The 56,941-nt window shown below is 62.4% G+C and carries 53 protein-coding genes and 1 other RNA gene (1 of these 54 cut by a window edge); 27 read left to right on the top strand and 27 right to left on the bottom strand.

From position 1 onward, the window contains the following. Positions 1–629, bottom strand: the 5' portion of a protein-coding gene (gene surE, locus P3T16_RS26205) for a 5'/3'-nucleotidase SurE (RefSeq protein ID WP_429256453.1). The gene continues 130 nt to the left of window position 1, outside the view; 629 of the gene's 759 nt are visible here — the first part of the coding sequence; it begins with the start codon at positions 627–629; its stop codon lies off the left edge, out of view. A 160-nt stretch (positions 630–789) separates the two neighbouring features. Here surE and P3T16_RS26200 point away from each other — a divergent pair, with 160 nt between their 5' ends. After that, positions 790–1,764, top strand: coding sequence for an NADPH:quinone oxidoreductase family protein (locus P3T16_RS26200; RefSeq protein ID WP_429344485.1), 975 nt, complete (start codon positions 790–792; stop codon positions 1,762–1,764). Positions 1,765–1,879: 115 nt separating this feature from the next. Here the strand turns inward: P3T16_RS26200 and P3T16_RS26195 are convergent, their stop codons facing one another. The 8 genes from P3T16_RS26195 to ffs form a co-directional block, all read right to left on the bottom strand. Then, positions 1,880–2,704 (bottom strand): ABC transporter permease, encoded by an 825-nt coding sequence (locus P3T16_RS26195; protein ID WP_429344484.1) that lies wholly within the window; start codon positions 2,702–2,704, stop codon positions 1,880–1,882. Between the two features lie 48 nt (positions 2,705–2,752). Further along, complete coding sequence (locus P3T16_RS26190; RefSeq protein WP_429344483.1) at positions 2,753–3,565, bottom strand: ABC transporter ATP-binding protein; 813 nt, start codon at positions 3,563–3,565, stop codon at positions 2,753–2,755. Positions 3,566–3,656: 91 nt separating this feature from the next. Then, a complete protein-coding gene (locus tag P3T16_RS26185) occupies positions 3,657–4,694 on the bottom strand; it encodes an ABC transporter substrate-binding protein (protein ID WP_429344482.1) in 1,038 nt (345 codons plus the stop codon). A 138-nt stretch (positions 4,695–4,832) separates the two neighbouring features. Next, positions 4,833–6,038 carry a CaiB/BaiF CoA transferase family protein gene (locus tag P3T16_RS26180; protein ID WP_429256458.1) on the bottom strand — a complete coding sequence of 402 codons (1,206 nt, stop codon included), beginning with the start codon at positions 6,036–6,038 and terminating at the stop codon, positions 4,833–4,835. A gap of 74 nt (positions 6,039–6,112) precedes the next feature. Further along, positions 6,113–6,709 carry a recombination mediator RecR gene (gene recR / locus P3T16_RS26175; protein ID WP_429256459.1) on the bottom strand — a complete coding sequence of 199 codons (597 nt, stop codon included), beginning with the start codon at positions 6,707–6,709 and terminating at the stop codon, positions 6,113–6,115. A gap of 91 nt (positions 6,710–6,800) precedes the next feature. Further along, the gene (locus P3T16_RS26170; protein WP_007182071.1) at positions 6,801–7,127 is read right to left on the bottom strand and encodes a YbaB/EbfC family nucleoid-associated protein; all 327 of its coding nucleotides are present in this window, start codon (positions 7,125–7,127) and stop codon (positions 6,801–6,803) included. Positions 7,128–7,228: 101 nt separating this feature from the next. Further along, positions 7,229–9,892, bottom strand: coding sequence for a DNA polymerase III subunit gamma/tau (locus P3T16_RS26165; protein ID WP_429344481.1), 2,664 nt, complete (start codon positions 9,890–9,892; stop codon positions 7,229–7,231). A 199-nt stretch (positions 9,893–10,091) separates the two neighbouring features. Next, an RNA gene (gene ffs, locus P3T16_RS26160) (signal recognition particle sRNA small type) lies at positions 10,092–10,190 on the bottom strand. A gap of 401 nt (positions 10,191–10,591) precedes the next feature. Between ffs and trxA the strand changes: the two genes are divergently transcribed. The 10 genes from trxA to P3T16_RS26110 all read left to right on the top strand — a co-directional run bounded on the left by trxA (position 10,592) and on the right by P3T16_RS26110 (position 20,733). Continuing rightward, on the top strand, positions 10,592–10,918 hold the full coding sequence (trxA, locus tag P3T16_RS26155) for a thioredoxin TrxA (RefSeq protein WP_006048864.1): 327 nt from the start codon (positions 10,592–10,594) through the stop codon (positions 10,916–10,918). Between the two features lie 213 nt (positions 10,919–11,131). Next, positions 11,132–12,394 (top strand): transcription termination factor Rho, encoded by a 1,263-nt coding sequence (gene rho, locus P3T16_RS26150; protein WP_228878634.1) that lies wholly within the window; start codon positions 11,132–11,134, stop codon positions 12,392–12,394. Positions 12,395–12,547: 153 nt separating this feature from the next. Continuing rightward, positions 12,548–13,096 carry a MerR family transcriptional regulator gene (locus tag P3T16_RS26145; RefSeq protein ID WP_429344480.1) on the top strand — a complete coding sequence of 183 codons (549 nt, stop codon included), beginning with the start codon at positions 12,548–12,550 and terminating at the stop codon, positions 13,094–13,096. After that, complete coding sequence (locus P3T16_RS26140) at positions 13,093–14,649, top strand: MFS transporter (RefSeq protein ID WP_429344479.1); 1,557 nt, start codon at positions 13,093–13,095, stop codon at positions 14,647–14,649. Before P3T16_RS26145 ends, P3T16_RS26140 begins: the two co-directional genes overlap by 4 nt. 3 nt (positions 14,650–14,652) lie before the next feature. Further along, positions 14,653–15,504 (top strand): M90 family metallopeptidase, encoded by an 852-nt coding sequence (locus P3T16_RS26135; protein WP_429344478.1) that lies wholly within the window; start codon positions 14,653–14,655, stop codon positions 15,502–15,504. 138 nt (positions 15,505–15,642) lie between these two features. Further along, positions 15,643–15,906, top strand: a complete 264-nt coding sequence (locus tag P3T16_RS26130; RefSeq protein ID WP_429256464.1) for a type B 50S ribosomal protein L31 — start codon at positions 15,643–15,645, stop codon at positions 15,904–15,906. A 295-nt stretch (positions 15,907–16,201) separates the two neighbouring features. Further along, entirely contained in the window at positions 16,202–17,956 is a 1,755-nt protein-coding gene (locus tag P3T16_RS26125) for an ArnT family glycosyltransferase (RefSeq protein WP_429344477.1), read from the top strand. 2 nt (positions 17,957–17,958) lie between these two features. After that, positions 17,959–19,341 (top strand): MATE family efflux transporter, encoded by a 1,383-nt coding sequence (locus P3T16_RS26120; RefSeq protein ID WP_429344476.1) that lies wholly within the window; start codon positions 17,959–17,961, stop codon positions 19,339–19,341. Between the two features lie 276 nt (positions 19,342–19,617). Further along, positions 19,618–20,166, top strand: coding sequence for a ComEA family DNA-binding protein (locus P3T16_RS26115; protein ID WP_429256467.1), 549 nt, complete (start codon positions 19,618–19,620; stop codon positions 20,164–20,166). 129 nt (positions 20,167–20,295) lie between these two features. Then, complete coding sequence (locus P3T16_RS26110; RefSeq protein WP_429344475.1) at positions 20,296–20,733, top strand: YidB family protein; 438 nt, start codon at positions 20,296–20,298, stop codon at positions 20,731–20,733. A 119-nt stretch (positions 20,734–20,852) separates the two neighbouring features. Here P3T16_RS26110 and clpB read toward each other — a convergent pair whose 3' ends face one another. Together clpB and P3T16_RS26100 are read right to left on the bottom strand one after the other, a co-directional pair. After that, a complete protein-coding gene (clpB, locus tag P3T16_RS26105; protein ID WP_429344474.1) occupies positions 20,853–23,450 on the bottom strand; it encodes an ATP-dependent chaperone ClpB in 2,598 nt (865 codons plus the stop codon). Between the two features lie 120 nt (positions 23,451–23,570). Beyond that, entirely contained in the window at positions 23,571–24,074 is a 504-nt protein-coding gene (locus tag P3T16_RS26100) for an RrF2 family transcriptional regulator (protein WP_429344473.1), read from the bottom strand. Between the two features lie 277 nt (positions 24,075–24,351). Here P3T16_RS26100 and P3T16_RS26095 point away from each other — a divergent pair, with 277 nt between their 5' ends. Next, positions 24,352–24,894 (top strand): group III truncated hemoglobin, encoded by a 543-nt coding sequence (locus P3T16_RS26095; protein ID WP_429256471.1) that lies wholly within the window; start codon positions 24,352–24,354, stop codon positions 24,892–24,894. 181 nt (positions 24,895–25,075) lie between these two features. Here the strand turns inward: P3T16_RS26095 and P3T16_RS26090 are convergent, their stop codons facing one another. From P3T16_RS26090 to P3T16_RS26065, 6 genes are all read right to left on the bottom strand, one after another. Then, a complete protein-coding gene (locus tag P3T16_RS26090) occupies positions 25,076–25,546 on the bottom strand; it encodes a molybdenum cofactor biosynthesis protein MoaE (protein ID WP_429344472.1) in 471 nt (156 codons plus the stop codon). Positions 25,547–25,556: 10 nt separating this feature from the next. Next, the gene (moaD, locus tag P3T16_RS26085) at positions 25,557–25,814 is read right to left on the bottom strand and encodes a molybdopterin converting factor subunit 1 (protein WP_429256473.1); all 258 of its coding nucleotides are present in this window, start codon (positions 25,812–25,814) and stop codon (positions 25,557–25,559) included. 30 nt (positions 25,815–25,844) lie between these two features. After that, the gene (locus P3T16_RS26080) at positions 25,845–27,113 is read right to left on the bottom strand and encodes a molybdopterin molybdotransferase MoeA (protein WP_429344471.1); all 1,269 of its coding nucleotides are present in this window, start codon (positions 27,111–27,113) and stop codon (positions 25,845–25,847) included. 232 nt (positions 27,114–27,345) lie between these two features. Continuing rightward, a complete protein-coding gene (gene thrC, locus P3T16_RS26075; protein WP_429344470.1) occupies positions 27,346–28,797 on the bottom strand; it encodes a threonine synthase in 1,452 nt (483 codons plus the stop codon). A gap of 8 nt (positions 28,798–28,805) precedes the next feature. Further along, a complete protein-coding gene (locus tag P3T16_RS26070) occupies positions 28,806–30,137 on the bottom strand; it encodes a homoserine dehydrogenase (protein ID WP_429256476.1) in 1,332 nt (443 codons plus the stop codon). Between the two features lie 71 nt (positions 30,138–30,208). Beyond that, positions 30,209–31,456, bottom strand: a complete 1,248-nt coding sequence (locus P3T16_RS26065; protein ID WP_429344469.1) for a pyridoxal phosphate-dependent aminotransferase — start codon at positions 31,454–31,456, stop codon at positions 30,209–30,211. A 496-nt stretch (positions 31,457–31,952) separates the two neighbouring features. Here P3T16_RS26065 and P3T16_RS26060 point away from each other — a divergent pair, with 496 nt between their 5' ends. From P3T16_RS26060 to P3T16_RS26005, 12 genes are all read left to right on the top strand, one after another. Continuing rightward, positions 31,953–32,327 carry an Mth938-like domain-containing protein gene (locus P3T16_RS26060; RefSeq protein WP_429256478.1) on the top strand — a complete coding sequence of 125 codons (375 nt, stop codon included), beginning with the start codon at positions 31,953–31,955 and terminating at the stop codon, positions 32,325–32,327. A gap of 198 nt (positions 32,328–32,525) precedes the next feature. Continuing rightward, positions 32,526–34,208 (top strand): glycosyltransferase family 39 protein, encoded by a 1,683-nt coding sequence (locus tag P3T16_RS26055; RefSeq protein ID WP_429344468.1) that lies wholly within the window; start codon positions 32,526–32,528, stop codon positions 34,206–34,208. Positions 34,209–34,242: 34 nt separating this feature from the next. Then, positions 34,243–34,614 carry an SMR family transporter gene (locus P3T16_RS26050; RefSeq protein WP_429256480.1) on the top strand — a complete coding sequence of 124 codons (372 nt, stop codon included), beginning with the start codon at positions 34,243–34,245 and terminating at the stop codon, positions 34,612–34,614. Between the two features lie 68 nt (positions 34,615–34,682). After that, positions 34,683–35,834 (top strand): DegT/DnrJ/EryC1/StrS family aminotransferase, encoded by a 1,152-nt coding sequence (locus P3T16_RS26045; RefSeq protein WP_429344467.1) that lies wholly within the window; start codon positions 34,683–34,685, stop codon positions 35,832–35,834. 6 nt (positions 35,835–35,840) lie between these two features. Next, positions 35,841–36,893, top strand: a complete 1,053-nt coding sequence (locus P3T16_RS26040) for a glycosyltransferase (RefSeq protein WP_429256482.1) — start codon at positions 35,841–35,843, stop codon at positions 36,891–36,893. Continuing rightward, positions 36,890–37,828, top strand: coding sequence for a formyltransferase (locus P3T16_RS26035; protein WP_429344466.1), 939 nt, complete (start codon positions 36,890–36,892; stop codon positions 37,826–37,828). Before P3T16_RS26040 ends, P3T16_RS26035 begins: the two co-directional genes overlap by 4 nt. Beyond that, on the top strand, positions 37,825–38,871 hold the full coding sequence (locus tag P3T16_RS26030) for a bifunctional UDP-4-keto-pentose/UDP-xylose synthase (protein ID WP_429256484.1): 1,047 nt from the start codon (positions 37,825–37,827) through the stop codon (positions 38,869–38,871). Before P3T16_RS26035 ends, P3T16_RS26030 begins: the two co-directional genes overlap by 4 nt. A 10-nt stretch (positions 38,872–38,881) precedes the next feature. Further along, on the top strand, positions 38,882–39,778 hold the full coding sequence (locus P3T16_RS26025; protein ID WP_429344465.1) for a polysaccharide deacetylase family protein: 897 nt from the start codon (positions 38,882–38,884) through the stop codon (positions 39,776–39,778). Between the two features lie 140 nt (positions 39,779–39,918). Further along, positions 39,919–40,380: a peroxiredoxin gene (locus P3T16_RS26020; RefSeq protein WP_429256486.1), complete on the top strand. Its 462-nt coding sequence runs from the start codon at positions 39,919–39,921 to the stop codon at positions 40,378–40,380. A 346-nt stretch (positions 40,381–40,726) separates the two neighbouring features. Beyond that, on the top strand, positions 40,727–42,574 hold the full coding sequence (locus P3T16_RS26015; protein WP_429344464.1) for a PhoH family protein: 1,848 nt from the start codon (positions 40,727–40,729) through the stop codon (positions 42,572–42,574). A 201-nt stretch (positions 42,575–42,775) separates the two neighbouring features. Further along, a complete protein-coding gene (locus P3T16_RS26010; protein WP_429344463.1) occupies positions 42,776–43,987 on the top strand; it encodes an NlpC/P60 family protein in 1,212 nt (403 codons plus the stop codon). 99 nt (positions 43,988–44,086) lie between these two features. Next, positions 44,087–44,893: an SDR family NAD(P)-dependent oxidoreductase gene (locus P3T16_RS26005; protein ID WP_429344462.1), complete on the top strand. Its 807-nt coding sequence runs from the start codon at positions 44,087–44,089 to the stop codon at positions 44,891–44,893. A gap of 31 nt (positions 44,894–44,924) precedes the next feature. Here P3T16_RS26005 and P3T16_RS26000 read toward each other — a convergent pair whose 3' ends face one another. The 10 genes from P3T16_RS26000 to P3T16_RS25955 all read right to left on the bottom strand — a co-directional run bounded on the left by P3T16_RS26000 (position 44,925) and on the right by P3T16_RS25955 (position 52,679). Continuing rightward, positions 44,925–45,935, bottom strand: coding sequence for an inorganic phosphate transporter (locus P3T16_RS26000; protein WP_429344461.1), 1,011 nt, complete (start codon positions 45,933–45,935; stop codon positions 44,925–44,927). 1 nt (position 45,936) lies between these two features. Then, the gene (locus tag P3T16_RS25995) at positions 45,937–46,563 is read right to left on the bottom strand and encodes a DUF47 domain-containing protein (protein ID WP_429344460.1); all 627 of its coding nucleotides are present in this window, start codon (positions 46,561–46,563) and stop codon (positions 45,937–45,939) included. 117 nt (positions 46,564–46,680) lie between these two features. Next, positions 46,681–48,066, bottom strand: coding sequence for a replicative DNA helicase (locus P3T16_RS25990; protein ID WP_429256492.1), 1,386 nt, complete (start codon positions 48,064–48,066; stop codon positions 46,681–46,683). Between the two features lie 161 nt (positions 48,067–48,227). Further along, complete coding sequence (rplI, locus tag P3T16_RS25985; RefSeq protein ID WP_429256493.1) at positions 48,228–48,680, bottom strand: 50S ribosomal protein L9; 453 nt, start codon at positions 48,678–48,680, stop codon at positions 48,228–48,230. 27 nt (positions 48,681–48,707) lie between these two features. Then, complete coding sequence (gene rpsR, locus P3T16_RS25980; protein ID WP_074264854.1) at positions 48,708–48,983, bottom strand: 30S ribosomal protein S18; 276 nt, start codon at positions 48,981–48,983, stop codon at positions 48,708–48,710. A 2-nt stretch (positions 48,984–48,985) separates the two neighbouring features. Then, positions 48,986–49,285 (bottom strand): primosomal replication protein N, encoded by a 300-nt coding sequence (gene priB / locus P3T16_RS25975; protein WP_228974515.1) that lies wholly within the window; start codon positions 49,283–49,285, stop codon positions 48,986–48,988. Positions 49,286–49,328: 43 nt separating this feature from the next. After that, positions 49,329–49,703, bottom strand: a complete 375-nt coding sequence (gene rpsF / locus P3T16_RS25970) for a 30S ribosomal protein S6 (protein ID WP_137958266.1) — start codon at positions 49,701–49,703, stop codon at positions 49,329–49,331. Positions 49,704–50,004: 301 nt separating this feature from the next. Further along, the gene (locus P3T16_RS25965; RefSeq protein ID WP_429344459.1) at positions 50,005–50,868 is read right to left on the bottom strand and encodes an anti-sigma factor family protein; all 864 of its coding nucleotides are present in this window, start codon (positions 50,866–50,868) and stop codon (positions 50,005–50,007) included. Beyond that, on the bottom strand, positions 50,858–51,604 hold the full coding sequence (locus P3T16_RS25960) for an RNA polymerase sigma factor (RefSeq protein ID WP_429344458.1): 747 nt from the start codon (positions 51,602–51,604) through the stop codon (positions 50,858–50,860). Before P3T16_RS25960 ends, P3T16_RS25965 begins: the two co-directional genes overlap by 11 nt. A gap of 163 nt (positions 51,605–51,767) precedes the next feature. Next, complete coding sequence (locus tag P3T16_RS25955; RefSeq protein WP_429256496.1) at positions 51,768–52,679, bottom strand: LysR family transcriptional regulator; 912 nt, start codon at positions 52,677–52,679, stop codon at positions 51,768–51,770. A 262-nt stretch (positions 52,680–52,941) separates the two neighbouring features. Between P3T16_RS25955 and gcl the strand changes: the two genes are divergently transcribed. From gcl to P3T16_RS25940, 3 genes are read left to right on the top strand one after another with little or no spacing between them, the layout of a single operon-like run. Then, positions 52,942–54,717, top strand: a complete 1,776-nt coding sequence (gene gcl / locus P3T16_RS25950; protein ID WP_429344457.1) for a glyoxylate carboligase — start codon at positions 52,942–52,944, stop codon at positions 54,715–54,717. A 45-nt stretch (positions 54,718–54,762) separates the two neighbouring features. Then, positions 54,763–55,572 (top strand): hydroxypyruvate isomerase, encoded by an 810-nt coding sequence (hyi, locus tag P3T16_RS25945; protein ID WP_429256498.1) that lies wholly within the window; start codon positions 54,763–54,765, stop codon positions 55,570–55,572. A 57-nt stretch (positions 55,573–55,629) separates the two neighbouring features. Continuing rightward, complete coding sequence (locus P3T16_RS25940) at positions 55,630–56,538, top strand: 2-hydroxy-3-oxopropionate reductase (protein WP_429344456.1); 909 nt, start codon at positions 55,630–55,632, stop codon at positions 56,536–56,538. The last annotated feature ends 403 nt before the right edge of the window (positions 56,539–56,941 follow it).

Raw genomic sequence — 56,941 nt, 5'->3', positions numbered from 1 at the left:
CTCGCGTCGCGCGCGCTGCCGGACGGGCCGATCCAGTAGATCGGTTCACCGCGCGGGTTTTTCTGGCGGATCACCGGCTGCGACGGATGGCGCTTGCCCAGCCGCGTCACCTGCCATTCGCGCAACTGGTCGTAAGGCAGATTCGGAATATTGACGTTCAGCAACGGATGGCCCGGCAGCGGATGATCGAGATAATGCGCAACGATTTCCGCAGCGACGCGCGCGGCGTCTTCGAGATGCACCCAGTCTTTGTCGACAAGCGAAAACGCGATGGCCGGCACGCCGAACATGATGCCTTCGGTCGCGGCGGCGACGGTGCCCGAATAGAGCGTATCTTCGCCCATGTTCTGGCCGTTGTTGATGCCCGACACGACGAGATCCGGCGTGTGATCCAGCATGCCGGTCATCGCGATGTGCACGGAGTCGGTCGGCGTGCCGTTGACGTAGTAGAAACCATTCGCCGAGCGCAGCACCGAAAGCGGCCGCGACAGCGTCAGCGAGTTCGACGCGCCGCTGCAGTTCTGCTCCGGCGCCATCACGGTAACGTCGGCGAGCGGCTTCAGCGCGTCGTAAAGCACGGCGAGGCCGGGCGCCAGATAACCATCGTCATTACTGAGTAGGATTCGCATGCGGCGATTGTAACCGAGGAACTATGCGATGAAACACGGCACGCAGACGTCCTTCCGGCCGATGCGCAATACACGGCGCGGCCGCACGGGAATCGCACGGTCGTTCGGGTTGATTTACACTCGGATGATTATGCGTAGCCACAATCGATAAGGAGACACGATGCGCGCAATTCGCTGTAATCAATATGGCCCGCCGGAAAGCCTGACCGTCGAAACGCTTCCCGATCTCGAGCCGCAAGCCGATCAGGTCGTGATCGACGTCAAGGCGGCCAGCGTCAATTTTCCGGATGTGCTGATCATCGAGAACAAATATCAGATGAAGCCGCCGCTGCCGTTCACGCCGGGTTCGGAAGTCGCAGGCATCGTGCGCGCGGTCGGTGCCGACGTGCGGAATTTCAGACCCGGACAGCGCATCGTCGCGTTCACGGGTTCCGGCGCGTTCGCCGAGCAGGCGGTGGCGCCCGCCTCCGCCTGCGTGCCGCTTCCCGACGATGCCGATTTTGCTGTGGCGGCTGCGTTCACGCTGGCGTACGGCACGTCGCACCACGCGGTCGTCGATCGCGCGCAGCTGAAGGCCGGCGAAACCCTGCTCGTGCTGGGCGCGGCAGGCGGCGTGGGCCTCGCCGCGGTCGAGATCGGCAAGGCGCTCGGCGCGCGCGTGATCGCGGCTGCCTCGACGGACGAGAAGCTCGCGATCTGCGTTGAACATGGCGCCGACGCGACGATCAACTACACCCGCGACGATCTGCGCGAGCGCATCAAGGCGCTCACCGATGGCAAGGGCCCGGATGTGATCTACGACCCTGTCGGCGGCATTTATTCCGAACCGGCGTTTCGCAGCATCGGCTGGCGCGGACGGTACCTGGTCGTCGGCTTCGCGAACGGCGAGATTCCGAAGCTGCCGCTCAACCTGACGCTGCTGAAAGGCGCGAGCATCGTCGGCGTGTTCTGGGGCGACTACGCGCGTCGCGAGCCGCAGAACAATGCCGCAGGCTTCGAGCAGATGCTCGGCTGGATGAAGGCAGGCAAGCTGCGTCCGCATATTTCGGCGCGCTACGCGCTCGAAGACGCGCCGCGCGCGCTGCGTGACATGGCTGAACGCCGCGTGATCGGGAAGATCGTCATCACGCCCTGAAGCGCCCTGAAGCGTTACGTTCGAAAACGCCCGGAAACGAAAACGGCACGCGATCCGTCGATCCGTCGATCGCGCGCCGTTTTTCTTTTTGTTGTCCTGCTTTCTCTCAGGCTTTTTACAGCTTCTCGGTTTCACCACTCTTCGGTTGCCACTTCATCAGACGACGCTCCGCCACGCCGACGATCCCATCCAGGATCAGCGCGAACGCCGTCAGCACAAGAATGCCGGCGAACACGGTGTTGATGTCGAACGTGCCTTCGGCCTGCAAGATCAGATAGCCCACGCCGCGCGCCGAGCCGAGATATTCGCCGACCACCGAGCCGACGAACGCCAGTCCCACCGCCGTATGCAGGCTCGAAAACACCCAGCTCATCGCGCTCGGCAGATAGACATTGCGCAACAGCCGCTTGCGATTCGCCCCGAGCATGCGCGCGCTGGCGAGCACGACCGGACTCACTTCCTTCACGCCCTGATAGACGTTGAAGAACACGATGAAGAACACCAGCGTCACGCCAAGCGCGACCTTCGACCAGATACCAAGCCCGAACCACACACCGAAAATCGGCGCAAGAATCACGCGCGGCATCGAGTTCGCGGCCTTGATGTACGGATCGAACAACGCGCTCGCCATCGGCGACAGCGCGAGCCACAGTCCTATACCCAGGCCGAAGATCGTGCCGAACGCGAACGCGAGCACGGTCTCGATCAGCGTGATCCACAGATGCAGATAGATCTCCCCGCTCGAGAACCACTCCCAGATCCGCACAAGCACCTTCTGCGGTTCGCCGAAGAAGAACGCCGCCTTGTTCGGATCGTCGAAATAGAACGCGGGCAACAGCGTCGGACTCGTCAGCGCGTACCAGAGCAGAAAGCTCAGCACGAGTAGCAGCCACTGCCAGATCACCAGGTTGGCGCGATTCGGACGCACACGCTTCCACATGTCTTTTCTTTGCCCTGATCGTAGTTGTCAGTCGGTGGGAAGCCGCGCTCAGGCGGCCGTCAGTTGCTGCTGATAGCCCTTCAGTACTTCATCGCGCAGCACGCTCCAGATCTGCGCATGCAGTTCGACGAAACGTGGATGCGTGCGGATTTCAGCGACATCGCGCGGACGTGGCAGATCAATCGTGAATTCGCCGATCGGCCGCGTGCCCGGCCCCGCCGAAAGCACGACGACGCGATCCGACATCGCAATCGCTTCGTCGAGATCGTGCGTGATGAAGAGCACGGCTTTGCGCTTCGCGGCCCACAGGTCGAGCAGTTCGTTTTCCATCAACTGGCGCGTCTGGATATCGAGCGCGGAGAACGGCTCGTCCATCAGGATGATGTCGGGATCGAGAATCAGCGTCTGCGCCATCGCGACGCGCTTTCTCATCCCGCCCGACAGCTGATGCGGATAGCGGTCGCCAAAGCCGCCGAGACCGACGCGCTTCAGCCATTCATCGGCGCGGCTGCGCGCTTCGTTGAGTGGAACGTTGTGGAACGTCAGGCCCGCCATGACGTTGTCGATTGCGGAGCGCCACGGCATCAGCGCATCGGCCTGGAACATGTAGCCGGCGCGACGGTTGATGCCCTTGAGCGGTTCACCGAACACCGTCACCTCACCCGACGAGGGTTCGAGCAGGCCGGCGCCCACGTTCAGCAACGTCGACTTGCCACAACCCGTCGGCCCGACGACCGACACGAATTCGCCCGGCGCGATACGCAGCGTCGTGTCCTTGACGGCGGTGTAACGCTGCGAACGGTCGTCGCGCGCAGCGAACGTGCAGGTGATGTTTTCGAGCGCCAGTGCGGCAACGGTCATCGTTCGACTCGCTTCTTCGAATACGTTGAGAATCGTGCGGGCGGCGAGCTTCCGTTGAAGACGCCCGCCTCGTCACGCACGCGCGACAGTGCTACGCCTTGACAGTCGTGAGCGCCTTCTTGACGAAGTCGTTGGTCCACGTCTTCGACAGATCGATCGGCTTGCCCTTGATCGTGTCGTCAAACGTCTGCAGTGTTTTCAGCGACGTCGCGGGGCCGTCGGCCGGCATCAGACCATCCGGCGACATGGCCTCTTTCACGTGCTGCCACGCATCGAGATACAGCGCGCGGTCACCGAGCAGATACACTTCGGGCACGGTGTTGATCAGCTCGCTGCCTGTCGCCGTCTGCAGCCACTTCAGCGCGCGGACCATCGCGTTGGTCAGCGCCTGCGTCGTGCCCGGATTCTTCGTGATGAAGCTTTGCGACGCGTACAGGCAGCCCGCCGGCATGTTGCCGCCGAACACCGTCCGCGTGTCGTTGAGCGTGCGCGTATCGGACACCACGCGGATATCGCCCGAGCGTTCGAGCTTCGTCATCACCGGATCGAGATTGGCGATTGCATCGATCTGACCAGACTGCAACGCCGAGATCGCGCCTGCGCCCGCGCCCACACCGATGAACGACACGTCCTTCGCCGTCAGGCCGGCTTTCGCGAGCACGAAGCTCGCCATGATCGACGTCGATGAGCCCGGCGCGGTCACGCCGATTTTCTTGCCTTTGAGATCGGCGATGGTCTTGTAGTCAGGCATCGCTTTCTTCGACACGGCGAGCACGATCTGCGGCGCGCGCCCTTGCAGAACGAACTCGCGGAACATCTGGCTTTTCGCCTGCAACAACAGCGTGTGTTCGAACGCACCGGACACCACATCCGCGCTCCCGCCGACCGCGGCCTTCAACGCCTGCGAGCCGCCCGCGAAATCGGAGATTTCGATGTCGAGGCCTTCGTCCTTGAAGTAGTTGCGACGCTCCGCGATGGTGAGCGGCAGGTAATAGAACAGGTTCTTGCCGCCGACGGCGATCGACACCTTCGTCGTTTCAGGTTTGCCCTGCGCGAAGGCAGGCGATGTGCCGGCGAGCGCGGCGCCAGCGAATGCGGCCGAGCCGGTCAGGAACGTTCTGCGTTGCATCCTGGAGTCTCCGTTCTAGTTGTGTTTTTTTGCACCCGGCCCCGTGTGCCGGGTTCTTGCGGACCTTATGCCGGTCCGCTGTGTGTTGCTTTCTTCCTTCGCCTGGCGTGCATACGCGTCGGCTCGAATCAGCCCAACTCAGACGATCTGTTCCGCATGCAGCCGGGCAATGTGGTCTGCATCATAACCTAGCGAATGAAGGACTTCATCGGTATGTTCACCCAGTTCCGGGCCCAGCCATCGCGTTTCGCCCGGCGTTTCCGAGAGCTTCGGCGTGACGCCAGGCAGCGTGATCTCGACGTCGTCCTGCCATTTGAAGCGCTGGATCATCTGGCGCGCGAGAAACTGTGGATCGGTGAACATGTCGGCGACGCTGAAGATGCGGCCGACCGGCACATCGGCGGCGTTCAGCACCGCGAGCGCCTCGTCGATCGTGCGCGTGGACAGCCACGCGGCAATTGCGCCGTCGATTTCCTGCGTGCGCGGCACGCGGCCGTCGTTCTGCGCGAGGCCCGGATCGTTCGCGAGGTCTTCACGATCGATCGCGATCATCAGGCGCTTGAAGATCGGATCGCTATTGCCGCCGATTACGATGCTGCCGTCACGACACGGATAGGTATTCGACGGCACGATGCCCGGCAGCGATGCGCCGGTGCGCTCGCGGACCATGCCGTACACGCCGTATTCCGGCACGACGCTTTCCATCATGTTGAAGACGGCTTCGTACAGCGCGACGTCGACGACCTGCCCTTTGCCGCCGTTCACCTGCTTGTGATGCAGCGCCATCAATGCACCGATCACGCCGTGCAGCGCCGCGATCGAATCGCCGATCGAAATGCCGATGCGTGGCGGCGGCAGATCGGGATAACCCGTGATATGACGCAACCCGCCCATTGATTCAGCGATCGCGCCGAAACCCGGACGGTCGCGATACGGCCCGGTCTGGCCGTAACCCGAAAGCCGAACCATCACAAGACCAGGATTTTCCGCCGACAGCACGTCATAACCGAGCCCGAGCTTTTCGAGCAGCCCCGGCCGGAAATTTTCGATGACGATATCGGCTTCCTTCGCGAGACGCCGGACGATTTCCTTGCCCTCTTCGGCCTTGAGATTGATCGTCACCGACTTCTTGTTGCGCGCCTGCACGGCCCACCACAGCGATGTGCCGCCCACTTCCGGATAGAGCTTGCGCCACTTGCGCAGCGGATCGCCGCCCTTGGGGTCTTCGATCTTGATGACGTCCGCGCCGAACTCGCCCATGAAACGGGCCGCAAACGGACCTGCGATCAGCGTGCCGAGTTCGAGCACCTTGACGCCCGCGAGCGGGCCAGTGGTTACGCTCATGTGTCTCCTTCTGTATTGCTGGGTCTGCGGCAGGTGTTCGCTCCTGACGTTCGCGTTGTGCGGCAAACGCCGTGCTACATCGAACGCCGGTCGAGCATCGCGCGGGCGATGGTGCCTGCGTCCACGTATTCGAGTTCACCGCCGACCGGCACGCCGCGCGCAAGACGCGTCACGGACAGGCCGCGCGCCTTCAGCGTCTGGCCGAGGTAATGCGCGGTCGCTTCGCCTTCATTGGTGAAATTGGTTGCGAGCACGACTTCCTTGACGATGCCATCCGACGCGCGCCTCACCAGCCGGTCGAAGTGGATCTCCTTCGGGCCGATACCGTCGAGTGGACTGAGCCGCCCCATCAGCACGAAATAGAGGCCGCGATACGTCATCGTCTGTTCGAGCATGATCTGGTCGGCGGGCGTCTCGACGACGCACAGCAACGTAGGATCGCGCGCTTCATCGAGACAGACCTCGCAGATCTGCGCCTCGGTGAACGTGTTGCACTTCTCGCAGTGCTGGAGATGTTCGGTCGCGAACAGCAGCGAGCGGCCGAGCTTTTCGGCGCCGTCGCGATCGTGCTGCATCAGGTGATACGCCATGCGTTGCGCGGACTTCGGCCCGACTCCGGGTAGCGCGCGCAGCGCTTCGACGAGCGCCGACAGGGCGGAAGGTTGTTTCATGCGAAATCGGCGTCGTCGAAAGGGGTGAAACGAAAGTGCTGCGGGTGCTGATCGTACCGATCGTGCTGTGCGCCGTGCTGGCGCGGCACGATCAGAACGGCAGCTTGAATCCCGGCGGCAACGGCAGACCCGACGTCATGCCACCCATCTTCTCCTGCGCGGTGGCTTCGGCCTTGCGGACCGCGTCGTTGAACGCGGCGGCGACGAGGTCTTCGAGCATGTCCTTGTCGTCGGCGAGCAGGCTTGGGTCGATCGACACGCGGCGCACGTCGTTCTTGCACGTCATCGTCACCTTGACGAGACCTGCACCCGACTGTCCCTCGACTTCGATCAGGGCAAGCTGCTCCTGCATCTTCTTCATGTTTTCCTGCATCTGCTGGGCTTGTTTCATCAGCCCGGCGAGTTGACCTTTCATCATGGCATGCTCCTTCGTGATCGTTTGAAATTCAGGGAACTGGCGACGGGTTTTTCGTGATCCGGCGCCTTATGGAGTATTCGAGTGTGTTCGATGCGTCTGGTTTAATGCGGGGCGGACGCGCTGCCGGCAGCGCCCTGCCCGGCATCGGGCGCGATCGGCCGGATCGAATCCGGCACGATGCTCGCGCCGAAATCGCGGATCAGCGATTGCACAAACGGGTCCTGACGGATCTCGCGCTCGGCGTCCTGCTGACGCTGCGCGCGTGCGGCGGCGTCGAGCGCGGCGGCCGTGCGGCGCGCCGGGCCCACTTCAACCTGCACGTCGATCGCTTTACCGAGCCGCTCGGCCAGCGCTGTTTTCAACCTGGCGACCTGCGCAGCGTCCGCGTATTGCGGCACCGGAACGTTCAGCTTGAGCGTCGTGCCGTCGAGCGACATCAGTTCGCTGTTGAACGCCAGTTGATACGAAATGCCCTTCAGCGGCAGGCCGGCTGCGAGCGCGGGCCAGTCGCCTTCGAAGCCAATTGCATCGAGCGGAATGGCCGGCGGTAGCGGACGCGTATCGACGACCGGCGCGGGCTCTTTCGCCACGGGCGTCAGACGGACGTCGTCGGGGCCGCTGTCGAAGACCGGCATGTAGTTGTCGTCGGGCGGCCCAAAATACGCTTCGTCCGACGCGACCGGCATGTAATCGTCCGGCGGAATGTCGTCCCACGGCGGGACGGACGAACCGCTCTGCGTGTCATTGCCGCGTGGCTGTTGCTGCGGCTCTACGCGTGCGGGTGCGGCTTCCTGCGCGCGGCGCGGTGCGCCTGGCGTCGGCACCGGGACGTTGACACGCGGCGCGGCGGGCTTCGGCGCGGGCGCCGGTGCGGCTGGCGCGGCGGTGCGGCCACGGTCGGACGACACCTTCAGGCCCGCGCTGCGCAGCACGTCGAGCGCCGCGCTCGCGCCGCCGGCGCGACGCGGTGCGGCTGCAGGCGCCTGCTGTTGCGTCGGCGTATCTGGCGGACGGGCGTTTTCGTTTTCCCCGGCGTTCGAGGTCAACGTGGAGGCGGTACCAGTGATTTCAGACGCAGGTGCCGGAGATGGGGCAACGGGCGAGCCGTCGCTGTCCTGATGCGCAGCCGTCGCGGGCGTTGCCGCAATTCCGGCGCTTGAGGCATCGGCTTGATCAACCGGGATTGACGACGCCGCAACGCGCGTTTCCTCGCGCGAATCCTGCTTCAGCGTGACGCTGCCGGCCTCATCGCCGACGTCGGCTGGCGCGGACTGCGCCCCGGCGGCATCGCCGGCCTGTTCGCCCGACGCCGCTCCCTGAGCCGGCACCCCGTCGGCAACCGCCGGTACAGATGACGACGCATCCGGCGTGGCGACGACACTTGCGGTCCCCGACGCCGGCAACGATGCCTTCGGCGCAGCCGGTATGGAATCTTCGACACGCACTGCCGGTCGCGCGCTGACGTCAGGTTCGATCTTCGCCGGTTCGCGACGCTCTGGCGCGACCGGGCGTGACGAAGCGGCAGCACCTGGCGCCACTGCGTCAGCAGCCGTACGCACAGCATTCGCAGCGACGCCCTGCTGGGCCGCAACCGCCGGCGCCGCAGCACGCGAGCCCGACGCGGCACCGGCCGCAGCCGACCGCGAAGCAGGCGCCACACCGCCTCCGCCGCCACCATTGGGCGCGGGCTCGAACGCCAGCATCCGCAACAGCGTCATGGTGAAACCGGCGTATTCGTCGGGCGCGAGACCGAGTTCGTTTCGCCCCACCGTCGCGATCTGATAGAAAAGCTGGACCTGCTCCGGGCTCAGCGTATCGGCGAAGCGGCGGATATCGCCCGCTTCCGGCCATTCGTCCAGTACCGACGACGGCGCAAACTGCGCCCAGCCCACCCGGTGCAGCAGACTCGCCAGATCCTGCAGCGCCGTCGAAAACGACAGGCTGCGCAGCGCCATTTCATCGGCGACCGCGAGCACGCCCACACCATCGCCCGCTGCGAGTGCATCGAGGAGACGAATCAGATAGCTCTGGTCGAGTGCGCCGAGCATGCCGCGTACGGCTTCCTCGGTGACCTGATTGGCCGAATAGGCGATCGCCTGATCGGTCAATGAAAGCGCGTCGCGCATCGAGCCATCGGCCGCGCGTGCAAGCAGGCGCAGCGCCTGCGCTTCAGACGGAATCTTTTCTTCGCCGAGAATCCGCTCGAGATGCGACACGATGTGTCCGGCCGGCATCTGCTTCAGATTGAACTGCAGACAGCGCGACAGCACCGTCACAGGAATCTTCTGGGGATCGGTCGTAGCAAGGATAAATTTGACGTGCGAAGGCGGCTCTTCCAGCGTCTTCAACATCGCGTTGAAGGCGTGGTTCGTGAGCATGTGCACTTCGTCGATCATGTAGACCTTGAAGCGCGCATCGACCGGCGCGTACACAGCGCGCTCGAGCAGCGCCGCCATTTCGTCGACGCCGCGATTACTCGCCGCGTCCATCTCGACATAATCGACGAAGCGGCCCTCGTCGATCTCGCGGCACGCACGGCAGACGCCACACGGCGTGGCAGTCACACCGGTTTCGCAGTTGAGCGCCTTGGCGAAGATGCGCGACAGCGTCGTCTTGCCGACGCCGCGGGTTCCGGTAAACAGATAGGCGTGGTGAAGACGCCCGCCGTCGAGCGCGTGCGTGAGCGCGCGCACCACGTGCTCCTGTCCGACGAGCGACGCGAAATCCTTCGGCCGCCACTTGCGTGCGAGAACTTGATAGGTCATCCGGAAATTGTATCAGCAACGATGACGCACAAAGGCGAATCGGAAAGACGCGACGACGCGCTGCCGCTTCATTGTATTTCGCTAACGACGCGATAGAGAAAACCGTGGAAAACAGGAGAGAAAAACAGAACAGCTGGAGATAACCAGACGTACAGCCGGACGAACAACTGGGAGAACAACGAACAGCAGAAAGGAGGAAGGTGACGAGCCCGACCCTCGGCACTGGCGGAAAACGGCTGTGGCTGCTTCGTTCCCGACCTGACCAGGTTGACCATCCCTCCATGCGAGGAGGCCCGTCACGAAGCATTCTATCACCGGTCGTCGCATAACGCGACTCCCGATGAAGGCGAAATGCATGACTACCGGGTTGCAGCAGGGTTGCGGTCGCGCCCGCAGCGCTCTTGTGTTTACGACTGGCGTCACCAGATACGCGTCGAAGCAGCACACCTGGGACACACGTGGTGACACGCGTATTGGCCTACCGGCATCACTACTATCAGCGTCGGCAACGCATAGCGATTTAGGCTAAACTGGCGTACGAATGACCCGCAAAGTCATGGTCGTGGCGCCTCCATCGGGTAGTGCCGAAGGGTGCCCTGCCGGGCGATGAATGCGGCGAGGCGAACAGAAGTTTTCCTGGTTTGATGTATCGTGGCGACCAATCAAGGCGGGCCCCGATCCGATAGAGGTATTCATACAATGAGCGAACAAATCAAGCATATCAGCGACGCATCGTTTGAACAGGACGTCGTGAAATCCGATAAACCCGTGCTGCTCGACTTCTGGGCCGAATGGTGCGGCCCGTGCAAAATGATCGCGCCGATCCTCGATGAAGTCGCGAAGGATTATGCGGATCGTCTGCAGATCGCGAAGATCAACGTCGACGAACATCAGTCGACGCCGGTCAAGTTCGGTGTGCGCGGCATCCCCACGCTGATCCTCTTCAAGAACGGCGCTGTCGCCGCGCAGAAAGTCGGCGCTCTGTCGAAATCGCAACTCACCGCGTTCCTCGACGGCAACCTTTAAGCCGGTCGTGTAACGCGCTCGTGGCGCATTGTTGTCGCCTGACAACAATGCGCCACGAGAACATGCTTTTCCGCTGCACTGGCGGAATCCGGCATGTGCTATGCTAGAATCAATTAAACGTCGAAAAGACGTGTAAGTCCCTGAGCGGTTCCGCTCACTTCTCCTCCCAGATTCCATTTCGTCGCACCTTCTCCTCCCCGGCGGGTTCTCCGTATGCATTTATCCGAGCTTAAGACTCTGCACGTGTCCGAATTGATCGAGATGGCCAATGGCCTCGAGATCGAAAGTGCCAATCGCCTGCGCAAGCAGGAACTGATGTTCGCCATTCTTAAAAAGCGCGCCAAGACCGGCGACACTATCTTCGGCGACGGCACGCTCGAAGTGCTCCCGGACGGTTTCGGCTTCCTCCGCTCGCCGGAAACGTCGTATCTCGCCAGCACGGATGACATCTACATCAGCCCGTCGCAGATCCGCCGCTTCAATCTGCATACCGGCGACACCATCGAAGGTGAAGTCCGCACGCCGAAAGACGGCGAGCGCTATTTCGCGCTGGTGAAGGTCGACAAGGTCAACGGCCAGCCGCCGGAAGCCTCGAAGCACAAGATCATGTTTGAAAACCTGACGCCGCTTCACCCGAACAAGGTGATGCTGCTCGAGCGCGAAATGCGCGGCGAGGAAAACGTCACGGGCCGCATCATCGACATGATCTCGCCGATCGGCAAGGGCCAGCGCGGCCTGCTGGTGGCGTCGCCGAAATCCGGCAAAACCGTGATGCTGCAGCACATCGCGCACGCCATCAAACAGAACCATCCGGATATCGTGCTGTTCGTGCTGCTGATCGACGAACGCCCGGAAGAAGTGACGGAAATGCAGCGTTCAGTGGCAGGCGAAGTGATCGCCTCCACGTTCGACGAACCGGCTGCACGTCACGTGCAGGTCGCCGAAATGGTGATCGAAAAGGCGAAACGTCTCGTCGAAATGAAGAACGACGTCGTGATTCTGCTCGACTCGATCACGCGTCTCGCACGTGCGTACAACACGGTCGTGCCGGCGTCGGGCAAGGTGCTGACGGGTGGTGTCGATGCCAACGCGCTGCAACGTCCGAAGCGCTTCTTCGGCGCGGCACGGAACATCGAGGAAGGCGGTTCGCTCACCATTATCGGCACAGCGCTGATCGAAACCGGCAGCCGCATGGACGACGTCATCTACGAAGAATTCAAGGGCACCGGCAACATGGAAGTGCACCTCGAACGTCGCCTTGCTGAAAAGCGCGTCTATCCGTCGATCAACCTGAACAAGTCGGGCACGCGTCGCGAAGAACTGCTGATCAAGCCCGAAGTGCTGCAAAAGATCTGGGTGCTGCGCAAGTTCATCCACGACATGGACGAAGTCGAGTCAATGGAATTCCTGCTCGATAAGATCCGTCAGACAAAGAGCAATTCCGAGTTCTTCGACATGATGCGCCGCGGCAGCTGATTCTTCGCTGCACGCAGGTACGCTTCAGATAAAAACCGTCCGCTTTTGCAGGCGGTTTTTTTTCGCCTGAACATCCGGATCACAGTACAACCTGTACGTGAACGTTCACGTTGAACTATAATGCGGCTCAGACTCTGAGATTCCAGCGCCGCCATGTCGAGTGAAGAAAGTCCCACCCTGCTGACCGTCCGCGATGCAGCGGAACGCCTGAACGTCACGCCGCGCACGCTCAAATACTACGAGGAGCGCGGGCTCGTCACGCCGACGCGCAGCGAAGGCCGCTATCGGCTGTACGACGAAAACGACCTCGAACGTTTCGCGCGCATCCTGCGTTTCCGCGCGCTTGGCTTTTCACTGCAAGGCATCACGGAGATGCTGAAGCGCCCGCTTGAACCCGTCGAAGGCGGACGCAACCGCTACTCCACCGAATCGTTGCTTGAAATCCGCGACGCGCTTGCGCAACAGGTCGATGCACTCAACGCACGCATCGAATCGGCGCGACGCGAACTGAAGGAAGTGCAGACGCTGAAAGCTGAACTCAGCGACGACCTCGATTACGTGCAGCGTCGGCTCGCAGGTGAAAGCGCCGATGCCCTCCTCGCGCAACGCAGCGCCGCCCGCCTGAAAAGGAAGGCGCAGACACAGTCAGCTACGAAAGCGAGGCTCGGCAAAAAGGACAATCCCGAAGGCGAATCCGCATGAAAGCGGCGTCCCCACGCGTGCCGCTCTTCAGCGTCGCGAAGCTGCGCGGCGACTTTTTTCCGTGGGTGCTTGCCCTCGTCACCGGCCTCGATTACTTCGACAACGCGATCTTCTCTTTCTTCGCGAGCTATATCGCGGGCGGTATCAACGCTTCGCCGGATGAGCTCGTGTGGTCGTCGAGCGCGTATGCGGTGGCGGCGGTGCTGGGCATTCTGCAGCAGCAATGGTGGGTCGAGCGCTTCGGCTATCGACGCTACGTCGCCGGCTGCATGCTGCTGTTTTCGGCGGGTGCGGTTGCGGCGGCGTTATGCGAAACGTCGATTGAACTGGCGTTCGCGCGCGGCTTTCAGGGTTACTTCATCGGCCCGATGATGGGCACCTGCCGGATCCTGATCCAGATCAGTTTCACATCGCAGCAGCGCGCCGGCGCCACGCGCGCGTTCCTCATCCTGATCGTGCTGGGCAGCGCGCTTGCGCCGCTCGTCGGGGGGCAATTCGTTGCGCATTTCGACTGGCGCGCGCTGTTCATGTGCACCGCGCCGGCCGGCGCGCTGTTCGCGGGCCTCGCACTGCTCGCGTTGCCGGACTCGGGCGATCTGCAGCCGAAAGAACGCGGCGTTTCACACTTCTGGCCGTACATCATCTTCGCTTTCGCGCAAGGCGCGCTGCAGATCGTCATGCAGCAGGTGCGTTACCAGCTGTTCAGCGCATCGCCTGGGCTCATCATGCTGACGGCTGCGGGAATCGTTGGGCTCGCATGGTTCGCCTGGCAGCAGTGGCATCATCCATCGCCGCTGATGCGCCTGCATGCGCTGCGCGAGAAGACATTTCAGGTCGGCCTCGTCCTTTACATGTTCTATTACTATGAGTCGACCGGGTTCAGCTATCTGGTCTCGCGCTTTCTCGAACAGGGGCTCGGCTATCCGGTCGAAAACGCAGGACGGCTGGTCGGTGTCACGTCGTTGATTTCGTCGAGCGCGCTCTTTGTGTATCTGCGTTATGCGAAGCTGTTGCCGCGCAAGAAGTGGATCATCGTGCCGGGCTTTGCCGTCGCCGCGCTGGCCGCTGCGTGGATGGCGCATATGGCGCCCAACGTCGACCAGCGCGCGCTGATCGGTCCGTTGCTGCTGCGCGGTCTGCTGCTGCTTTTCATCGTGCTGCCGGTGGCCAATTTGACGTTTAAAATCTTCGCGATCGAGGAGTTTACGCACGGCTACCGGTTGAAGAACGTCGTCCGGCAACTGACGATCTCGTTTGCCACCGCGTCGGTCATCATCGTCGAGCAGCATCGGCAGGCGTTGCATCAATCGCGGCTCGCTGAATTCGCGAATCCGTACAATCCAGTTTTTCAGAGCACGATTGCAACGTTGACGAACGGGTTCGCTGCCGCCGGCCGTCCGATCAGCGAAGCGCACGCGCTCGCGGTGGTTCAGGTGAGCCGGATGGTGGCGCAGCAGGCGAGTTTCCTTGCGTCGCTGGATGGCTTCTATTTTCTGATCGGCGTCGCCGTTTGCGGCGGGATTTTCGCCGCGTGGCAAAAACAGATCGACTGACCGATGCTTTCGAAACTCACGCACTGGCTCGACACTCGCCGCCGCGACCGCGCGCTGCGCACGCACGCGATTCCCGACGCGCTGTGGCAATCCACACTCGACGGCCTGCCCTTTCTCGCGCATCTCGATGCCGCCGATCTCGTCCGTTTGCGCGAGCTGACCAGCCTCTTTATCGCGCAGAAGTCGTTTTCGACGGCGCACGAACTCGAACTGACCGACGCGATGACCGTCGGCATCGCGGTTCAGGCGTCGCTGCCGGTCCTGAACCTGAGCCTCGACCTGTACCGCGGCTGGGTCGGCGTGATCGTCTATCCGGGCGAATTCGTGATCCGCAAGACGGTGGAGGACGAAGACGGCGTCGTTCACGAGATCGAGCACGACGCGAGCGGCGAAGCGTGGGAAGGCGGACCCGTGGTGCTGTCGTGGGAAGACGCGCAGATGACCGACGGCACGGACGCCTATAACGTCGTCATCCACGAGTTCGCGCACAAGATCGACATGCTGACGGGCGAAGCCGATGGCCATCCGCCGCTCTTTCGACGCTGGCACGCGCCGCTCGACGCCACCGCATGGGCAGACGTGTTCGATGTCGCGTACGACCAGTTCTGCGCCAGGGTCGACGCGGTGCCCGACCGCCGCTGGGCGCGTTTCGAGCGCGACTCGCTGATCGATCCTTACGCTGCCGATCATCCGTCGGAGTTTTTCGCGGTCTGCAGCGAGGCGCTTTTTGTCCGGCCGCAGGCGTTCGAGGCCGAATATCCAGAGCTTTATCGCCTTCTGGCCCGCTTTTATCGCCAGGATCCAGCTCGGGTGGGCGCATTACTACCGGAAACCGGCCCTGCCCCGGCAAAATAGCCCGAGAAATTCGTCAAGGGACTGATTTTCTGGCATAATCGCCGTTTTTCGACCTTAGGCAAGTGGCTCGCGCCGAAGTCCGCTGCGTCGGTTCGCAACGGCACGCGGGTTGGCTACCGCCAGATTAAAGGAAAGACCATGAAAGAAGGCATTCACCCCGATTACCGCGAAGTCCTGTTCGTCGATATGTCGATCGACTTCAAGTTTGTGACGCGCTCGACCATCCAGACGCGTGAAACGGGCGAGTTCAACGGCAAGACGTACCCGCTCGCCAAGATCGAAGTGTCGTCGGAATCGCATCCGTTCTACACCGGTCAGCAAAAGATCATGGACACGGCCGGCCGCGTCGAGAAGTTCAACAAGAAGTTCGGCGCACGTGCTACGGGCAAGGCGACCAAGTAATATCGCTTCGTTACCGGCTTCGTGTTGAACGTCAGCCGGATCGATGCAAGAAAGGGCAGCGAAAGCTGCCCTTTTTTTGTCCCCATGTTTTGCCTGTCAGCGAAGGAATGACCTCACTGGCAGGGCTTCCTTGTCATCACGCATCACCGACTGTTGCAATATGGCTGTTGCCGCCTGCTATCCGCCGTGACGCGCGCCATGCCGCCCGTCTACAATGCCGGATGCTCAGGGCTGGCCCAGCCCGGACACGCCGTCCATCGCCCGCCAGTCCGTTTATCCGATACCGCCCATCTGCATGAGATCTGTCGTCCGTCTGACTGCCTCCGCCACCAGCGCCCTGCCGCGCTGGCTGCTGCTCACTATCTGTATCGTCTACGCGTCGTTTGGCCTGTTCGGGCGCGACCCGTGGAAGAACGAAGACGCAGCCGGCTTCGGCGTCATGTGGACAATGGCCAAAGGCACCGCGCACGACTGGCTGCTGCCGAACCTCGTCGGTAAATTCATCACGTCGTACGGGCCGCTCGGTTACTGGCTCGGCGCTATTTCAATCCGCGTACTGTCGCCGTGGGTCGATGCGAGCAATGCATCGCGCGTGTTCACCGGGCTGCTGTTCTGCGCGGCCTGTGCGTTCGTCTGGTACGCCGCGTATCTGCTCGGCCGTCGCCCCGAAGTGCAGCCATTCAAGTATGCGTTCGGCGGCGAACCGGAACCGCGCGACTACGGCCGCACGCTCGCCGACGGCGCCCTGCTGATTCTGCTCGGCTGCTTCGGTCTCGCTGAACGCGGCCACGAAACCACGCCGCAACTGGCGCAATTCGTCTGTATCGCGATGCTCGTATATGGGCTCGTGCGGATGATCGACAAACCGGTACAAGGATCGCTGCTGTGGGGTCTTGCGCTCGGGCTCGTTGCGCTGACAAGCAATCCCGTGCTGGTCGGCGCATTGCTGGTCGGCACACTGGTCATGACGCTCATCGTGCGCGAAGCGCAGCTACGCTGGCTGCTGCTCGCCGGCTTGCCGGTCGCCCTGGTGCTGTCCGTGGCGTGGCCGGTTGCGGCGCTGATTGCGTTTCCTGACGATGCCGTATGGTTCCTCAACCAGTGGGTGCACGTTAGCATCAACACCTTTGGCGGTCCGCCTGGCTCCGTGCTGCGCTACGCGCTGAAAAATCTGCCGCTCTTCACGTGGCCGGCCTGGCCGCTCGGCATCTGGGCATGGGTCAGCTGGTCGGGGCTGCGCCGCGCACCGCACGTCGCCATTCCGGTGTCGGTCATTACTCCGCTCCTGATCCTCGTCGTGCTGCAAAGTCACTCGACGAACCTGCTCTTCATGCTTCTGCTGCCCCCGCTCGCGGTGCTCGCAGCGTTCGCGCTGCCTACGCTGAAGCGCGGCACGATCAACGCGATCGACTGGTTCGCCGTGCTGAGCTTCACGATCCTCGGCAGCTTCGTGTGGCTCGTCTGGCTCGCCGGTTTGACCGGTTTTCCGCATCCGCTCGCGCGCAATCTGGCGCGCCTCGCGCCGGGCTTCACGCCGCAGTTCAAGATCCTGTCTTTCGTGTGCGCGGTCGCCGTCACGGTCTGCTGGGTCGTGCTGGTTCAATGGCGTATCGCGCGGCATCCAAAGGTGCTCTGGCGCAGCGTGGTGCTGTCGAGCGCTGGCACGACGCTCATGTGGGTGCTGCTGATGACGCTCTGGCTGCCGGTCGTGAACTACAGCCGGACGTACAAGGATGTGGCGCAACAGATCTCGATCCATCTGCCGGAAGACTACACGTGCATCTCGCCGGTACGGCTCGGCAACGCGCAGATCGCGACGTTCGCGTATTTCGGCCAGATGCATTTCTCGTTCGACGATGACTGCGACGTGATCCTGCGTCAGGACACGCAGGATTTCGGCGAGCCCAGCTCGATGTCGAACTTCGTATGGAAGCTGGTATGGGAGGGCCGGCGCGTCGCTGACCGCGATGAACGCTTCCGTCTGTACGTGCGCATCGACCGTCCGAAGCCGCCGGTCAAACGCCCGAACCTGCGCCAGAAACCAGGCTGACCATGTTCGCCGATGTGCGAAAAATTGCCGCGCTCGCGTGGCCCGTGCTGATCGGACAACTGGCGATCATCGCGTTTGGCGTGCTCGACACGGCGATGGTCGGCCGTTACTCGGCGATCGATCTCGCGGCGCTCGGCCTTGGCTCGTCGATCTATATCTCGGTGTATATCGGCCTGACCGGCATTCTGACCGCGTTGCAGCCGATCACCGGTCAGCTTTATGGCGCGCGGCGCTATCGCGAGATCGGCGAAGAGGTACGTCAGGCGCTGTGGCTTGCGCTCGCGTTGATGGCGCTCGGTTTCTCGATTCTCTACTTTCCAGGCCCGCTGCTGCGGATCGCGCACGCGCCGGAGGCGCTGCGCGAGCGTACCGTCGCGTATCTCCAGATCCTCTCGTTCGGGCTGCCGGCGAGCCTCGCGTTTCGCGTCTACAGTTCGCTGACCAATGCCGTGGGTCAGCCCCGACTCGTGATGATCCTGCAGGTCGGCGCGCTGCTTCTCAAGATTCCGCTCAACCTGTGGTTTATTTTTGGCGGCGCAGGTGTGCCCGCGCTCGGCGGTCCTGGTTGCGCGCTCGCGAGCACCGCGATCAACTGGACGCTTGCCATCGTCGGCATGACGCTGATGACGCGTCTGAGCATCTTCAGCCCGTTTGCCACGTTCTCGCGCTTCTGCTGGCCCGTGTGGAAGCGCCAGGTTGCGCTCCTGAAACTTGGCATTCCGATGGGACTCTCGTACCTGATCGAAGTCACGTCATACACATTCATGGCGCTCTTCATCGCGCGCTTTGGCACGACGACACTCGCGGGTCATCAAATCGCCGGGAATCTCGGGGCCGTGCTGTACATGACACCGCTTTCCATTGGCATCGCCTCATCGACGCTCGTCGCGCAGGCGCTAGGCGCGCAGCGTCCTGCCGCCGCACACACGCTCGCGCGGCACGGCATCCTGATGGCCTGTGCGATCGCGTGTTGCTATGGCGTGATCGTGCTCGTGCTGCGACCGTTTATCGTCGCGGGCTATACGTCGAATGCACAGGTCGCTGCGGCCGCGATGCCGCTTGTGCTGATCGTGATCGTCTATCACGTCTTCGATGCACTTCAGATCACCACGGCCTTCGTGCTGCGCGCGTATCGCATCGCCATTGTGCCGACCGTGATTTATGCCGTCGCACTGTGGGGCATCGGGCTCGGTGGAGGCTATCTGCTCGGCTTCGACATCGGTGGCGCAATCCCCGAATGGCTTACCGGCGCACGCGGTTTCTGGGTCGCCAATGCATCGAGCCTCGCGATCGCGGGCATCGGCCTCGCGTTCTACTGGCGCACGATCAGCACGCGGTATCTGCGCGCCGATACACAAACGTCACACGCTGATACTGTCGCATAGCCGTATTGCGCGTGACTCCGAAGTGACGCAAAACGCATCGCTTCTTCCTGGTGCATCTTCGTGGCACCCGGCCCTCTTCCGGTTTCGAGCACCTGTCCCGCGGCAGTAATTGTCAAATATTGCCCGCGTCGATTTACTTGTCACAAATCGATGGGTATAAATCGGCGTCTTTCATAAAAAGGGCGCGCAATCTATCCTATGCTTGAAGGCAGCGCCTGCTGACTGGATGCGTCCCCCGTTCCCGGCTACTTTTTTGCCCTCAATGGAGTGCCTGCCATGCTGAAGAAGCTGTTAATGCTCTGCGTTGCTCTCGTCCTGTCTTTTTCCGCCAGCTTCGCGGCGGCTGTCGAAGTCAACTCGGCCGATCAGGCCGCACTCGAATCGGTCAAGGGCATCGGCCCGGTCCATGCGAAAGCGATCATCGATGAACGGACGAAGAACGGTCCCTTCAAGGACGCCGACGATCTCGCGACGCGCGTGAAGGGGATTGGCACCAAGTCGGTGGTCAATCTCGAAGCGGCCGGTTTGACGATCAACGGTTCGACTGCGCCGCCAAGCGGCGCGAAGGCGGCGGCACCGGCTGCGGCCACGCCGATGAGCAAGCCCGCTGCGCCGGCCGCCACGCCCGCCACTGCGTCAGCAAGCGCACCAGCAGCAGCCTCGGGCACGAAGAAGTCGAAGAAGAGCAAGGCAGCGGACGCCGCATCGGCGCCGGCTACGACTGCGGCTGCTGCGGCAAGCGCTCCGGCGGACGCATCGGACGCGAAAGCGTCGAAGAAAAAGTCGAAGAAGGCCAAGGCCGCATCCGCAGCATCAGGCGCCTGAAGTTCGACATCTGACGATCGCTCCGGCCGCATTGCCGGAGCGACCGGCGCAATCCCCGCCGCGCCCCCGCGCGGCGCATTTCACCCCGCTGGCGCGTTCATATCGTGCCGGCATTCCAGAGAGATAGCCATGAGCCTACTCGACACCATCGGTTCCCTGCTTGGTAAATCGCCCGAAGGCGGCGGCGGACAGCAGGCGTTGATCGCCACCGCGCTCGAATTCGTGAACAACCAGCCGGGCGGCCTGAATGGCCTGATCCAGCAGTTCAAGGATAAAGGCGCCGGCGACATCATCAGTTCGTGGGTCAGCAATGGCGAGAACCAGGCGATCTCGCCTGACACGCTGCATAGCGTGCTCGGTTCGGACACCGTCACGAATCTCGCATCGAAGGCAGGCGTGGCACCCGACCAGGTCAGCGGCCTGCTCTCGCAGATCCTGCCGCACGTGGTCAACGCCGCGACACCCGAAGGTGAAGTACCCGCCGATGGCAAGCTGAACACAACGACTGTGCTCGGCGCGCTGGGTGGTCTTGCGTCGTTCCTCGGCAAGGACGACAAGACCGCGTAACACGTAGCAGGTCGAGCCTTCGCAGAAAGCAAAAAGGGGCGGCGAAAATTCGCTGCCCCTTTTTGTTGCTACAACGCTGGAACATGGGCGACGCCAGGCGCCGCCCATGTTCACTTCGTTTAATGCACGACACGCTCGAACACGAGCTTGCCGTTATCCACTTCGACCGGTATCACATCCTTCGGACCGAACCTGCCGGCCAGAATCAGCTTCGCGACCGGATTCTCGATCTCCTGCTGGATCGCACGCTTCAACGGCCGCGCGCCAAACAGCGGGTCGTAACCGACCTTGCCGATGTGTTCCAGCGCGCCGTCAGACACGACGAGCTGCATATCGAGCTTCGCGAGCCGTTCCTGCAGACGCTGCAACTGGATCCGCGCGATCGACTGGATATTCGAGCGATCGAGTGCATGGAACACCACGACGTCGTCGATCCGGTTCAGGAACTCGGGCCGGAAGTGCAGCTTCACCTCTTCCCAGACCGCGTCCTTCACTGCGTCCTGCGGCTCGCCGACCATCGACTGGATTACCTGCGACCCGAGATTCGAGGTCATCACGATCACCGTGTTCTTGAAGTCCACGGTACGACCCTGGCCATCCGTCATCCGACCGTCGTCGAGCACCTGGAGCAGCACGTTGAACACATCCGGGTGCGCCTTCTCGATTTCGTCGAGCAGGATCACGCTGTACGGCTTGCGGCGTACGGCTTCCGTCAGATAACCGCCTTCCTCGTATCCGACATAGCCCGGCGGCGCGCCGATTAGACGCGCGACGCTGTGCTTCTCCATGAATTCGCTCATGTCGATGCGGATCAGATGATCTTCCGAATCGAACAGGAACGACGCCAGCGCCTTGCACAGTTCGGTCTTGCCGACACCCGTCGGCCCGAGGAACAGGAACGAACCATACGGACGGTTCGGATCGGCGAGACCCGCACGCGAACGACGGATCGCATCCGCGACCGAGCCGATCGCTTCGTCCTGCCCGACGACGCGCTCATGCAGCTTTTCTTCGATCTGCAACAGCTTCTCGCGCTCGCCCTGCATCATCCGGGACACCGGAATGCCGGTTGAACGCGACACGACTTCCGCGATTTCTTCCGCACCGACCTGCGTGCGCAACAGACGCGGACGCGTCGGATTGTTCTGCTCCTGCGCTTCAGCCTGCGTAACCTGCTTCAGTTGCGCTTCGAGTTGCGGCAGTGTGCCGTATTGCAATTCCGCGACCTTTTCGAGCTTGCCCTGACGCTGCAAACGAACGATTTCGGCGCGTGTCTTCTCGATCTCTTCCTTCAACTGCGCGCTGCCCTGCACCGCCGCTTTTTCAGCCGTCCAGATTTCTTCGAGATCCGAATATTCGCGATTCAGACGCTCGATTTCTTCCTCGATCAGTTGCAGACGCTTCTGCGACGCTTCGTCCTTTTCCTTCTTGACGGCTTCGCGTTCGATCTTCAACTGGATCAGGCGGCGGTCGAGCCGGTCCATCTCTTCCGGCTTCGAATCGATTTCCATCTTGATCTTCGAAGCGGCTTCATCGATCAGGTCGATTGCCTTATCCGGTAGAAAACGATCGGTGATGTAGCGATGCGACAGTTCCGCTGCCGCGACGATCGCCGGGTCCGTGATATCGACGCCATGGTGCAGCTCATACCTTTCCTGCAGACCGCGCAGGATCGCGATGGTTGCCTCCACAGTCGGTTCGTCGACCAGTACCTTCTGGAACCGGCGTTCGAGCGCCGCGTCCTTCTCGATGTACTTGCGGTATTCGTCGAGCGTGGTCGCGCCGACGCAATGCAGTTCGCCGCGCGAAAGCGCCGGCTTCAGCATGTTGCCTGCGTCCATCGCACCTTCGGCCTTGCCGGCGCCGACCATCGTGTGGATTTCGTCGATGAAGACGATGGTCTGGCCTTCGTCTTTCGCGATGTCGTGCAGCACGGCCTTCAGGCGCTCTTCGAACTCACCGCGATACTTCGCGCCGGCGAGCAGCGCCGCCATGTCGAGCGATAGCACGCGCTTGCCCTTGAGCGTCTCCGGCACTTCGCCGTTGACAATGCGCTGCGCGAGGCCTTCGACGATTGCCGTCTTGCCGACGCCCGGCTCGCCGATCAGCACCGGATTGTTCTTGGTCCGACGCTGCAGGATCTGGATCGAACGACGGATTTCATCGTCTCGGCCGATCACCGGATCGAGCTTGCCGGCCCGCGCGCGCTCGGTCAGGTCGACCGTGTATTTCTTCAGCGCTTCACGCTGGCTTTCAGCGTCCTGATTGTGTACCTGCGTGCCGCCGCGCACTGCGACGATTGCGGTTTCGAGCGACTTGCGCGTCAGCCCGTGCTGGCGTGCGAGCCGGCCCGCCTCGCCTTTGTCGTCGGCGATAGCAAGCAGGAACATCTCGCTTGCGATGAACGTGTCGTTGAGCTTTTGCGCTTCCTTGTCGGCCTGGTTGAGCAGGCCGGTGAGTTCGCGACCGATCTGCACGTTACCGTCGGTGCCCTGCACCTGCGGCAGACGCGTCATTGCGTCGTTCAGCGCGGTTTGTAGCGTCTGCACGTGCACACCTGCACGCGAGAGCAGCGAGCGGGCCGAGCCGTCCTGCTGCGCGAGCAGCGCGGAGAGGACATGGACCGGTTCAATGTATTGATTGTCGTGACCGACAGCCAGGCTTTGCGCATCCGCCAATGCTTCCTGGAATTTGGTGGTGAGTTTGTCGATTCTCATCAAGAGACCTCCAATTTCGAATATCACCAAAATGAGGCGTTTTGTGCGGGTTTCAAGCGCCTTTTTGCGTTCGACAGGAGTTTTTTTGACGAATACACCAACAAACCGCCGACGCTCGTTTCAGCGCCGGCCTGATGCCGCTCTGGCGACCTGCGCGATCGGGACAATCTGCCCGATACCGAGCAGCGCGGCAAGTGGCGCGGCCGGTTGCGCCAGTTCGCCGATTGTGTGACGGTCGAGTTCGGCGAAAAATGCATCGCGCGCGGCTTCGAGGACGCCCTTCAGACCACATTGCGACTGAATGACGCAGCATGGCTTGCCGTCGCGCCCCGCGTGTTGCCCGGCGGCAAAACATGCGACCAGTGCAAAGTCGTGCTCGGTGGCCCGCACGATCTGGCCGATCGTCAGCGATTCCGATCGCTCGACGAGCCGCAGGCCGCCGTTCCGGCCGCGTGTGGTCTCGATCCAGCCGAGTTCGCCGAGACGCTGCACGACCTTCATCAGATGATTCTTCGAAATGCCGTACGCATCGGAAATATCCTGGATCGTCGACAGTCCATCGCGCCGGACTGCGAGGTAGAGCATCACGCGCACCGAGTAATCGGTATAGTCAGTTAATCTCATGGCAGGGGAGTTGCACTAGCGGCAAAAGCGGATGACAGCGCCAGTCCGGAGTGAACGGACGAGGACCATCATCGCGTCGGCGCGAAGGTTGTCGATCCACTATGTACGCAATAACATGCCGCCTGGATGCGACTATTCGTGCCGGGCGCTGGAGGTTGTCACGCGACGTGCGGGGTCCCCGCGGTCGCGAGCGAGATGCGTCCACCCTGTTGTGCTTCACTCATTGCCCCGCGCCTCGCGTCCCTTGCGCGTTGACGCTTTTCACCGTGGTCACCGAATGAATCCGTCCTTCCCGCCCTTGCCAGCCGCCGTGCGCGAACCCGAACCGACTGAAGACAATATCCGCGCGCTCGTCTATGCGTTCTATGACCGTGTGCAGGCCGACCCGATGCTCGGCCCGGTCTTCGAGCAGACGCTCGCCGGCAAATGGGACGAACATCTGCCGAAGATGTGTACGTTCTGGGCGAGCATCGTGCTCGGCCAGAAGGGTTACCGTGGGAACGTGCAGCAGGCGCACCAGCCGCTACCAGGGATCGAGCCGCGGCATTTCAGCCGCTGGCTCTATCTGTTCCTCGACACAGTGGAATCGCGCTATGAGCCGGCGGCGGCGGTGCGTTTCATGGAACCCGCGTTGCGTATCGCACAGAGCCTGCAACTGTCAAAGTTTGGCTGGGATTACACGATTCCGGCGGAGCAGAAGGCGCTGCTGGAACAGCTGGCGCCGCGCCGGCACAGGGATGAAGACGACGCACGTGAGAGCACGCCCCGTCGCGGCGAACCGTTTCCGACAAAAATCATAGGGCGGTCGACCGGGGATTGAGCGAACTGTGCCGGTGCTGCCGCTCGCGACGGTCCGGCGCCGCACAGCTGTGTTCGCACGGTCTCTCCGGCCACGTCCAGAAGACGGACCGATCGGCAAAACGTTGCACGAACGAGCCGCGAACAAACACGCGAGACCGCCGCGCCGCCGCTCTTAGCGGGTCGCGCCGACCGGCGCCTCGCTACTCCGCATTCCCCGAATCCACACCCCACCGCGCTAGCGCGGCATCATCGGTGACGCGCGCATCGACCCAGCGCTCGCCGTGTTCGGTTTTCTCTTTCTTCCAGAACGGCGCCTGCGTTTTCAGATAGTCCATCACGAATTCGCACGAAGCGAACGCGTCGCCGCGGTGCGCGGCGGTCGTCGCGACCAGCACGATCTGGTCAAGCGGACAGAGCTTGCCGACCCGATGCACGATCAGCACTTCGATCCCCGACCAGCGCTCGCGTGCAGTAGCGACAATCGCTTCCAGCGCCTTTTCTGTCATGCCCGGGTAATGTTCGAGCTCCATCGTCTCGACCGCGCGGCCGTCGTTCAGGTCGCGCACGGTACCGACGAAACACGCCACCGCGCCGACCTTCGGATTCAGCGCGCGTAGGGCGGCCACCTCGGTTGTCAGGTCAAAATCTTCAGTCTGGACGCGGACAGTCATCGATCGTCTCTCAACCGCCCGTGACCGGCGGAAAAAATGCAACTTCGCAGCCTTCGGTGATGCGCGTGCCGGCATCGGTCATCACATGATTGCAAGCCATGCGCAACGCGCGGCCTTCGGCCAGCGCCTCTGCCCACGCGCCGCCGCGCACACGCAACCAGGCGCGGACATCGCCCAGTGTGGCGACACCGTCGGGAATGACCACGGATTCGTTCGCGATGCCGACCGCCTCACGTACGCTCGCAAAATATTTCAGCTGGATCTTCATGTTCGGTCTCTGATGCCGCTAGCGACAGCGTCAGTTCAGCAATTCGGAAAAGGGGATGAACCGCACGGTTTCGCCTGCGGTAATCGTGTGATTCGGCGGATTGTCGATCAGCCCGTCCCCCCAGACTGTCGAAGTCAGCACGGCCGAGCTCTGGTTCGGAAACAGCTCGAGTCCGCCCGCCGGGTTGACACGCGCGCGCAGGAATTCATTGCGCCGATCAGCCTTCGACTGCGAAAAATCGGCGCGCAACGACAACGCGCGCGGCGTCACCGTGCGCACGCCGGCGAGTCGCAGGACGAACGGGCGGACGAACAAAAGGAACGTGACGAAGCTGGAAACGGGATTACCGGGCAGCCCGATGAAAAACGTTTCGTTCGACTCCGACGCATCTGCATTTGCCTCGCCCGCGCGACGCACTGCGCCGAACGCGAGCGGCTTGCCTGGCTTCATCGCGATCTGCCACATCGACAGACGACCTTCCGCCTCGACGGCGGGCTTCACGTGATCTTCTTCGCCAACCGACACGCCGCCGCAGGTCAGAATCAGATCGTGCGCCTGCGCCGCCTCGCGCAGCGTAGCGCGGGTTGCGTCGAGCCGGTCGGGCACGATGCCGTAATCCGTTACTTCGCAACCGAGGTTTTTGAGCAGGCCGCGCAGCGTAAAGCGATTCGAGTTGTAGATCGCACCGGGCTTCAGCGGCTCGCCGGGCATCGTCAGTTCGTCGCCGGTAAAAAAGACCGCGACTTTCACGCGACGCACCACCTTCAGCGATGCGCTTCCGACCGACGCCGCCAGCCCCAGCGCCTGCGGCGTCAGGCGCGTGCCCGCTGGCAGGATCACCGACCCGCTGCGGATATCCGCGCCCTGCTGCGTAATCCACTCGCCCGCTTTCGGCGTGTGCAGGATCGAGACCTCCGCGCCGTCGGCTTCGGCCTGTTCCTGCATGACGATCGCGTCCGCGCCGGGCGGCACCGTCGCGCCCGTGAAAATGCGCGCCGCCGTGCCCGCTGCAAGCGGCTGCGGCGCATGACCGGCCGGAATGCGCTGCGACACCGGCAACCGGCGATCGCCCTGAGAAAGATCGGCCACGCGCACCGCGTAGCCGTCCATCGAACTGGTGTTCATTGGCGGCACATCAAGCGGCGAGACGACGTCGGCGGCGAGCACGCGGTTCAGGGCGTCGAGCGTGGGCAACGTTTCAGCGCCATCGACCGCGCGGGCTGCGCCCAGAAGCGTGACGAGCGCATCGGCAGTCGAGAGCATCGGCGCACGAGGCGCGGAAGATGGAGGCGTGGACATCGAATGGGCTGGCACAGGACCGAAAGGAATATTGTAGCGGTCAGCGGCCTTTGACGGGCGTACGCGCCGGCATGTTGGCCATCCGGCCAGGGCTGCAGACGGCAAAACGGCCATGACGCCTGCCTCACATCGCGAGACCCGCATCATGGCCGTCCTTCAGCCTTGCAGCGCTCCAACCTTCGCCAGCTTACCCACACGCGACGCTTATTCAGGCGGCCGCCCGGTTACCTGCTCAGTCGCCCGTGTGCGCGGCGACAAAATCCTTCACCTGCTGCGCATCTGCCGGCAGCACTTCGAACCGTTGCGGCAGCGCTTCGATGCCGGAAAACGCCGCCGGCCGCTCCGGCTCACGCAGCAGCGCTTCGCGGATCGTCTCGCCGAACTTGATGGGTTGCGCGGTCTCCAGCACGATCATCGGAATGCCCGGCTGCAGATGCTCGCGCGCGACCTTCAGGCCGTCGGCGGTGTGCGTGTCGATCATCGTGTCATAGCGCTCGAACACGTCGCGGATCGCGTCGACGCGGTCCGCGTGGCTGCTCCGTCCCGACACGAAGCCGAACTCCGCCACCCGCGCGAAATCACCGCTTGCCGCCAGATCGAAACCGCCCTTCTCCTCGACGTCACGGAACAGTTGCAGCACGCGCTTCGGATCGCGGCCGAGCAGATCGAACACGAAACGCTCGAAGTTCGACGCCTTCGAGATATCCATGCTCGGGCTGCTCGTGTGATACGTCTCGGCGGCCTTGCGCACGCGATAGATGCCCGTGCGGAAGAACTCGTCGAGCACGTCGTTTTCGTTCGTCGCGACCACGAGCTTTTCGATCGGCAGACCCATCATCCGCGCGATGTGACCCGCGCAGACGTTGCCAAAATTGCCCGACGGCACCGTGAACGACACACGTTCGTCGTTCGACTTCGTCGCGGCGAAATACCCTTTGAAGTAGTACACGACCTGCGCCACCACGCGCGCCCAGTTGATCGAGTTGACCGTGCCGATCCTGTACTTCGCTTTAAAAGCGTGATCGTTCGACACCGCCTTCACGATGTCCTGGCAATCGTCGAATACCCCCTCAACCGCCAGATTGAAGATGTTCGGATCCTGCAGGCTGTACATCTGCGCCGTCTGGAATGCGCTCATTTTTTTATGCGGCGACAGCATGAAGACGCGGATGCCCTTCTTGCCGCGCATCGCGTATTCGGCCGCGCTGCCCGTATCGCCCGACGTCGCGCCGAGGATGTTCAGCGTCTCGCCGTGCTTCGCGAGCGCGTACTCGAACAGGTTGCCGATCAGCTGCATCGCCATGTCCTTGAACGCGAGCGTCGGACCGTTCGACAGTTCCAGCAGCGACAGCGGCGCACCGTTTTCGACGCCCAGCGTTTTCAGCGGCGTGATCTGCGCGGCGCTTTCGTCGTCGCGTACGTTGCAATACGTTTCGGCCGTGTACGTGCGGCGCGTGAGCGTGCGCAGATCTTCGGCGGGAATGTCGTCGCTGAATTTCGACAGGATCTCGAATGCGAGATCCGCGTACGGCAGCGTGCGCCAGCGGGCCAGTTCGTCAGCGGAGACGCGCGGGTATCCGGCGGGCAGATACAGGCCGCCGTCCTTCGCGAGACCACCAAGCAGAATGTCGGAGAAAGTGTGGCGCTCGCCGGCACCGGCGCCGCGCGTGGAGATGTAGTTCATGTGTCTGCCTAGTTCAGCGCTTCCATGCGCAGCTTCGTCACGTTCGATACGACCGTCTTGAGCGCCTCGATTCTCTTGATCGCCGCATTCACGTTCTTTTCGACCGTTTCGTGCGTAATCAGGATGATGTCGGTTTCGCCCTTGCCGTTCGCGTCGACCTGCTCGGATTCCTTCTGAAGCAGCGCGTCGATCGAAATACCCGAATCAGCCAGGATACGCGTGATGTCGGCCAGCACGCCGGTCACATCAGCGACACGCAGACGCAGGTAGTAACCGCTCGTCACCTCGTCGATCGGCAGGATCGGCGTGCTCGACAGGCTGTCCGGCTGGAATGCCAGATGCGGCACGCGATGTTCCGGGTCCGCTGTATGCAGACGCGTCACATCGACCAGATCGGCGATCACGGCCGAAGCCGTCGGCTCCGCGCCCGCGCCCTTGCCGTAGTACAGCGTCGAACCGACAGCGTCGCCGTGCACGACGACCGCGTTCATCGCGCCTTCCACGTTGGCGAGCAGGCGCTTTTCCGGAATCAGCGTGGGATGCACGCGCAACTCGATGCCCTTCCCCGTGCGGCGCGCGATACCGAGCAGCTTGATGCGATAGCCAAGTTCTTCGGCATATTTGATATCGATCGCGGCGAGCTTGCTGATGCCTTCGACATAAGCCTTGTCGAACTGCACCGGCACGCCGAACGCAATCGCGCTCATGATCGTCGCCTTGTGCGCAGCGTCGACGCCTTCGATGTCGAAGGTCGGATCGGCTTCGGCGTAACCCAGTTCCTGCGCGGCCTTCAATGCGGTCGCGAAATCGAGACCGCGGTCGCGCATTTCCGACAGGATGTAGTTCGTCGTGCCGTTGATGATGCCGGCGATGTATTGAATGCGGTTGGCCGTCAGCCCTTCACGCAGCGCCTTGATGATCGGAATGCCACCGGCCACCGCCGCTTCGAACGACACCATCACGCCATTTGCGCGCGCGGCCTCGAAAATCTCCGTACCGTGCACGGCGAGCAGCGCCTTGTTCGCGGTGACGACATGCTTGCGGTTCCTGATCGCGCGCAGCACGAGTTCGCGCGCGATGCCCGTGCCGCCGATCATTTCCGCGACGATATCGATCGACGGATCGTCGACCACCGAACCGAAGTCGTCCGTGACCTGCACGGAGCCGGCTTCGCTGCCAAGCGCCGCGCTCGCCTTCGCCGGATTGCGCACGGCGATGCGTGCGACTTCAATACCGCGGCCCGCGCGACGTTTGATTTCTTCCTGATTGCGGCGCAGTACGGTGAAGGTGCCGCTGCCTACCGTGCCGAAGCCCAGCAGTCCAACTTTGATCGGTTCCATGCAGCGTGTGTTTTCGTGTAAGAGATTAAGGGAACAGTATTGCGGACGGCGATGCCTTTGAAAACCTGGCCTTACGCCATATGCCGTTTGCGGTAACCGTCGAGAAAACGCGCGATCCGGTTGATCGAATCCGCCAGATCGTCGACGTTCGGCAGGAACACGACGCGGAAATGGTCGGGCGCATTCCAGTTGAAGCCCGTACCCTGCACGAGAAGCACGCGCTCAGCGAGCAGCAGATCGAGGATGAACTGCTGGTCGTTCTGGATCGGATACATCTTCGGATCGAGACGCGGGAACATGTAGAGCGCCGCCTGCGGCTTCACGCACGTCACGCCAGGAATCGACGTCAGCATGTCGTACGCGAGTTCGCGCTGCTTATACAGGCGGCCGCCCGGCACGATCAGATCGTTGATGCTTTGATAGCCGCCCAGCGCGGTCTGGATCGCGTATTGACCCGGCACGTTCGGGCACAGCCGCATCGAAGCGAGAATGCCCAGCCCTTCGACATAGTCTTTCGCGCGGCGGCGGTTTTCGCCGGTCAGGCCCGAAATGAACATCCAGCCCGCGCGATAGCCGCACGAACGGTAGCTCTTCGACAGACTGTTGAACGTAACTGTCAGCACGTCTTCCGACAATGCGCCTATCGCCGTGTGCGTCTTGCCGTCGTAGATGATCTTGTCGTAGACCTCGTCGGCAAAGATCACGAGGCCGTGTTCGCGCGCGATCTGGATCAGTTCCAGCAGCAGTTCGTCCGAGTACAGCGCACCGGTCGGGTTGTTCGGGTTGATCACGACGAGCGCGCGCGTATTCGGCGTGATCTTCGCGCGGATGTCGTCCGGATCGGGCATCCAGCCGTTCGATTCGTCGCAGATATAGTGCACCGGCGTGCCGCCCGACAGGCTCACGCCGGCTGTCCAAAGCGGGTAATCGGGCGCGGGCAGCAGCACTTCGTCGCCGTCGTTGATGAGGCCCTGCAGCGCCATCACGATCAGTTCGGACGCGCCGTTGCCGATGAAGATGTCGTCGAGCTCGACGCCCTGCACGTTCTTCTGCTGCGCGTAGTGCATGATCGCCTTGCGCGCGGAGAACACGCCCTTCGAGTCGGAATACCCCGAGGAGACGGGCAGATTCCGGATCATGTCCTGGATGATTTCGTCCGGCGCATCGAAACCGAACGGCGCGAGGTTGCCGATGTTCAGCTTGATGATGCGATGGCCTTCATCTTCGAGGCGTTTCGCGTGTTCGAGAACGGGCCCGCGGATGTCGTAGCAGACATTCAACAGCTTGTTGGATTTCAGAATCGGTTTCACGGCGGGCACGGGGTCCTGTAAATCAGCCTGCGAATTCGACCTGGCAAATGAGCCAGGTGAACCAGTCACATTAGTCAGCCAAATAAGTCAGCCACATCAATCGGCCAGATAAGTCAGTCTGGATAGTTCAGCCGGGGTGAACCGGCCGGGGAAAGCCTGAAGACGGAAAACCGGACCCGGGTGGGCCGGTCCATGCGCGGGGTGTGCGGACCTGTCTGATCGCGCCCGTCCGCCGCCTGGCGGAACGCTCGCGCGCTGCTTGTGGCGACGCGCGAAGCAAGGGGGCGCCGCCGGGCGGCTAAAAAGTTATAATTTAGCGGATTTTGGCCGACTTCCGCAATGCACCAACCACGTCGGCGGGCCTTTTCGGCCATTTCGTGTCAATTTGCGCGAAACCTTTACAATGCGCGCCGGTCCGACCGGCGCATGCAGTATCGCACTGCAGCCGCACTGGAACCCACGCTGCATCTGACACAACGCTCCACGACGACCCCGGATCACAAATTTGAAACTACACCAGGATTCCAGCGGCGCCCTCAACACGGTTACCGGTTACGGGCCCGACTACGTCGAAATCAACCTCGAGCGCCATCAAGGCAGCATTCTCGTGCTGCCGGATGCGCCCGTCATCCCCTGGCCGGTGTCTTCGTTCGAAGCGCTGACCGCCGAACATTTCGAGCTTTTGATCGCCCCCGCGCCGGAAGTCGTCGTGTTCGGCAGCGGCGAGCGCCTGCGTTTTCCGCATCCGCGCCTGACGGCCGCCCTCGCGAAACATCGCATCGGTGTGGAGACGATGGACTTCAAGGCCGCCTGCCGGACTTACAACATCCTGATGGCCGAGGGCCGCAAGGTCGCGGCCGCGTTGCTGATCGAAGGCTAGCCGGCATGGAACACGGGTTTCCGTGCCGCGCCGGTGACGTACACTGCGCGACATTCGTCGCCGGGCCGACGTGTCCTGAGTGCCTGAATAGTGCCTGAAGCGTCCGGCGCGTCCGCGCGTCGGCTGCGTACCTGAAGCGCGATCGATTCCAACCTCAAAAAGCCGCCCGCGCGGCATTGACAAACAGGCTGACCCCATATGAACGATACGCCGTCCCGGCTACCGCTCAACCGTACAGCGATCCTGCTGCTACTCCTCGCGCTCGCCCTCGTCTGGTTCGTGCCGCTCGGCTGGCGCCATCTGGTGCCGAGCGACGAAGGCCGCTACGCGGAAATGGCACGCGAAATGTTTCTGACCGGCGACTGGATCACGCCGCGCTACAACGGTTACAAGTACTTCGAGAAGCCGCCGCTGCAAACCTGGCTGAACGCGCTGACGTTCGCCTGGTTCGGCATCGGCGAATGGCAGGCGCGGCTCTATACGGCGCTGACGGGCTTTGCCGGCGTGCTGCTCATCGGTTATACCGGCGCGCGCGTCTTCAACGCCGCGACCGGCATCTTTGCCGCGATCGTGCTCGCGAGCGCGCCCTACTGGAACCTGATGGGCCACTTCAACACGCTCGACATGGGCCTGTCGCTCTGGATGGAAATCACGCTCTGCGCGTTATTGCTCGCGCAGCGCCCCAATCTGCCCGCGAGCCAGGTGCGCCTCTGGATGTGGCTGTGCTGGGGCTCGATGGCACTCGCCGTGCTGTCGAAGGGCCTGATCGGCGTGGTCCTGCCGGGCGCGGCGCTCGTGCTCTACACGCTCGTCGCTCGCGACTGGGCGATCTGGAAGCGCCTGTATCTGGTGAGCGGCCTCATCGTGTTCTTCGTGATCGCGACGCCGTGGTTCGTGCTCGTGCAGCAGCGCAATCCGGAGTTCCTGAACTTCTTCTTCATCGTGCAGCAGTTCCAGCGCTATCTGACGCCCGAACAGAACCGCCCGGGCCCGTTCTACTATTTCGCAGCCGTGCTGCTGGTCGGCTTCCTGCCGTGGCTGTCGGTCAGCGTGCAGAGCATCCGGCACGCGCTGCGCGTGCCGCGTCAGCCGAACGGCTTTTCGCCGCCGATGCTGCTGATCGTCTGGTCGGCGTTCATCTTTGTGTTCTTCAGCGCGTCGCATTCGAAGCTGCTGTCGTATACGTTGCCCGTCGCGCCCGCGCTGGCGCTCTTGATCGGCTTGTATCTGCCGCTCCTGAAACGCGATGAATTCCGCCGTCATCTGGCGGGTTACGCGGTGTTTCTCGTCGTCGCCGCGTTTGGCGCGATTTTCCTGAGCCGGGCCGGCGATGCGCGCAATCCGAACGAGCTGTACCGGGCGTTCCAGGTCTGGGTCTTCGCGGCGCTCGGCGTGGCTTTCCTGCTGACGGTCGCCGCGTTGTGGATCAACCGTCGCAGCCGCGGCGGCATCGTCGGTGCGACAGTTGCGTTCGCCGCAGGGTGGGTGCTGCTCGGCACGATCGCGGGCACCGGACACGATGTGTTCGGGCGCCTGAGTTCCGGCGCCCCGCTCGCGCCGGCCGTGCGCGCCGCCATTGCGAAGCTGCCGCCCGATGCGCCGTTCTACTCCGTCGGCGTACTCGACCATACGATGCCTTTCTACGTCGGCCATACGATGATCATGGTCGAGAACCCTGACGAACTGCGGTTCGGCGTGACCGTCGAACCGCAGAAATGGGTGCCGACCGTCGCTGAGTGGATCCAGCGCTGGAATTCGGAGCCGTATGCGCTCGCCCTGATGACGACCCAGCGTTTCAACGATCTGTCGGCGCGGCATGTGCCGATGCAGGTCGTCGCGCGCGATTCGCGGCGCGTGATCGTGGAAAAACCGCAACAGTGACCCCACATATCGACTACGGGACCGCCCTTCGCTGATGAACCCCATTTCCCTTTTCTGTATTCTCGCGGGCGTTTCGCTGAACGCGGGCGCCCAGTTGCTGCTCAAGGCCGGTACGAATGCCGTTGGACACTTTGAATTCACCCGTGCGAACATCATTCCTGTCGCTTTCCGGCTCGCGACACAACCGCCGATCATCGGCGGCCTCGCCTGCTATGTGATCAGCGTTGCGGTGTGGGTCGTGGGGTTGTCGCGGGTGGACGTGTCGATTGCCTATCCGATGCTGTCGCTCGGATACGTCGTCAACGCGTTCGCCGCCTGGTATCTGTTCGGCGAGATCATGTCGATCCAGAAGATGGTCGGCATCGGCATCATTCTGGTTGGTGTCGTCGTGCTTGCACGAAGCTAGCCGGTCTCAAGCGGCAAACCGGGCCGCGCTAAACGCCAATTTGCACATTTTTATAGAGCACAGCATTCATGACCCAGTCATCCGTCCCGTTTTTACCGTTCGTGCGTCCGGAAATCGATGAAGAAACGATCCAGGGCGTCGCCGACGTGCTGCGCTCCGGCTGGATCACGACCGGCCCGCAGAACCAGCAGTTCGAGGCGGCGCTGTCGGCCTTCTGCGGCGGCCGGCCGGTACGCACGTTCAATTCCGGTACGGCGACGCTCGAAATCGGCCTGCGTATCGCGGGTGTGAAGGAAGGCGACGAAGTCATCACGACGCCCGCTTCCTGGGTTGCGACCAGCAACGTGATCATCGAAACGGGCGCGACGCCGGTGTTCGTCGATATCGACCCGAAAACGCGCAATATCGACCTGGAACTGCTCGAACAGGCCATCACGCCGCGCACGAAGGCGATCATTCCGGTGTATCTGTCCGGGCTGCCGGTCAACATGGACCGTCTCTATGAAATCGCCCGCGCCCACAAGCTGCGCGTGATCGAAGATGCGGCGCAGGCGTTCGGCTCGACGTGGAAAGGCGAGCGGATCGGCAAGATCGGCGATATGGTGTCGTTCAGCTTCCACGCGAACAAGAACCTGACGTCAATCGAAGGCGGCGCGCTCGTGCTCAACAACGAAGACGAAGCAATCCTCGCCCAGAAATACCGTCTGCAGGGCATCACGCGAACCGGCTTCGACGGCATGGACTGCGACGTGCTGGGCGGAAAGTACAACCTGACCGACGTCGCGGCGCGCGTCGGCCTCGGCCAGTTGCCGCACCTCGAACGCTTCATCGCGCAGCGCAAGAAGCTCGCGCGCGCGTATTTCGCTGGTTTCGAAGGCGGAGCGGCAGTGAAGCTCGGCGTGGGCCTGCCGCTAGCGGACTTCGAGAACAGCAACTGGCACATGTTTCAGATCACGCTGCCGCTGGAAACGCTGTCGCTGGATCGCGCCGGCTTCATGGCGCAACTGAAGGAACGCGGGATCGGCTCGGGCGTCCATTACCCGGCGATTCATCTGTTTTCGCTGTATCGCGCCCGCGGCTTCAAGGAAGGCATGTTCCCGCACGCGGAGCGCTTCGGCGCGACCACGGTCACGCTGCCGCTGTTCACGCTGATGAACGAAGGCGACGTGACGCGTGTCTGCCGCGCGGTCAATGAAATTTGCGAACAATACGGAAAATAAGCGGAAATGAGTCATACGGAACATCACGCCGTCGCGCCGGAAGTCTCGATTGTCATTCCGGTGTACAACGAAGAGCAGGGTCTTGCTGCCCTTTTCGAGCGCCTGTATCCAGCACTCGACGTGCTTGGCACGACGTATGAAGTGATCTTCATCAACGACGGCAGCCGCGACAAATCCGCCGCCATCCTCGCCGGGCAGTTCCGCGCCCGGCCGGACGTGACGCGCGTGATCCTTTTGAACGGCAACTTCGGTCAGCATATGGCGATTCTCGCGGGCTTCGAGCAATCCCGCGGTGAGATCGTCCTTACCCTCGATGCCGATCTGCAGAATCCGCCCGAAGAAATCGCCAAGCTCGTCGCCAAGATGCGCGAAGGTTACGACTACGTCGGCTCGATCCGCACGCAACGTCAGGACAGCCTCTTCCGGCGCAAGGCATCGCGCGCGATGAACCGTCTGCGCGAGCGCATCACGCGCATCAAGATGACCGATCAGGGCTGCATGCTGCGTGCGTACAGCCGCCAGGTGATCGACACGATCAACCGTTGCGGCGAAATCAACACGTTCATCCCGGCGCTGGCGTACACGTTCGCGCAAAATCCGGTCGAGATCGAGGTCGCCCACGAAGAGCGCTTTGCCGGCGAATCGAAGTATTCGCTTTACAGCCTGATCCGGCTGAATTTCGACCTGGTGACCGGTTTTTCGGTGGTGCCCCTGCAATGGCTGTCGTTCATCGGGGTGATCCTGTCGTTCGGATCCGCCGCGCTGTTCGTGCTGCTGCTGATTCGCCGTTTCATCATCGGCGCGGAAGTGCAAGGTGTGTTCACGCTGTTCGCCATCACGTTCTTCCTGCTCGGCGTGATCATTTTCGCGCTCGGGCTGCTCGGCGAATATATCGGCCGCATCTATCAGCAGGTCCGTGCGCGGCCGCGCTATCTCGTGCAAACGATCCTCGAACAGCGCGACGGCACGACGGTCACGCAGACGCCGCGTCAGACCGTCGTTCAGGGCGTGCAGAATGTGCAGAACGCACCGTTGATCGATCAGGGATCTCAGTCATGAAGCCGCGCGCCGTCGTTTTCGCGTATCACAACGTCGGCGTGCGCTGCCTGCAGGTGCTGCTCGCGCGCGGCGTCGAGGTGGCGCTCGTCGTCACACACGAAGACAGCCCGACCGAGAACATCTGGTTCGGCAGCGTGGCGTCGGTGGCCGCCGGGCATGGCATTCCCGTCGTCACGCCGGCCGATCCGCGCAGCGCCGAACTGCGCGCGGCGGTAAGTGCCGCGCGACCGGATTTCATCTTCTCGTTCTACTACCGGCACATGCTGCCCGTCGACCTGCTGGCGATTGCCGCGCGCGGCGCGTACAACATGCACGGCTCGCTGCTGCCGAAATATCGCGGCCGCGTGCCGACCAACTGGGCCGTGCTGAACGGTGAAACGGAAACCGGCGCGACGCTGCATGAAATGGCCGCGAAGCCGGACGCCGGCGCGATTCTCGCGCAGACACCCGTGCCGATCCTGCCCGACGACACCGCCGCACAGGTGTTCGACAAGGTAACGGTGGCCGCCGAACAGACGTTGTGGCGCGTGTTGCCCGCGCTGCTTGCGGGAGAAGCGCCGCATCTGCCGAATGACCTGACGCACGGCAGCTACTTCGGCGGCCGCAAGCCCGAGGACGGCCGCATCGACTGGAGCAAGCCCGCGCAGCAGGTCTACAACCTGATCCGCGCAGTCGCGCCGCCGTATCCCGGCGCGTTCACGGATATCGACGGCGAGCGTTTTATCGTCGCGCGGGCGCGACTGGTACGTCCCGGCGCGATACAGTCAGATTTGCCGCCGGGTCTGCACGTAAGCGATAATGCCGTTTTTGCGATATGCGGCGACGGTCGCTCGATCGCCATCCACGAATTGCGGCATCAGCGCGACGGGCAGGAAACCGTCGTCACCCCCGCCGAATTCGCCCAGCTCATTCATTCTTCCCGCCATCCTTCATGAAAAAAGTCCTGATTCTGGGTGTGAACGGCTTCATCGGCCATCACCTGTCCAAACGCATTCTCGAAACGACCGACTGGGAAGTGTTCGGGATGGACATGCAGACCGAGCGCCTCGGCGACCTCGTCAACCACGAGCGGATGCACTTCTTCGAAGGCGACATCACGATCAACAAGGAGTGGGTCGAGTATCACGTGAAGAAGTGCGACGTGATCCTGCCGCTCGTCGCGATCGCCACGCCGGCCACGTATGTGAAGCAGCCGCTGCGCGTGTTCGAACTCGACTTCGAGGCGAACCTGCCGATCGTGCGTTCGGCCGTCAAGTACGGCAAGCATCTGGTGTTTCCGTCGACGTCGGAAGTCTATGGCATGTGTTCCGACGAGCAGTTCGATCCGGATGAATCGGCCCTCACCTACGGCCCGATCAACAAGCCGCGCTGGATCTACGCGTGCTCGAAGCAGCTGATGGACCGTGTGATCTGGGGTTACGGCATGGAAGGCCTGAACTTCACGCTGTTCCGTCCGTTCAACTGGATCGGCCCGGGCCTCGACTCGATCTACACGCCGAAGGAAGGCAGCTCGCGCGTGGTCACGCAGTTCCTCGGCCACATCGTGCGCGGCGAAAACATCAGCCTCGTCGATGGCGGCGCGCAAAAGCGTGCGTTCACCGATATCGGCGACGGCATCGATGCGCTGATGAAAATTATCGATAACAAGAACGGTGTCGCGTCGGGCAAGATCTACAACATCGGCAATCCGGTGAACAACTTCTCGGTGCGGGAACTCGCGCACAAGATGCTCGCGCTTGCCGCCGAATTCCCCGAGTACGCGGAAACGGCGAAGAAGGTCCAGCTCGTCGAGACGTCGTCGGGTGCGTATTACGGCGCGGGCTATCAGGACGTGCAGAACCGCGTGCCGAAGATCGACAATACGATGCAGGAACTCGGCTGGAAGCCGACTTCCACCTTCGACGAAGCGCTGCGCAAGATTTTCGAAGCGTATCGCGGGCATGTGGGCGAAGCACGCGCGCTGGTCGAACAGCAGTAAAGGGCCGACCTTGCCTCGTATCGTTCTGAAGATCGACGTCGACACGTTGCGCGGCACGCGTGAAGGCGTGCCGAATCTCGCACGCATTTTCGACCGTTTCAAGGCGCGCGCAACATTCCTCTTCAGCCTCGGGCCCGATCACACCGGTTGGGCAATGCGCCGTGTTTTGCGGCCGGGTTTTCTGAAGAAGGTATCGCGCACGTCGGTCGTCGAACATTACGGCGTAAAGCAGCTGATGTACGGCGTGCTGCTGCCCGGCCCCGACGTCGGCGCGCGCGCGGCGTCGGAAATGCGCGCGATCCACGAAGCCGGCTTCGAGTGCGGCATCCATACGTGGGATCACGTGTACTGGCAGGACAACGTCCGCTCGCGTTCGCGCGAATGGACGGCAGGCGAGATGCAGAAAAGCCACGCGCGCTTTATCGAAGTGTTCGGTTCGCCGCCGGTCACGCACGGCGCGGCCGGCTGGCAGATGAATGGCCACGCGTTCGAGCAGATCGACGCGTGGGGCATGCAGTACGCGTCCGACGGCCGGGGGCATTCGCCGTATTTTCCGGTGGTCGATGGCCGGCAGCTCTCGCATGTGCAGATGCCCACCACACTGCCGACGCTCGATGAAGTGCTGGGCGTCGATGGCGTGGACACCCGTAACGTGGCGGCCTGGTATCTGAAACTCACCGGGAATAATCCGCGCGATCACGTGTTCACCCTGCATGCGGAACTCGAGGGGCAGAAACTTGCGCCCGTGTTCGAGCAACTGCTCGACGGCTGGCGCGCGCAAGGCTACACGTTTGCGACCATGGGCGACTATCACGCCACACTGGACCGCAGCACGCTGCCATCGTACCCTGTTACGTGGGGTGAAATTCCCGGCCGCTCCGGCGAACTGATCGTCCAGCCTGACTGATCTGTGCCGCGTTTTCCGGCCGTCCCGCGTACCGCGCCAGTTCGCTGTTTCGCCGATTCGCCTCTTCCCCCGCTCGATGCTTAAGGTCCTGCGCAGCCGTTTCACCGCGGCGCGCCGGCCAATAACAACCGGAGAACCTCGTGCCCATCGCAGTCGACCAACCCGTCCCCGACTTCACCGCTGCCGCAACGGGCGGCGAGTTCACGCTGTCCAGTCTTCGGGGCAAGAAGGTGGTGCTGTATTTCTATCCGAAGGACAACACGCCGGGCTGCACGACCGAAGGCCTGCAGTTCCGCGATCTGTATCCGAAGTTCAAGAAGGCCGGCGCGGAGATCGTCGGCGTGTCGCGCGACAGCGTCCGTTCGCATGACAATTTCAAGTCAAAGCTCGAACTGCCGTTTACTCTGGTATCGGATCCCGAAGAAACGTTGTGTCAGCTCTTCGGCGTCATGAAACTGAAGAAAATGTATGGCAAAGAAGTACGTGGCATCGAGCGTTCGACATTCCTGATCGACGCCGAAGGCGTGCTGCGCCAGGAATGGCGCGGCGTCAAGGTGCCGGGGCATGTCGACGAGATTCTGGAAACTGTACAAGGCCTTTGAGGCGCGTTATATTGGGCTGCAATGAGTGACTGTCCATCCCATTCTTTCCGCCGCTGTGCCGCCTTCGACGCCGGTTCTGATACCGCTCCCGTCGGAGAAGTGAGGCGCAACGCGACGACCGAAGTTGAGCCGCTTGCCCCGGTTGCCGGGGCGGCGGCTTTTTTATTTGCGCGAAGCCGCTCTTTCGTACAGCAACGCGTTTTCCTCAAGGAGCTCATCGAAACTCAGGCGAACCGGCATTTCTAGACCAAAGCGCGTCTCCGGACGCAAACTGCGTGCGCGGTTCAGGCACGGCAGGATGCGACAGGCGACGCACGATATGTGACCCGCTTTTTCGAGGGAAACCATGCCTTTGCCTACCGCACCCAGCAAGCTCGGCAATCTCCTGCCGCCTGACGAATACAAGGCGAAAGCCACGACTGCGGCAAAATCCGCCCGCAAACAGGCACACGAAGGAGAGCCGGCACAGACGGCCGCGCAGCCCACCGATTACGGCCGCGCCCATGTCGCCACGCCAATGACGCACGCGGCCAACGCCGCCACGACGCTGCGCCCTGTTCCGGCGTCGTCCGCTGCCGCCGCGCCGGCTGAAGCACCCGCGCCCGGACGTGGCCGCAAGCAGAAACAGACCGCCGCGTTGCTGCAGCCGGTGCCGTCCGCGCGCGCCGAGCCAGCGCAACCCGCGACACAGCCTGTTGTGGCCCGCGCGGGCAAGCAGGCGGATGCCGCGACGCCCGCCGCAGCCGCGCCGACTACCCGCGGCACGGCGAAAAGCCGCGGCCGCAAAACGGATGAAATCGAAGTCCGCAAGCTGTTCGTGCTCGACACGAATGTGCTGATGCACGATCCGAGCTGCCTGTTCCGTTTCGAGGAACACGACGTCTATCTGCCGATGATGACGTTGGAAGAACTCGACAACCACAAGAAAGGTATGTCGGAAGTCGCGCGTAACGCGCGCCAGGTGAGCCGGACGCTCGACGCGCTCGTCGCCAACGCAGGCGCAATGTCGGAAGGTATTTCGCTTTCCCGCCTTGGCAGTCGCGAGGCCGCTGGCCGGCTGTACTTCCAGACGAAACTGACGCACATCGAGCCCGTTGAAGGCCTGCCGCAAGGTAAGGCGGACAACCAGATTCTCGGCGTTGTGCGTGCGTTGCAGCGTGATCGCGAGGATCGCCAGGTCGTGCTGGTGTCGAAAGACATCAACATGCGGATCAAGGCGCACGCGCTCGGCCTGCCTGCGGAAGATTATTTCAACGACCAGGTTCTCGAAGACAGCGACCTGCTCTATTCCGGTATTCGCGCGCTGCCGCAGGACTTCTGGACGAAGCACGCGAAGGGCATGGAAAGCTGGCAGGACACGAAGACCGGGACCACGTACTACCGTGTGACCGGTCCGCTGTGTGCGTCGATGCTCGTCAACGAATTCGTCTACCTTGAGCCGCAGAACGGCGAGCCGGCGTTCCACGCGCTCGTTCGCGAGCTGAACGGCAAGACGGCGCTGCTGCAGACGCTGCGCGACTACGGCCATCACAAGAACAACGTGTGGGGCATCACGGCGCGCAACCGCGAGCAGAATTTCGCGCTCAACCTGCTGATGAATCCGGAGATCGATTTCGTCACGCTGCTCGGGCAGGCTGGTACCGGCAAGACGCTCGTCGCGCTGGCGGCCGGGCTTGCGCAGGTGCTGGACGACAAGCGCTATAACGAGATCATCGTGACGCGGGCGACGGTGCCGGTCGGCGAAGACATCGGATTTCTGCCGGGCACGGAAGAAGAAAAGATGCAGCCGTGGATGGGCGCTTTCGACGACAACCTCGAAGTGCTCCAGAAAACCGACGACGCCGCCGGCGAATGGGGCCGCGCCGCGACGCAGGAACTGATCCGCTCGCGCCTGAAGGTGAAGAGCATGAACTTCATGCGCGGCCGGACGTTCGTGGACAAGTATCTGATCATCGACGAGGCGCAAAACCTGACGCCGAAACAGATAAAGACGCTGGTCACGCGCGCGGGTCCGGGTACCAAGATCATCTGTCTCGGCAACATTGCGCAGATCGATACGCCTTACCTGACGGAAGGGAGTTCGGGCCTGACGTACGTGGTCGACCGCTTCAAGGGCTGGGCGCACAGCGGGCACGTGACGCTGGCGCGAGGTGAACGTTCACGGCTGGCGGATTACGCGTCCGAGATTCTGTAGGTCCAGGTTCTTCTGGTTGGTCTGGAAGCCGCGCCGGTTAGATCCGACGCGGCTTTTTTCATGGCTTCGCGTTTCGCGAAGGCAACACTTAGCGCGTTAACTTCAAGTAAATTATCAGGTTTTGTTGCCCAGTCCTCTTCAGACGGGCTACCATCGGCACATCTTCGCCTTAAGCGGACGCTTACGCTCGTCCGCGTCGCCATGCGCCGACTCGGGTTTTCGCTGCTGATCGTGCTGTTGCTCGCTGCCTGCTCCGGCGCGCCGCAGAAGACTACGCGCGGCCCCGCCGGGTCCTCCACATCGACCGCCGGCGCTTATCGCACAACCCCGCCCGGTTTCCCCAACTTCATCGACCATACGGTAGGACGGGAAGAAATCTCAATTCAGGCGATGAGCCTCGTCGGCGTCCCGTATCGCTGGGGCGGCAATACGCCGGATAGCGGCTTCGACTGCAGCGGGCTGGTGCGGTACGTGGTTTCGCGAGCCGCTTCCGTGGACCTGCCGCGCACGACAGCCGACATGAGCGGCCGCGGCGAATCGATCGAACCTGACGAAATCGCAACCGGCGACCTGATTTTCTTCAACACGACCGGACGACCGCACTCGCACGTCGGCATTTACGTCGGCAAGCTCCGCTTTGTGAATGCCCCTTCGACCGGTGGCACCGTGCGACTCGACTATCTGACAAATCCGTACTGGGCGAAGCGGTTCGACGGCATACGCCGGGTTGCGCCGCCGGGTGCGAAGCCCGCGCCGTTCGATACGCCGACTTATCAGGCATCGGTTGCGCCAGGGTCTGACGGCTCGTCTCCTGCGCAGGCGGGCTCCCGGCCGGCCGCCCAGTCTGCGTACGGCGCCGCCGGTGCGGGCGTTTCGTCCGCGCAGCCGTCTATGCGCGTCGTAGCCAGTGCGCCGCGTACGATGTCGCCGGGCGCGTCTACCGCGCCTTCGCCTGCCGCGCTTGCCACCGTTCCGGCCTCTCCGGGTGCGGCATCTCCCGATCCGTTCGAGCCACCGCCTCCCGGCATGACCGCTGCACAGATACAGGCGCAGGGCGCTGGTGCGACGACTCCGCTCGTCGTATCCGGCGCGCGGACCCAGTCGGACTCGGGTGTGCCCGCTTTAGCCCAAACCGCCGTTTCTCCGTCATCGCAATCGCCTTCGACCGCAACCGCCCGCGTGCCCGACGCCATCGACGCCGCAGCCGATGCCTTCGAACCGCCGCCGCCCGCTGCGGTCGCAGCGCGTCAGGCACAGCAGGCGCAACAAGCCCAGCAGATACAACAAACGCCGCCATCCGATGGCGATAGCGGCGTACGGATCATGCGCGCATCGACCGCCTCTCGCCCCCTTCCCGCTCCCACTCAAACCGGAGATGACCCAATCGCCCGTTTCGCTAACGGCAGTTTCTGACTTTCGCTCTGCTCAGTCCATATGCCGTTCGGCCGACTCGCCGGAGGTCCGAGGCTCTGCTATCGTTGCCCATATTCTCCTGACGGCGGGTGACAAACGATGGATCTCGGTCTGAAAGACAAAGTAGTGTTGATCACGGGCGGCAGCAAAGGCATCGGGCTCGCCTGTGCACGCGCATTTGCCACTGAAGGCGCGAAAGTCGCGATCGTATCCCGCGACCCTGCAAATCTCGCCCGTGCCCGCGAGCAACTGGCGAAAGAAGGTCTGCATGTTCACCTGACGCGAGCGGATCTGCACGAGCCGCACAGTGCTGCGGATGTCGTCGAGGAAGCCAGCCAGGCCATGGGCCCCATCGATATCCTGATCAACAGCGCTGGCGCCGCGAAACGCTACGATCCGGAGTCGCTCGACGCGGCCGCGTTCAAGGCAACGATGGACGCCAAATATTTTCCGTACATCTATCCCCAGCAGGAAGTGCTACGCCGGATGGTTGAACGCGTAAAGGCGGGAGGAGGATCGGAGCCCGGCACGATCGTGAACGTGATTGGAATGGGCGGGAAGATCGCCAGCGACATTCACATCGCTGGGGGCGCAGCGAACGCGGCACTGATGCTGGCCACGGTCGGGCTCGCGCACTACTACGCGCGCTACGGTATCCGGATCAACGCAATCAACCCGGGCGCAACGCTGACCGAGCGGGTCGAGGAAGCCCTGAAACTGGAAGCCGACCAGCAGGGTATCGGCACTGAAGAAGCGCTCTCGCGTGGACAGGCGAAGGTGCCGCTCGGGCGCTACGCAAAGCCGGAAGAAATCGCCGACGTCGTCCTCTTCCTCGCCAGCCGCCGCGCGAGTTACGTAACGGGTGCGATCATCCCCATGGACGGCGGAAGCGCGCCGCTGATCTGAAGCGATGCGGCGCGCGACCAGTCTGACAGTCTTACATCAGACGGTGACCGACCCACCATCCGGCCGCAGCGAGCGCCGCCGATGCCGGGATCGTGAGAACCCAGGCCCAGACGATGTTGCCGGCCACGCCCCAGCGCACGGCGCTCAGCTTTCGCGTTGCACCAACGCCGACAATCGCGCCGGTGATCGTGTGTGTGGTCGATACCGGAATGCCGAGCCAGGAAGCGATGAACAGCGTGATCGCGCCGCCCGTCTCAGCGCAAAAACCACCGACCGGCTTGAGCTTCGTGATCTTCTGGCCCATCGTACGGACGATCCGCCAGCCGCCGAACAGGGTGCCAAGGCCCATCGAAAGATAGCAGCCGCCGATCACCCAGATCGGCGGAGCATCGGCTGTTGCCGACGCGTAGCCGGTCGCGATGAGGAGCATCCAGATGATGCCGATGGTTTTCTGCGCGTCATTGCCGCCGTGACCGAGGCTGTACAGTCCAGCCGACACCAGCTGCAGCCGCCGGAAACGCCGGTCGACCTTGCTTGGCGGCGTACGGAAATAGAGCCACGACACCGCCAGCATGAAGAACGATCCAAGCACAAAGCCCAGCAGCGGCGAGATGAAAATGAACGCGACCGTTTTCAGGAGGCCGTCGAAATTGAGCGCCCCCCACCCCGACTTCGCCAGCGCCGCACCGACGAGACCACCGATCAGCGCATGCGACGAACTCGACGGAATACCGTAGTACCACGTGACGACATTCCAGCCGATCGCACCGACAAGCGCGCCGAATATGACGTAGTGGTCAACGATGTCCGGGTCGATCGTGCCCTTGCCGACCGTCTGCGCGACCTTCAGGTGAAAGATGAAATACGCGATGACGTTAAAAGCTGCCGCGAAAGCTACCGCCTGTTGCGGCTTCAGAACACCAGTCGATACGACGGTCGCAATCGAATTCGCGGCGTCGTGAAAACCGTTCATGAAGTCGAATACAAGGGCGACAGCGACGAGGGCGACGACTATCCATATAGCGAGTTGAATCGATTGCATCTCAGGCGTTTTCCAGCACGATGCCTTCGATGATGTTCGCCACATCCTCGCATTTGTCCGTGATCGTCTCGAGCAGTTCGTAGATTGCCTTGAGCTTGATCAGCGTCTTCACGTTGTCTTCCTCGCGGAAGAGCTTCGACATCGCGGAACGCAGTACGCGGTCCGCTTCCGATTCGAGACGGTCGATGTCCTCGCACGCCTTCAGTATCTGGCTCGCCTGCTTCATGTCGGATAGCAGACTGACCGCGAACTGCACACGCTCCGACGCGGCCGTGCAGATATGCGCCAGCTGGCTCGCTTCGGAGGTCACCGCCTGCACGTCATAGAGCGAAATGGCGGTAGCGACGTCCTCCATCAGGTCGAGGATGTCGTCCATCGTCGTGATCAGCTTGTGGATCTCGTCGCGGTCGAGCGGCGTGATAAAGGTCTTGTGCAGCAGGTCGATAGCTTCGTGCGTCAGCTTGTCGGCGGCCTTTTCGGCGGACTGCACGTTCTGCTTGTGGATCTCGGCGTCCGACAGGTTGTCGATCAGCAGCTCGAGTTCGCGGCTTGCCGAGATAATGCAACTGGCGTGCGCGTTGAAAATTTCAAAGAACTTGCCCTCGGTGGGCATGAATCGACCGAACATTGGGATCCCGGAAATTAGTCACGGTTGTGGCTGTCATAAAACCGCAATATTGTACCGTCGCGACCGGGATGTCGCACTTGTGACAGCGTGGTTACAACAGATCAGCCAGATACGGCTTTACTCGCCGTAGAAGTTCTGCGCGCCGGCAAAATTGTCGAACTTCGTAAATTGACCGTGGAACGTGAGCCGAACCGGACCGATCGGGCCGTTACGCTGTTTGCCGATGATGATTTCGGCCGTGCCCTTGTCCTGGCTGTCCGGGTTATAGACTTCGTCGCGGTAGATGAAGAGAATCACGTCCGCGTCCTGCTCAATAGCGCCGGATTCACGCAGGTCCGACATGATCGGGCGCTTGTTGGGACGTTGTTCGAGGCCGCGATTCAGCTGCGACAACGCGATCACCGGGACATCGAGTTCCTTGGCCAGACTCTTCAGCGAACGGGAAATTTCAGAAATTTCGGTCGCCCGGTTCTCACCCGATGACGAACCGCTCATCAGCTGCAGGTAGTCGATGATGATGAGGCCAAGTTTGCCGCACTGACGCGACAGGCGTCGCGCGCGTGAGCGCAGTTCCATTGGGTTCAGACCGCCGGTTTCATCAATGAAGATTTGCGCTTCGCTCATCTTCTGCACGGCGTGCGTCAGTTTCGGCCAGTCTTCGTCGGTCAGGCGGCCGGTTCGCATCCGGTGCTGGTCGAGCCTGCCGACGGAGCCGAGCATACGCATCGTCAGCTGTGTGCCCGGCATTTCCATCGAGAACACTGCAACCGGCAGGCCATACTCCACGGCGACGTATTCGCCAATGTTCATCGAGAACGCCGTCTTACCCATCGAAGGCCGCCCGGCGACGATGATCAGCTCGCCGCCGTGCATACCGGACGTCATCCGGTCAAGGTCGACGAAACCCGTCGGCGTGCCCGTGACGTCACTCGGGTTGGCCGTGTGGTACAACGTGTCGATCCGCTCGACGACCTGCGTCAGCAGCGGTCCGATTTCCAGGAAGCCCTGCGTCCCGCGCGCACCGTCTTCGGCGATCGAAAACACCTTCGATTCCGCCTCGTCCAGCAACTGGCGCACTTCCTTGCCTTGCGGATTGAACGCGTCAGCCGAAATTTCATCAGCCACCGAAACGAGGCGCCGCAACACCGCCCGATCCCGCACGATTTCCGCGTACCGGCGAATATTCGCCGCACTCGGCGTGTTCTGCGCGAGTGCATTGAGATACGCGAGGCCGCCGACGTCTTCCGCCTTCCCCGACGTCCCGAGCGCCTCGTACACCGTGATCACGTCGGCCGGACGCGTCGCCGCGATCAGCTTGCCGATGTGCTCGAATATGATCCGGTGGTCGTAGCGGTAAAAATCGCTCTGCGACAGGAAATCCGCAATGCGGTCCCACGCGGCATTGTCCAGCAGCAGGCCGCCGAGCACCGATTGCTCGGCCTCGATTGAGTGCGGCGGGACTTTCAGCGATTCGAGTTGGGGATCTTTCGACGGTGCGTTCATGGAAACGGATTATCGGGTAAATGACGGCGTCAGGAAACCAGAAATGCAGCATCGGGGACGGAAACGACGGAAACAAAAAAGCGGGAGCCGGTTACCCGGCTCCCGCCTTCTGCCAGAAACAATCTGGCAAATACTGCTCAGTACGTGGCGTGGACGTCGTCTTAGACGTGCTCGCCCAGCACCGACACCGTCACATCGACGAGAACGTCGGTGTGCAGCGAGATCTGCACCGGATGGTCGCCGACCAGCTTGAGCGGACCTTCCGGCAGACGCACTTGCGCCTTTTCAACGGCAAAGCCTTGCTTGACCAGTGCGTCAGCGATGTCAGCGTTCGTCACCGAGCCGAACAGACGGCCGTCGACGCCAGCCTTCTGGCCGATCTGAACCGTCGAGCCTGCCAGCTTTTCGCCTTGGGCTTGAGCGGCTGCCAGCTTTTCAGCGGCGATCTTTTCGAGTTCCGCGCGGCGGACTTCGAATTCAGCGATCGCTTCCTTCGTGGCACGGCGAGCGCGCTTGTTCGGGATCAGGAAGTTACGTGCGTAACCGTCCTTGACCTTGACGATATCGCCCAGGTTACCCAGGTTGACGACTTTTTCGAGAAGAATGATCTGCATTCGGATGCTCCTTGTTGCGTCGTCGGGTTAGGCCTTGTGCTGGTCGGTGTACGGCACGAGCGCGAGGAAACGCGCGCGCTTGATTGCCGTATCCAGCTGGCGTTGATAGTGCGACTTCGTACCCGTGAGACGCGCCGGCGTGATCTTGCCGTTCTCGCCGATGAAGTCCTTCAGCGTTTCGATGTCCTTGTAGTCGATCTGGTCGACACCGGCTGCCGTGAAACGGCAGAACTTCTTGCGCTTGAAGAGCGGATTTTGTTGCTGACGACGCTTGTCGAATTTCTTACCAGTCGGGCGGGGCATGTTCAGTCCTTTCCAATGTCCTGCAATTCTGTGATGTGAAACACCAGGGTTCGTGCGTTGCGGCTCTTTTTAGCCAGAAAACCGGTGAAGAGCGTTTCGACGCCCATTCCACACTTTTCCAGCCTGCCGCTCGTCTCGCCGGCGGCCACCGCCGGCATGGTCAGTTCGACTTGCCGGGTAATGCCGGCTTCGACGACTTCCGTGCGGTGAAGCAACGTACAGCTTGCAATCGGAACGCCGGCGGGGGTGTACCGCACCGGTTCGCGTTCGACGACGCTGCCTGTCAGTTGCAGCCTGTTCACGAGAGCGACGCTTTATTCCTGGTGGCTTAAATAACTAACTGTCTTAAGCCTGCGCTTCGGACGGTTGCGTAGCAGCCGCCTTCTTGGCTTCTTCGCGCTGCACTTCCTTCATCATCGGCGACGGGCCGGTTTCAGCCTTCTTCTGCTTGACGATGAGGTGACGCAGAACCGCGTCGTTGAACTTGAATGCGTGTTCCAGCTCGTCGAGCGTGGTTTGATCGCATTCGATGTTCATGCAGACGTAGTGTGCCTTCGCGAGTTTCTCGATCATGTAGGCCAGCTGGCGACGGCCCCAGTCTTCGATACGATGGATCTGACCACCGTGCGACGTGATCGTGCTCTTGTAGCGCTCGATCATGGCGGGCACCTGCTCGCTTTGATCGGGATGCACGATAAATACGATTTCGTAATGACGCATATTCACTCCTTGTGCTGACTTATGGATAGAAGCCACCCGGGCGTCGAAACCGGTGTAGCAAGTGAGAAGCCGGAGAATGTAGCACGAATGGGGTCAGCACGCAAGGCCTGACGTGGATTTCCGCATCGATTCAACCGTGTTTTCAATGGGTTATCGCGCGGGACAACGATCGCCGTCGAATCAGCCCAGAGGAGAAGCTACGGGCCGTCAATGACTGACGGCACGGTCGGGCAAGTGCGGACACCTGCGGGTGCAAACCGGCAAGAACCATCGCGGATCCAGGCGAATCCGGATAATAAACTCACTCAGACGGCTGCGGACGGGCCTTGAACGCCGCCTCCAGCGCAGTCAGCGTCTCGGGCGCGGCGTCCGTGACCGCCCACCAGATCATGCCCCCTTCGTGCCAGCGCGCAAGCGAATAGCCGTCACGAACCTGCGTCGAAGCGGACGTAGCGGTGGAACCTCCCGCGCCCCCCGGATCCGCGTCAGGAAACACATACACGTCGATGACGTGCTTGCGGTAGCGGTAGGTCAGCACTCCCACCCTCCGATGGCCGACGTAATCCAGCCGGCCGCCGGCCAGCGGGAAACCGCTCGCCGCGAGATCCACAACCGGCGGCGCATAGTCGAGCCGGCCGTTGAACCACGGCTTCACGGTGTGCTGATCCGACGAGATGACGTCGATGTCGCGTCCCGACAGCTGTGCACGGACGTGGCTCGATACCAGTTCGTCGACGAACGGGTTGGCGTCGGCGGGACGACGCAGTGTCAACGCGACGCTCGCGACGACCGCACACAACGCGATCACCAGCACGGTCAGCCAGCCCGAACCGAGCGTCCTTCCATATGCCGCGCCGCCGCCCCCACCCACCGGCAGGCGCAAACCGTCGAACCAGGGAAACCGCCAGCCACGCTTTCGCGCCCCCGCCGGCAAAGATGAAAACTCCGCCGCAGGCAGACCCGCGAGAATGCGCGAGCGCAGCGCATCCGGCGCACGATGATAGTCCGCCTGACGGATCGCACCGCTCAACGCACGCACGATGTCGGTTTCACGCTGGCACGCCGCGCAACCGGCCACATGCTGCTGTACGCGGCGCTCATCGACCGGTGGCAGCTCCCGATCGACGCTGGCATCGAGGAGCGGACGCACTTCGTTACAGTCCATCTGGCGTCTCCCGGTTTGCTCCAGCGGCCGCGGCACCCGGATCGCCGGACGACGCCCAACCCCCTTCAGACGCGCCCCGCGCGGAAGCACGCTCCGCCGAAGCGTCCGCCTGGCGGCTTCGTGCGCTATCCCGTCCGCCATCGGCATCCGGATGCCTCCGCTCGCTACCCCGCGCCTCCAGCGCGGTCAACGCCAGAGCCAGCCTTCGCCTGCCCCGTGCCAGCCGCGACATCACCGTCCCGACAGGCAGATCGGCGACGATCGCGATCTCGCGATAACTCAGTTCCTCCAGTTCACGCAAAATCAGCACCTCGCGATACTCCACCGGCAGTTTTTCGAGCGCCGCATGCACGCGCCGCGTGTCTTCCTCACGGATCAGCAGTGCCTGCGGATCGATGCTCGCCTCGCTCCAGCCGTCGAACGCGGCCTCTTCCTGCGAGTCGTCGAACCCGGCGACTTCGCGCGACGACGCCCTTCTGCGCCACTCCGTGTACCACGTGCGACGCACGATCGCGAGCAGCCATGGGCGGGCATTGTCGCCACGGAACGTATCGAAGAAACGGAATGCGCGCATATAGGCTTCCTGGACGATGTCGTCGGCATCGCTGGCATTGCCGGACAACCAGCGCGCGAGGTTGAAAGCAGCATCGAGATGCGGCAGCGCCAGTTGCTGGAAACGACGACTGCGCGCGGCTTCGTCGCCGTTTCCTGTTGCGGTTGTTTCGGTCTGGCGCACGCGGGCCCTCCTGGCTTCACGGCTGGAATACTGGTTGCACACCGAGTTTATTCCCGCACCTGCCGCATCACGGCGAAATAAATCAGGAATAAGGCCCGCGTCCGGGCTGCCCGGCTGGAACCGGGCACGCGACGACGATTTCTTCTCCGTGCAGTTCACGCGATCACACCACGCCGCTCCAGTAACCGTCGCGCGCGTACACGTCCTTCAGAAAATCGATGAAGTAGCGCACCTTCGCCGGCACGTAACGCTGCTGCGGGTACACCGCGAGAATGTCGTAGTCGGGCAGCGCGAATTCATCGAGCACGGTTTCGAGTTCGCCGCGGGCGAGTTGCTGCTGCACTTCCCACGTCGAGCGCCAGCCGAGCCCGAGCCCTTCCGACACCCAGCGATGCAGCAGTTCGCCGTCGTTGCAATCGAGCGTCCCGCCGACGCGCACCGTCGCCAGCTTGCCATTGCGCCGGAAGTACCAGCCGCGGTTCTGGCCGCCCTGCAGGTTGAACGCGAGGCAATTGTGCTGCGGCAGGTCTTCGAGCGTCTTCGGCCGGCCGTGTTTGCGGAAATACTCCGGCGTACCGCACACCACGCGCCGGTTCGTCGCGAGCTTCACCGCGACGAAATTCGGATCGACCGCGCCGCCGATGCGAATCGACAGGTCGTAACCCTCGCGCACGAGATCGACCACGCGATCCGTCAGGTTGAATGACAGCTGCAATTCCGGCTTGTCAGCCAGAAACGCGGGCGCGAGCGGCGCAACGTGCTTGCGTCCGAACGCAGCCGGCGCCGATACGATGAGATGGCCGGTCACCGCGCGCCGCCCTGCCGTCAACTCGTCTTCCGCCTGATCCCACTCCGTCAGCAACCCGCGACACCGTTCGAGAAACGCGGCGCCTTCCTCGCTGACGACAAGCCGCCGCGTCGAGCGGTACATCAGCTTCACGCCGAGCCGTTTTTCGAGCGCGTCGATACGCCGTCCGAGGATCACCGGCGACACGCCCTCTTCCAGCGCCGCCGCCGCAAGACTACCCGCGTCAGCGACGCGCACGAAGGTTTCGATCTGCTTGAAGCGGTCCATTCCTCTCTCCTGTCGACCAGAGTTGACGCTTTAGCGTCGTGCTCTGGTCCCATGCAAGATCGTTGCTGCCCTTTTTCGGCGGCGCCTGCCCCGCTTTCACGCGCCGGGGGCAAAACCCGCATTCCGTACTTTTTGTTTCGAAATAAGCGACCTGAACCGATCTTATCAAACCTTCGCGTGAAGCCTAAAGTGGATCCCAACAGCCTGCAACGGTCCGTCCGACGCAGTTCAAGAAATATTCGCAGACATCAGGAGACATTCCATGGCCAGGATGAGAGCCGTCGACGCAGCCGTACTCGTGCTCGAGAGAGAAGGTATCGATACGGCATTCGGTGTGCCGGGCGCCGCGATCAACCCGTTCTATTCGGCGATGCGCAAGGCCGGCAACATCAGCCACGTGCTGGCACGGCACGTCGAAGGCGCGTCGCACATGGCCGAGGGCTATACGCGGGCGTCGGCGGGCAACATCGGCGTGTGTATCGGCACCTCGGGCCCCGCCGGCACCGACATGATCACCGGTCTCTATTCCGCTCAGGCCGATTCGATTCCTATTCTCGCGATCACGGGCCAGGCGCCGCGTGCGCGTCTGTACAAGGAAGACTTCCAGGCCGTCGATATCGAATCGATCGCGAAGCCCGTCACGAAGTGGGCAGTCACCGTGCGCGAGCCCGCGCTCGTGCCCCGCGTCTTCCAGCAGGCATTCCATTTGATGCGCTCGGGCCGTCCGGGTCCGGTGCTGGTCGATCTGCCGATCGACGTACAGCTCGCCGAAATCGAATTCGACATCGATACGTATGAACCGCTGCCGGTCTACAAGCCCGCCGCGACGCGCAAGCAGATCGAAGCCGCGCTCACGATGCTCAACGATTCAGACAAGCCGCTGATCGTCTCCGGTGGCGGCGTGCTGAACGCAGCCGCCGAAGATCTGCTCGTCGAATTCGCAGAAACGCTCGGCGTGCCGGTGATTCCGACGCTGATGTCGTGGGGCGCGATTCCTGACGATCACCCGCTGATGGTCGGCATGGTCGGTCTGCAGACGTCGCATCGCTACGGCAACGCAACGATGCTCGCGTCCGACTTCGTGCTCGGCATCGGCAACCGCTGGGCAAACCGCCATACAGGCAGCGTCGAAGTCTATACGAAGGGCCGCAAGTTCGTGCACGTCGACATCGAGCCGACGCAGATCGGCCGCGTGTTCGGTCCGGATCTCGGCATTGTGTCGGATGCGAAGAAGGCGCTCGAACGCTTTGTTGAAGTGGCGAAGGAATGGAAGGCTGCGGGCAAGCTGAAGGATCGCAGCGCATGGGTCAAGGATTGCCAGCAACGCAAGAGCACGATGCTTCGCAAGACGCACTTCGACAACGTGCCGATGAAGCCGCAGCGCGTGTATGAAGAGATGAACCAGGTGTTCGGCCGCGACACGTGCTATGTGAGCACGATCGGTCTTTCGCAGATCGCCGGTGCGCAGTTCCTGCACGTGTACAAGGCGCGTAACTGGATCAACTGCGGCCAGGCCGGCCCGCTCGGCTGGACGATTCCGGCGGCGCTCGGTGTGCGCGCCGCTGATCCGCAACGCCCGATCGTCGCGCTCTCCGGCGACTACGACTTCCAGTTCATGATTGAAGAACTGGCCGTCGGTGCGCAGTTCAAGCTGCCGTACGTGCATGTGGTGGTGAACAACTCATACCTCGGCCTGATCCGTCAGGCACAGCGCGCGTTCGACATGGACTTCTGCGTACAGCTCGCATTCGACAACATCAACGCGCCGGAAGTGAACGGTTACGGCGTCGATCACGTCGCGGTGGCCGAAGGTCTCGGCTGCAAGGCGATCCGCGTGTTCAAGCCGGAAGAACTGAAGCCCGCGCTGGAACGTGCGCAGTCGATGCTCTCCGAGTTCAACGTCCCGGTGATCGTCGAAGTGATCCTCGAACGTGTGACCAACATTTCGATGGGCACCGAAATCGATGCGATCAACGAGTTCGAAGAGCTTGCCGAAAAGCGCGAAGACGCGCCGACCGCCATCAGCATGCTCGACTGAGCTTCTTTCGTTTAACTGACCGACCAGCCGGAATCAACTGACACCATGCCGAAATTTGCAGCCAACCTGACCATGCTGTTTAACGAAGTCCCGTTCCTCGACCGCTTCGCGGCGGCGGCGGATGCGGGCTTCAACGCAGTCGAATTTCTGTTCCCGTATCCGTACAAGGTCGAGGAGCTCGTTGAGCGTCTTCAACAGAATCGTCTCAAGCTCGTCCTGCACAACCTGCCTGCTGGCAACTGGGAAGCAGGCGAACGTGGCATCGCGTGTCTGCCGGACCGTGTCGGCGAGTTTCAGGAAGGCGTCGGCCGCGCGATCGAATATGCGAAGGCGCTGAAGGTGCCGCAACTGAACTGCCTCGTCGGCATTCCGACGGCAGGTATCGACGCGGACAAGGCGCGCTCGACCATCGTCGACAACCTGCGTTTTGCAGCAGGCGAACTGAAGAAAGAAGGGATCAGGCTGCTCGTCGAACCGTGCAACTCCTACGACATTCCGGGCTTCGCATTGAACCGTTCCTCGGAAGGTCTGGACGTGATCCGCGCCGTCGGTTCGGACAACCTGTTCCTGCAATACGACATCTATCACATGCAACGGATGGAAGGCGAACTCGCCGCGACGATCAGGAAGAATCTGCCGCAGATCGCGCACATCCAGCTCGCCGACAACCCCGGTCGCAATGAACCGGGCACCGGCGAAATCAACTATCCGTTCCTGTTCGAGCTGCTCGATTCGCTCGGCTATGAAGGCTACATCGGCTGCGAATACAAGCCGCGCACGACGACCACCGAAGGTCTCGGCTGGGTCCAGCGTATCGCCGGCCAGACGCGCGGTGCGGCACACGCCGCTGCGTGAGCGTCACGCAGCGCACCCCGCATCCGGATCCAAACCCAACATCCTGGAGACACATCAATGGCAACAGTCGGTTTCATCGGCCTCGGCATCATGGGCGCGCACATGGCGCGCAACCTCATCAAGGGCGGTCACACGCTGATCGTCAACGGCGCGTATCCGGTGCCGGACGATCTGCGCACACAAACGACCGTCGTCGAGAGCTCGACTGCTGTCGCGAAGGCCTCGGACATCATCATCTCGATGGTGCCGGACACGCCTGACGTCGCGAACGTGCTGTTCGCCGACGACGGCGTCGCGAACGGTCTCACGAAGGGCAAGCTCGTCATCGACATGAGTTCGATCTCGCCGCTCGAAACCCAGGCATTCGCAAAGAAGATCAACGCGCTCGGCTGCGACTATCTCGATGCGCCGGTCTCGGGCGGCGAAGTCGGCGCACGTGAAGCGACGCTGACCATCATGGTCGGCGGCCCGCAAAAATCGTTCGATCTCGCGAAGCCGCTGTTCGACCTGATGGGCAAGAACATCTCGCTGATCGGCGACAACGGCGCGGGCCAGACGTGCAAGGTTGCGAACCAGATCATCGTCGCGCTGAACATCGAAGCGGTTGCCGAAGCGCTGCTGTTCGCCGCACGTTCGGGCGCCGATCCGGAGCGTGTGCGCAAGGCACTGATGGGCGGCTTCGCTGCGTCGCGCATTCTCGAAGTGCATGGCGAACGCATGACGAAGCGCACGTTCGATCCGGGCTTCCGTATCGAACTGCATCAGAAGGACCTGAACCTCGCACTCGATGGCGCGCGCAAACTCGGCATCGCGCTGCCCCACACCGCGAGCGCACAGCAACTGTTCAGCGTATGCGCGGCAAACGGCGGCAAGGCGTGGGATCACTCGGCGATGGTGCGCGCGCTTGAAATCATGGCGAACTTCGAAGTCGCACAGGCGCCGGGTAACGAAGCGAAGGCGGCCTGAACGGAGTCCTTTTGACGGCCCGTTACGCATATCGACTCCAGCGCACATCGTGGAACGACGGACGCGGATACGGGTCGACAAAATACGTCACACCAGAACACAGCGGCCATGCGTTTCAAGGCTGCTGATCAGTGGGGCGCTTCGTCCGGTGCGCGGCACGCGTGACGGGTGAGGCATCGAGCCGCTCTGGGCTGAGAGCGGCCAGTGGGGTCCGCAGCGGCGCCCGGCGATGCCGGGGAAGCCTTGGTCGGTCAGACGTCGTCGTCGGGTGTCCGGCTGTCGGATTTCATGTTCCTGCATAGCTTCCTAGGGCCGGCAATCGTCCCCGGTGTTCCGGAAGAAACGCTGCTGCGCTATAACACAGGTGGCAGCGCCCTGATGACCGGAACATCACTGGTGCCCG

Origin of the sequence: Paraburkholderia sp. GAS42, assembly GCF_050436565.1 — a bacterium.
In the GTDB taxonomy this organism is placed as follows: domain Bacteria; phylum Pseudomonadota; class Gammaproteobacteria; order Burkholderiales; family Burkholderiaceae; genus Paraburkholderia.
This window is presented reverse-complemented; position numbering and strand designations above follow the sequence as displayed.

What these genes read in the sequence shown, in the direction of transcription:
- thrC (WP_429344470.1), bottom strand. Translation starts at nt 28,797, where the DNA reads ATGAACTACATCTCCACGCGCGGCGCCGGTGCCGGCGAGCGCCACACT.
- gcl (WP_429344457.1), top strand. Translation starts at nt 52,942, where the DNA reads ATGGCCAGGATGAGAGCCGTCGACGCAGCCGTACTCGTGCTCGAGAGA.
- P3T16_RS26125 (WP_429344477.1), top strand. Translation starts at nt 16,202, where the DNA reads ATGAGATCTGTCGTCCGTCTGACTGCCTCCGCCACCAGCGCCCTGCCG.
- P3T16_RS26015 (WP_429344464.1), top strand. Translation starts at nt 40,727, where the DNA reads ATGCCTTTGCCTACCGCACCCAGCAAGCTCGGCAATCTCCTGCCGCCT.
- P3T16_RS26010 (WP_429344463.1), top strand. Translation starts at nt 42,776, where the DNA reads ATGCGCCGACTCGGGTTTTCGCTGCTGATCGTGCTGTTGCTCGCTGCC.
- clpB (WP_429344474.1), bottom strand. Translation starts at nt 23,450, where the DNA reads ATGAGAATCGACAAACTCACCACCAAATTCCAGGAAGCATTGGCGGAT.
- P3T16_RS25995 (WP_429344460.1), bottom strand. Translation starts at nt 46,563, where the DNA reads ATGTTCGGTCGATTCATGCCCACCGAGGGCAAGTTCTTTGAAATTTTC.
- P3T16_RS26130 (WP_429256464.1), top strand. Translation starts at nt 15,643, where the DNA reads ATGAAAGAAGGCATTCACCCCGATTACCGCGAAGTCCTGTTCGTCGAT.
- P3T16_RS26190 (WP_429344483.1), bottom strand. Translation starts at nt 3,565, where the DNA reads ATGACCGTTGCCGCACTGGCGCTCGAAAACATCACCTGCACGTTCGCT.
- P3T16_RS26100 (WP_429344473.1), bottom strand. Translation starts at nt 24,074, where the DNA reads ATGAGATTAACTGACTATACCGATTACTCGGTGCGCGTGATGCTCTAC.
- trxA (WP_006048864.1), top strand. Translation starts at nt 10,592, where the DNA reads ATGAGCGAACAAATCAAGCATATCAGCGACGCATCGTTTGAACAGGAC.
- P3T16_RS26170 (WP_007182071.1), bottom strand. Translation starts at nt 7,127, where the DNA reads ATGATGAAAGGTCAACTCGCCGGGCTGATGAAACAAGCCCAGCAGATG.
- P3T16_RS26070 (WP_429256476.1), bottom strand. Translation starts at nt 30,137, where the DNA reads ATGGAACCGATCAAAGTTGGACTGCTGGGCTTCGGCACGGTAGGCAGC.
- P3T16_RS26200 (WP_429344485.1), top strand. Translation starts at nt 790, where the DNA reads ATGCGCGCAATTCGCTGTAATCAATATGGCCCGCCGGAAAGCCTGACC.
- P3T16_RS26035 (WP_429344466.1), top strand. Translation starts at nt 36,890, where the DNA reads ATGAAGCCGCGCGCCGTCGTTTTCGCGTATCACAACGTCGGCGTGCGC.
- rpsR (WP_074264854.1), bottom strand. Translation starts at nt 48,983, where the DNA reads ATGCCCCGCCCGACTGGTAAGAAATTCGACAAGCGTCGTCAGCAACAA.
- P3T16_RS26095 (WP_429256471.1), top strand. Translation starts at nt 24,352, where the DNA reads ATGAATCCGTCCTTCCCGCCCTTGCCAGCCGCCGTGCGCGAACCCGAA.
- P3T16_RS25965 (WP_429344459.1), bottom strand. Translation starts at nt 50,868, where the DNA reads ATGGACTGTAACGAAGTGCGTCCGCTCCTCGATGCCAGCGTCGATCGG.
- hyi (WP_429256498.1), top strand. Translation starts at nt 54,763, where the DNA reads ATGCCGAAATTTGCAGCCAACCTGACCATGCTGTTTAACGAAGTCCCG.
- P3T16_RS26040 (WP_429256482.1), top strand. Translation starts at nt 35,841, where the DNA reads ATGAGTCATACGGAACATCACGCCGTCGCGCCGGAAGTCTCGATTGTC.
- P3T16_RS26140 (WP_429344479.1), top strand. Translation starts at nt 13,093, where the DNA reads ATGAAAGCGGCGTCCCCACGCGTGCCGCTCTTCAGCGTCGCGAAGCTG.
- P3T16_RS26045 (WP_429344467.1), top strand. Translation starts at nt 34,683, where the DNA reads ATGACCCAGTCATCCGTCCCGTTTTTACCGTTCGTGCGTCCGGAAATC.
- P3T16_RS26195 (WP_429344484.1), bottom strand. Translation starts at nt 2,704, where the DNA reads ATGTGGAAGCGTGTGCGTCCGAATCGCGCCAACCTGGTGATCTGGCAG.
- rho (WP_228878634.1), top strand. Translation starts at nt 11,132, where the DNA reads ATGCATTTATCCGAGCTTAAGACTCTGCACGTGTCCGAATTGATCGAG.
- P3T16_RS25955 (WP_429256496.1), bottom strand. Translation starts at nt 52,679, where the DNA reads ATGGACCGCTTCAAGCAGATCGAAACCTTCGTGCGCGTCGCTGACGCG.
- P3T16_RS26145 (WP_429344480.1), top strand. Translation starts at nt 12,548, where the DNA reads ATGTCGAGTGAAGAAAGTCCCACCCTGCTGACCGTCCGCGATGCAGCG.
- P3T16_RS26090 (WP_429344472.1), bottom strand. Translation starts at nt 25,546, where the DNA reads ATGACTGTCCGCGTCCAGACTGAAGATTTTGACCTGACAACCGAGGTG.
- rplI (WP_429256493.1), bottom strand. Translation starts at nt 48,680, where the DNA reads ATGCAGATCATTCTTCTCGAAAAAGTCGTCAACCTGGGTAACCTGGGC.
- rpsF (WP_137958266.1), bottom strand. Translation starts at nt 49,703, where the DNA reads ATGCGTCATTACGAAATCGTATTTATCGTGCATCCCGATCAAAGCGAG.
- P3T16_RS26185 (WP_429344482.1), bottom strand. Translation starts at nt 4,694, where the DNA reads ATGCAACGCAGAACGTTCCTGACCGGCTCGGCCGCATTCGCTGGCGCC.
- P3T16_RS26165 (WP_429344481.1), bottom strand. Translation starts at nt 9,892, where the DNA reads ATGACCTATCAAGTTCTCGCACGCAAGTGGCGGCCGAAGGATTTCGCG.
- recR (WP_429256459.1), bottom strand. Translation starts at nt 6,709, where the DNA reads ATGAAACAACCTTCCGCCCTGTCGGCGCTCGTCGAAGCGCTGCGCGCG.
- P3T16_RS26030 (WP_429256484.1), top strand. Translation starts at nt 37,825, where the DNA reads ATGAAAAAAGTCCTGATTCTGGGTGTGAACGGCTTCATCGGCCATCAC.
- P3T16_RS26115 (WP_429256467.1), top strand. Translation starts at nt 19,618, where the DNA reads ATGCTGAAGAAGCTGTTAATGCTCTGCGTTGCTCTCGTCCTGTCTTTT.
- P3T16_RS26120 (WP_429344476.1), top strand. Translation starts at nt 17,959, where the DNA reads ATGTTCGCCGATGTGCGAAAAATTGCCGCGCTCGCGTGGCCCGTGCTG.
- P3T16_RS26080 (WP_429344471.1), bottom strand. Translation starts at nt 27,113, where the DNA reads ATGTCCACGCCTCCATCTTCCGCGCCTCGTGCGCCGATGCTCTCGACT.
- P3T16_RS25990 (WP_429256492.1), bottom strand. Translation starts at nt 48,066, where the DNA reads ATGAACGCACCGTCGAAAGATCCCCAACTCGAATCGCTGAAAGTCCCG.
- P3T16_RS26180 (WP_429256458.1), bottom strand. Translation starts at nt 6,038, where the DNA reads ATGAGCGTAACCACTGGCCCGCTCGCGGGCGTCAAGGTGCTCGAACTC.
- P3T16_RS26135 (WP_429344478.1), top strand. Translation starts at nt 14,653, where the DNA reads ATGCTTTCGAAACTCACGCACTGGCTCGACACTCGCCGCCGCGACCGC.
- moaD (WP_429256473.1), bottom strand. Translation starts at nt 25,814, where the DNA reads ATGAAGATCCAGCTGAAATATTTTGCGAGCGTACGTGAGGCGGTCGGC.
- P3T16_RS26005 (WP_429344462.1), top strand. Translation starts at nt 44,087, where the DNA reads ATGGATCTCGGTCTGAAAGACAAAGTAGTGTTGATCACGGGCGGCAGC.
- P3T16_RS26000 (WP_429344461.1), bottom strand. Translation starts at nt 45,935, where the DNA reads ATGCAATCGATTCAACTCGCTATATGGATAGTCGTCGCCCTCGTCGCT.
- P3T16_RS25940 (WP_429344456.1), top strand. Translation starts at nt 55,630, where the DNA reads ATGGCAACAGTCGGTTTCATCGGCCTCGGCATCATGGGCGCGCACATG.
- P3T16_RS26050 (WP_429256480.1), top strand. Translation starts at nt 34,243, where the DNA reads ATGAACCCCATTTCCCTTTTCTGTATTCTCGCGGGCGTTTCGCTGAAC.
- P3T16_RS26110 (WP_429344475.1), top strand. Translation starts at nt 20,296, where the DNA reads ATGAGCCTACTCGACACCATCGGTTCCCTGCTTGGTAAATCGCCCGAA.
- P3T16_RS26055 (WP_429344468.1), top strand. Translation starts at nt 32,526, where the DNA reads ATGAACGATACGCCGTCCCGGCTACCGCTCAACCGTACAGCGATCCTG.